The sequence below is a fragment of the Aeromonas sp. QDB17 genome (genome assembly GCF_027705305.1).
Taxonomy (GTDB): Bacteria; Pseudomonadota; Gammaproteobacteria; order Enterobacterales; family Aeromonadaceae; genus Aeromonas; species Aeromonas caviae.
This window is the reverse complement of the sequence record NZ_JAPDBP010000012.1, coordinates 56484-114154: the sequence shown is the minus strand read 5'-3', so window position 1 is coordinate 114154 and position 57671 is coordinate 56484. Positions and strand designations below refer to the sequence as shown.

The 57671-nt window shown below is 63.1% G+C and carries 49 protein-coding genes and 1 tRNA gene (2 of these 50 cut by a window edge); 26 read left to right on the top strand and 24 right to left on the bottom strand.

From position 1 onward, the window contains the following. Positions 1–812, bottom strand: the 5' portion of a protein-coding gene (gene arcC / locus OKC41_RS11945) for a carbamate kinase (protein ID WP_010676010.1). Its footprint begins 115 nt before the window's first position; only the first 812 of its 927 coding nucleotides appear in the window; its start codon is at positions 810–812; the stop codon falls past the left edge of the window. 62 nt (positions 813–874) lie between these two features. Continuing rightward, entirely contained in the window at positions 875–2095 is a 1221-nt protein-coding gene (gene arcA, locus OKC41_RS11940; protein WP_010676011.1) for an arginine deiminase, read from the bottom strand. Positions 2096–2841: 746 nt separating this feature from the next. Between arcA and OKC41_RS11935 the strand changes: the two genes are divergently transcribed. Beyond that, on the top strand, positions 2842–3018 hold the full coding sequence (locus OKC41_RS11935; protein WP_010676012.1) for a hypothetical protein: 177 nt from the start codon (positions 2842–2844) through the stop codon (positions 3016–3018). Between the two features lie 742 nt (positions 3019–3760). On the opposite strand, the gene OKC41_RS11930 is transcribed toward OKC41_RS11935, so the two are convergent. The 6 genes from OKC41_RS11930 to OKC41_RS11905 all read right to left on the bottom strand — a co-directional run bounded on the left by OKC41_RS11930 (position 3761) and on the right by OKC41_RS11905 (position 14079). Further along, the gene (locus OKC41_RS11930; protein WP_128273410.1) at positions 3761–5494 is read right to left on the bottom strand and encodes a methyl-accepting chemotaxis protein; all 1734 of its coding nucleotides are present in this window, start codon (positions 5492–5494) and stop codon (positions 3761–3763) included. Between the two features lie 57 nt (positions 5495–5551). Next, complete coding sequence (gene mglC / locus OKC41_RS11925; RefSeq protein WP_010676014.1) at positions 5552–6562, bottom strand: galactose/methyl galactoside ABC transporter permease MglC; 1011 nt, start codon at positions 6560–6562, stop codon at positions 5552–5554. Between the two features lie 15 nt (positions 6563–6577). Next, positions 6578–8098 carry a galactose/methyl galactoside ABC transporter ATP-binding protein MglA gene (gene mglA / locus OKC41_RS11920; protein WP_010676015.1) on the bottom strand — a complete coding sequence of 507 codons (1521 nt, stop codon included), beginning with the start codon at positions 8096–8098 and terminating at the stop codon, positions 6578–6580. A 52-nt stretch (positions 8099–8150) separates the two neighbouring features. Further along, positions 8151–9137, bottom strand: coding sequence for a galactose/glucose ABC transporter substrate-binding protein MglB (gene mglB, locus OKC41_RS11915; protein ID WP_010676016.1), 987 nt, complete (start codon positions 9135–9137; stop codon positions 8151–8153). 219 nt (positions 9138–9356) lie between these two features. Next, positions 9357–12431: a beta-galactosidase gene (locus tag OKC41_RS11910; RefSeq protein WP_201895014.1), complete on the bottom strand. Its 3075-nt coding sequence runs from the start codon at positions 12429–12431 to the stop codon at positions 9357–9359. A 643-nt stretch (positions 12432–13074) separates the two neighbouring features. Beyond that, positions 13075–14079: a substrate-binding domain-containing protein gene (locus tag OKC41_RS11905; RefSeq protein ID WP_010676018.1), complete on the bottom strand. Its 1005-nt coding sequence runs from the start codon at positions 14077–14079 to the stop codon at positions 13075–13077. 216 nt (positions 14080–14295) lie between these two features. Here OKC41_RS11905 and galE point away from each other — a divergent pair, with 216 nt between their 5' ends. From galE to bacA, 6 genes are all read left to right on the top strand, one after another. Further along, positions 14296–15309: a UDP-glucose 4-epimerase GalE gene (galE, locus tag OKC41_RS11900; protein ID WP_042864774.1), complete on the top strand. Its 1014-nt coding sequence runs from the start codon at positions 14296–14298 to the stop codon at positions 15307–15309. 49 nt (positions 15310–15358) lie between these two features. After that, on the top strand, positions 15359–16417 hold the full coding sequence (locus tag OKC41_RS11895; protein WP_039039638.1) for a UDP-glucose--hexose-1-phosphate uridylyltransferase: 1059 nt from the start codon (positions 15359–15361) through the stop codon (positions 16415–16417). Further along, positions 16414–17562, top strand: a complete 1149-nt coding sequence (galK, locus tag OKC41_RS11890; protein ID WP_069784957.1) for a galactokinase — start codon at positions 16414–16416, stop codon at positions 17560–17562. Before OKC41_RS11895 ends, galK begins: the two co-directional genes overlap by 4 nt. 27 nt (positions 17563–17589) lie before the next feature. Beyond that, complete coding sequence (locus OKC41_RS11885; RefSeq protein ID WP_270672054.1) at positions 17590–18657, top strand: galactose-1-epimerase; 1068 nt, start codon at positions 17590–17592, stop codon at positions 18655–18657. Between the two features lie 149 nt (positions 18658–18806). After that, positions 18807–19802: an aldo/keto reductase gene (locus tag OKC41_RS11880; RefSeq protein WP_128296079.1), complete on the top strand. Its 996-nt coding sequence runs from the start codon at positions 18807–18809 to the stop codon at positions 19800–19802. Positions 19803–20056: 254 nt separating this feature from the next. Next, entirely contained in the window at positions 20057–20872 is an 816-nt protein-coding gene (bacA, locus tag OKC41_RS11875; protein WP_010676024.1) for an undecaprenyl-diphosphate phosphatase, read from the top strand. A gap of 112 nt (positions 20873–20984) precedes the next feature. Here the strand turns inward: bacA and OKC41_RS11870 are convergent, their stop codons facing one another. The 3 genes from OKC41_RS11870 to OKC41_RS11860 all read right to left on the bottom strand — a co-directional run bounded on the left by OKC41_RS11870 (position 20985) and on the right by OKC41_RS11860 (position 22903). Then, positions 20985–21650: a ChrR family anti-sigma-E factor gene (locus OKC41_RS11870; RefSeq protein ID WP_270672052.1), complete on the bottom strand. Its 666-nt coding sequence runs from the start codon at positions 21648–21650 to the stop codon at positions 20985–20987. Further along, positions 21643–22212 carry a sigma-70 family RNA polymerase sigma factor gene (locus tag OKC41_RS11865; RefSeq protein ID WP_010676026.1) on the bottom strand — a complete coding sequence of 190 codons (570 nt, stop codon included), beginning with the start codon at positions 22210–22212 and terminating at the stop codon, positions 21643–21645. Before OKC41_RS11865 ends, OKC41_RS11870 begins: the two co-directional genes overlap by 8 nt. A 124-nt stretch (positions 22213–22336) precedes the next feature. Next, the gene (locus OKC41_RS11860) at positions 22337–22903 is read right to left on the bottom strand and encodes an LON peptidase substrate-binding domain-containing protein (protein WP_010676027.1); all 567 of its coding nucleotides are present in this window, start codon (positions 22901–22903) and stop codon (positions 22337–22339) included. Positions 22904–23217: 314 nt separating this feature from the next. Between OKC41_RS11860 and argS the strand changes: the two genes are divergently transcribed. The 4 genes from argS to hslU all read left to right on the top strand — a co-directional run bounded on the left by argS (position 23218) and on the right by hslU (position 27959). Continuing rightward, positions 23218–24963 (top strand): arginine--tRNA ligase, encoded by a 1746-nt coding sequence (gene argS / locus OKC41_RS11855; RefSeq protein ID WP_010676028.1) that lies wholly within the window; start codon positions 23218–23220, stop codon positions 24961–24963. A 3-nt stretch (positions 24964–24966) separates the two neighbouring features. After that, complete coding sequence (locus tag OKC41_RS11850; RefSeq protein ID WP_201895011.1) at positions 24967–25815, top strand: SPOR domain-containing protein; 849 nt, start codon at positions 24967–24969, stop codon at positions 25813–25815. A 186-nt stretch (positions 25816–26001) separates the two neighbouring features. Beyond that, the gene (hslV, locus tag OKC41_RS11845) at positions 26002–26535 is read left to right on the top strand and encodes an ATP-dependent protease subunit HslV (protein ID WP_005306539.1); all 534 of its coding nucleotides are present in this window, start codon (positions 26002–26004) and stop codon (positions 26533–26535) included. A 95-nt stretch (positions 26536–26630) separates the two neighbouring features. Continuing rightward, entirely contained in the window at positions 26631–27959 is a 1329-nt protein-coding gene (gene hslU, locus OKC41_RS11840; protein ID WP_010676031.1) for an HslU--HslV peptidase ATPase subunit, read from the top strand. Between the two features lie 88 nt (positions 27960–28047). Here the strand turns inward: hslU and OKC41_RS11835 are convergent, their stop codons facing one another. Continuing rightward, the gene (locus tag OKC41_RS11835) at positions 28048–29472 is read right to left on the bottom strand and encodes an MFS transporter (RefSeq protein ID WP_201895010.1); all 1425 of its coding nucleotides are present in this window, start codon (positions 29470–29472) and stop codon (positions 28048–28050) included. A gap of 168 nt (positions 29473–29640) precedes the next feature. On the opposite strand from OKC41_RS11835, the gene OKC41_RS11830 reads away from it, so the two are divergent. The 12 genes from OKC41_RS11830 to rraA all read left to right on the top strand — a co-directional run bounded on the left by OKC41_RS11830 (position 29641) and on the right by rraA (position 44239). Next, complete coding sequence (locus OKC41_RS11830) at positions 29641–30561, top strand: LysR family transcriptional regulator (RefSeq protein WP_069652384.1); 921 nt, start codon at positions 29641–29643, stop codon at positions 30559–30561. A gap of 272 nt (positions 30562–30833) precedes the next feature. Further along, positions 30834–31475, top strand: a complete 642-nt coding sequence (locus OKC41_RS11825; protein WP_201895009.1) for a TetR/AcrR family transcriptional regulator — start codon at positions 30834–30836, stop codon at positions 31473–31475. Between the two features lie 85 nt (positions 31476–31560). After that, a complete protein-coding gene (hlyD, locus tag OKC41_RS11820; protein ID WP_039039648.1) occupies positions 31561–32529 on the top strand; it encodes a secretion protein HlyD in 969 nt (322 codons plus the stop codon). Beyond that, positions 32526–34295, top strand: a complete 1770-nt coding sequence (locus OKC41_RS11815; protein WP_201895008.1) for an ATP-binding cassette domain-containing protein — start codon at positions 32526–32528, stop codon at positions 34293–34295. Before hlyD ends, OKC41_RS11815 begins: the two co-directional genes overlap by 4 nt. Then, complete coding sequence (locus OKC41_RS11810) at positions 34292–35401, top strand: ABC transporter permease (RefSeq protein ID WP_201895007.1); 1110 nt, start codon at positions 34292–34294, stop codon at positions 35399–35401. Before OKC41_RS11815 ends, OKC41_RS11810 begins: the two co-directional genes overlap by 4 nt. Positions 35402–35404: 3 nt before the next feature. After that, positions 35405–36505 carry an ABC transporter permease gene (locus OKC41_RS11805; protein WP_201895006.1) on the top strand — a complete coding sequence of 367 codons (1101 nt, stop codon included), beginning with the start codon at positions 35405–35407 and terminating at the stop codon, positions 36503–36505. Positions 36506–36810: 305 nt separating this feature from the next. Next, a complete protein-coding gene (nirB, locus tag OKC41_RS11800; protein ID WP_270672051.1) occupies positions 36811–39357 on the top strand; it encodes a nitrite reductase large subunit NirB in 2547 nt (848 codons plus the stop codon). Then, positions 39357–39674 carry a nitrite reductase small subunit NirD gene (nirD, locus tag OKC41_RS11795; RefSeq protein ID WP_270672053.1) on the top strand — a complete coding sequence of 106 codons (318 nt, stop codon included), beginning with the start codon at positions 39357–39359 and terminating at the stop codon, positions 39672–39674. The genes nirB and nirD overlap by 1 nt, the downstream gene beginning before the upstream one ends. A gap of 136 nt (positions 39675–39810) precedes the next feature. Continuing rightward, positions 39811–40623, top strand: a complete 813-nt coding sequence (gene nirC / locus OKC41_RS11790) for a nitrite transporter NirC (RefSeq protein WP_201888796.1) — start codon at positions 39811–39813, stop codon at positions 40621–40623. Between the two features lie 12 nt (positions 40624–40635). Next, positions 40636–42042 carry a siroheme synthase CysG gene (gene cysG, locus OKC41_RS11785; protein WP_270672050.1) on the top strand — a complete coding sequence of 469 codons (1407 nt, stop codon included), beginning with the start codon at positions 40636–40638 and terminating at the stop codon, positions 42040–42042. Between the two features lie 132 nt (positions 42043–42174). After that, a complete protein-coding gene (mgtE, locus tag OKC41_RS11780; RefSeq protein ID WP_010676044.1) occupies positions 42175–43599 on the top strand; it encodes a magnesium transporter in 1425 nt (474 codons plus the stop codon). Between the two features lie 154 nt (positions 43600–43753). Continuing rightward, positions 43754–44239, top strand: a complete 486-nt coding sequence (gene rraA, locus OKC41_RS11775; protein WP_010676045.1) for a ribonuclease E activity regulator RraA — start codon at positions 43754–43756, stop codon at positions 44237–44239. 270 nt (positions 44240–44509) lie between these two features. Here rraA and OKC41_RS11770 read toward each other — a convergent pair whose 3' ends face one another. The 3 genes from OKC41_RS11770 to OKC41_RS11760 all read right to left on the bottom strand — a co-directional run bounded on the left by OKC41_RS11770 (position 44510) and on the right by OKC41_RS11760 (position 47054). Continuing rightward, positions 44510–45184: a 7-cyano-7-deazaguanine/7-aminomethyl-7-deazaguanine transporter gene (locus tag OKC41_RS11770; protein WP_010676046.1), complete on the bottom strand. Its 675-nt coding sequence runs from the start codon at positions 45182–45184 to the stop codon at positions 44510–44512. Positions 45185–45328: 144 nt separating this feature from the next. Further along, on the bottom strand, positions 45329–45616 hold the full coding sequence (locus OKC41_RS11765) for a DUF3630 family protein (RefSeq protein ID WP_201895002.1): 288 nt from the start codon (positions 45614–45616) through the stop codon (positions 45329–45331). Between the two features lie 10 nt (positions 45617–45626). Further along, entirely contained in the window at positions 45627–47054 is a 1428-nt protein-coding gene (locus OKC41_RS11760) for a YdiU family protein (RefSeq protein ID WP_201895001.1), read from the bottom strand. A gap of 104 nt (positions 47055–47158) precedes the next feature. Here OKC41_RS11760 and OKC41_RS11755 point away from each other — a divergent pair, with 104 nt between their 5' ends. Continuing rightward, positions 47159–47461, top strand: a complete 303-nt coding sequence (locus tag OKC41_RS11755; RefSeq protein ID WP_109422054.1) for a cytochrome c — start codon at positions 47159–47161, stop codon at positions 47459–47461. 99 nt (positions 47462–47560) lie between these two features. On the opposite strand, the gene recQ is transcribed toward OKC41_RS11755, so the two are convergent. Next, positions 47561–49396 (bottom strand): ATP-dependent DNA helicase RecQ, encoded by a 1836-nt coding sequence (recQ, locus tag OKC41_RS11750; protein WP_041211967.1) that lies wholly within the window; start codon positions 49394–49396, stop codon positions 47561–47563. Between the two features lie 131 nt (positions 49397–49527). On the opposite strand from recQ, the gene OKC41_RS11745 reads away from it, so the two are divergent. Together OKC41_RS11745 and OKC41_RS11740 are read left to right on the top strand one after the other, a co-directional pair. Then, positions 49528–49992, top strand: a complete 465-nt coding sequence (locus OKC41_RS11745; RefSeq protein ID WP_039039661.1) for a thioesterase family protein — start codon at positions 49528–49530, stop codon at positions 49990–49992. Between the two features lie 123 nt (positions 49993–50115). Further along, positions 50116–50643 (top strand): hypothetical protein, encoded by a 528-nt coding sequence (locus tag OKC41_RS11740; RefSeq protein WP_160836740.1) that lies wholly within the window; start codon positions 50116–50118, stop codon positions 50641–50643. A gap of 247 nt (positions 50644–50890) precedes the next feature. Here the strand turns inward: OKC41_RS11740 and OKC41_RS11735 are convergent. From OKC41_RS11735 to OKC41_RS11700, 8 genes are all read right to left on the bottom strand, one after another. After that, a tRNA-Pro gene (locus OKC41_RS11735) sits at positions 50891–50967 on the bottom strand. Between the two features lie 142 nt (positions 50968–51109). Next, positions 51110–51835 carry an MOSC domain-containing protein gene (locus OKC41_RS11730; protein ID WP_048209581.1) on the bottom strand — a complete coding sequence of 242 codons (726 nt, stop codon included), beginning with the start codon at positions 51833–51835 and terminating at the stop codon, positions 51110–51112. A 48-nt stretch (positions 51836–51883) separates the two neighbouring features. After that, complete coding sequence (locus OKC41_RS11725; RefSeq protein ID WP_010676054.1) at positions 51884–52726, bottom strand: ABC transporter permease subunit; 843 nt, start codon at positions 52724–52726, stop codon at positions 51884–51886. Further along, on the bottom strand, positions 52723–53628 hold the full coding sequence (locus OKC41_RS11720; protein ID WP_201895000.1) for an ABC transporter permease subunit: 906 nt from the start codon (positions 53626–53628) through the stop codon (positions 52723–52725). The genes OKC41_RS11725 and OKC41_RS11720 overlap by 4 nt, the downstream gene beginning before the upstream one ends. Further along, positions 53625–54779, bottom strand: a complete 1155-nt coding sequence (potA, locus tag OKC41_RS11715) for a polyamine ABC transporter ATP-binding protein (RefSeq protein WP_010676056.1) — start codon at positions 54777–54779, stop codon at positions 53625–53627. Before potA ends, OKC41_RS11720 begins: the two co-directional genes overlap by 4 nt. Positions 54780–54855: 76 nt before the next feature. Next, positions 54856–55941, bottom strand: coding sequence for a polyamine ABC transporter substrate-binding protein (locus OKC41_RS11710; RefSeq protein ID WP_201894999.1), 1086 nt, complete (start codon positions 55939–55941; stop codon positions 54856–54858). A gap of 117 nt (positions 55942–56058) precedes the next feature. Continuing rightward, on the bottom strand, positions 56059–57156 hold the full coding sequence (locus OKC41_RS11705; protein ID WP_039039663.1) for a polyamine ABC transporter substrate-binding protein: 1098 nt from the start codon (positions 57154–57156) through the stop codon (positions 56059–56061). 54 nt (positions 57157–57210) lie between these two features. Next, positions 57211–57671: the 3' portion of an aspartate aminotransferase family protein gene (locus tag OKC41_RS11700; RefSeq protein WP_010676059.1), read on the bottom strand. 901 nt of this gene lie beyond the right edge of the window; 461 of the gene's 1362 nt are visible here — the last part of the coding sequence; its start codon lies off the right edge, out of view; its stop codon occupies positions 57211–57213.

Sequence of the window (57671 nt, the reverse complement as noted above, 5' to 3'; positions counted from 1 at the left end):
TCACAGGAGGCTTCGACCTTGGGCCCCATGGAGCCGGCATCGAACTTGACGCCAGCCAGCTCATCCGGGCTGGTGACCCGCAGCGGACGCTGGGTCGGTTTGCCCCAGTCCAGGTAGACGGCATCGGCATCGGTCAGGATCAGCAGGGCGTCGGCCTTGATCTGCTTGGCCAGATAGGCGGCAGACATGTCCTTGTCGATGACGGCTTCGATGCCGGTCAGGCTCTGGCCATCCCAGGTCACCGGGATGCCACCACCACCGGTACAGATGATGAGGTGGCCCTGGGCGATCAGGGTTTCGATGGCGTCGCCTTCGACGATGCGCTGGGGCAGCGGGGACGGCACCACGCGGCGGAAGAACTTGCCGTCTGCCTTGACCGACCACTGCTTCTCGGCAGCCAGGGCGCGGGCCTCCACTTCTTCATAAACCGGGCCGATAAACTTGGTCGGGTTGGCAAACGCCGGATCCTGGGGATCAACCTGCACCTGGGTCAGCAGGGCGGTGACGTTGCGGCTCGGCATCAGGTTCTTCAACTCCTGGATCAGCATGTAGCCGATCATGCCCTGGGACTCGGCACCCAGCACATCCAGGGGATAGGGGGAGACCTTGGTGTAAGCGCTGTTTTGCAGGGCCAGCAGGCCGACTTGCGGGCCGTTGCCATGCACCAGCACCACGTTGTACTCCTGAGCGATCAGGGCGATGGTCTTGGCGGCAGTGGCGATGTTCTTGCGCTGGATGTCGGCTTCCAGAGGTTCACCGCGGCGGAGCAGAGCATTGCCCCCCAGGGCGACGACGACAGTTGGTTTTTTCATGGGTGTTACTCTCGAATTCGGGTGTGTGTGGCGCCAGCCTCTGCCGGCGCCACGCCGTCTTGTCAAATGCCGTCACGTTCCATCGGGCAGCTCATGCAGCGGGCGCCGCCGCGACCACGTCCCAGCTCTTCACCCGGGATGGGCAGCACAGTGATGCCGGCCTTGTCGTACTTCTCGTTGGTGTAGGTGTTGCGCTCGTAACCCACCACCACGCCGGGGCGCACGGTCAGCACGTTGTTGGCGTCGTTCCACTGCTCCCGCTCGGCCTCGAAGCTGTCGCCGCCGGTGGTGATGAGCCTGAGCTGATCCACCCCCAGCGCCTTCTCGATGGCGGTCACGAAGTAACCCTCTTCCTTGATGTTCATCCCGGTGGCACCGCCCGGGGTCAGGCTCCAGCAGTTCACATCCTTGCGGATGACTTCCGGATAGACGGAGAAGGTGTCGACATCCATGTGGGTCATGACGGTGTCGAGGTGCATGCAGCTACGGTGTTTCGGCAGCTCCATGGCGATGACCTGCTTGGCCTGACCGTGCTTGAACAGGCTGCGGGCCAGATGCTCCACCCCTTGTGGCGTGGTGCGCTCGGACATGCCGATGAGCACGGCACCACGGCCGATGACCAGGACGTCGCCCCCTTCGATGGTGGAGTTGTCGTAGTCGCGCTCCTCGTCACCGAAGTACTTGATGAACTCCTGACCGGCAAATTGCGGGTGCCAGCGGTAGATGGCCTTCACGTGGTTGGTCTCGCGACGACGGGCGGCCTTGGCCATGGGGTTGATGGAGACGCCGCCATAGACCCAGCAGGAGGTGTCGCGGGTGAAGAGGTGGTTGGGCAACGGTTCGATGATGAAATCGGTCGGTGCATGCATGCCGACCACCATGTTGACGCCGCTGTAGGGCATCTCGGAGTAGGTGAGGCCGCCGGAGAGGATGCGGGCCAGCTCGCGGTGAGGCATGTCCGCCAGGAAGCAGCGCACGTCGTTGGCCAGGGCAGTGCCGAGGCGATAGTCGGATACCTGGTGTTGCAGCAGCCAGGCTTTGGCTTCCGGCACGTCCAGGGTTTCCGCCAGCAGATTGGTCAGGAGGAAGACTTCGACATTCTGATCGCGCAGTACCTGAGCGAATTTGTCGTGCTCCTGACCGGCACGTTCCACGGACAGGACGTCGTCAAACAGCAGATCCTGGCAGTTGGAAGGGGTCAGACGCTTCAGACTGAGGTTGGGGCGGTGCAACATGACACGGCGCAACTGGCCAACTTCAGAACCTACATAAAATTTGCTCATGATGATATTCCGTCTAGCAGTGGTCCCTGCGAGTGATTGAATAGATTCCTTCTATTCAGGCTCGTGGCTAAGGCGGGATATTCTTTATGTAGGGTACTCGGCTTGTGTTCTATCCTGCCCTTGCCTTTCGACGCAGAGATTAGGTCTGGCAACTCCACCAAACTTGGACATTGATCACATTCACCCGAGACTGCATAAATTCAGAAGTTAATTTATGATGGAGTTTACATATCTGACATTTCCCTCACCCTCCATCCGGCATAAATACGCAATAAAGCCACAACATATTCCACAAAGAGCGCAATTTCATTCATCCATGATATCCAGAAATGGATAGCCACCAATAAAAAACATCAAATAAATCATTACATTAAAATCAAAATGCTCATTTTTTGAATAAAGCTCACCCAACTTTGAATTTATCCTCGCTTATCATCCCGTTTGCTCTCACATAAATAATCACCTGCTCCTTTATCGCTGAATAATCCATCTCTTGTCCCAGATCATGGCGGCCCAACCGGGCCAGATGGCGAGCCTCATCGCCAAGTCGTGTGCACTATCTCTTTTATATGGATATGCATTTTGCACGCATCCTGATGGCGCCTTTTTCATCGACCGGAGTGCAACCGGGATTCAAAGTTTTTTCATTAGTTGAATTTTTTCAGTCACCTTGCGCCGATTTCGGGTTCGCCTTAACTCAAAAAGTGATGCTTGTCACATTCGTTCCCGTCACCAAGGAGATAACCATGAAGATCCCGTCGCTGTTTCTGCTCGTCGCCCTGGTCCTGCCCATGACACCGGCCTTGGTGCATGCCCAGGGAGCCCCCGCCATGCCGCTGGTGGTCTGTCACGTTGACCAGGCACCCCAGATGCTGGTACCCGCCTACCTATGCCAATGGTACGGTGGCAGCCAGCACCCCTGACCCTCTCGCCCAAGGGGAGGCGATCTCCTCTTGGGTCATCCCCGCTTTACCTCCTTTATCTCCTGAATGGGATCCGGACCACGCCACCTGCATCATGCCCGTTGCCCTCCTCCACCCTCATCTGCGATCGACACTGACCGGCCTCCCCGGATTCTGAACCGCAGTTAAACGCCTTGTGAGACATTCGCCATAGACTACGTAAGCAAAGTGCCAACAAAATTCTCGCCATAGTCGGAAGATGCGCGTGAAAAAACAGCATGAGAGATCATTAACACCATGATTTTAAAAAAGATAACTTCATTATCCTTTCGCGAGAAACCAGTTTGAATAAAACGTTTTTCAGCATGTCATTGTCGCCCTGCGCGAAATCCTTATAGTTACTCCTGCACGGACGCAATGAAGTCGGTCAGGAAGACTGGCTGCCAGGGTTGGGCAAATGGACTCACCACAGGATGTGGTAAAGGACACCTCCCAGGACGGAGAAAGTGCGACGGGAACGGATGACTCGTCAGGCCATGATGGCTAAAGGACACCCCAAAGGATTGGGAAGGGGAAACCTAAAGGAAGAGGTATAGTCAGGGATTGCAGGGAGCAACTTCGTTCAAGGATATGAGCGATAAGACTATCGGGGGCGACGCAAGTCGCCCCCATCTTTTTTGGGTATTTTTCACGTCTGCCCGCTGATGGGTCACCCCGGCCACGATATTGCTGGCCAGGGTACCCGGGACTCGCCCAGCCGGCGCTATTCCAGCCGGAAGTGCCCCACTATCTCCCGCAGCCTGTCATAGGTGCGCTGCATGGCGTTCGAGCTGTCCACGGTGCGCTCGCCATTCCCCTTGAGCTGGGCGATCACCTCGGCGATGGCACTCATGTTGCGATTGATCTCCTCGGCAACGGCACTCTGCTCCTCCGCGGCCGTGGCGATATGGCTGATGAGATCGTTGATCTCCACCACTTCTCCCGCCATCAGATCCAGTGACGCATTCACCTTGCTGGTGTTTTCCGCCGCATCCTGGCAACTCTGCCGGGTGTTGCCCATGGCGGCCACCACGGTCTGGGTGCCCCGTTGCAGCCGGGTCAGCATGGTCTGGATCTCGGCAGTACTCTTCTGGGTGCGTCCCGCCAGAGAGCGCACTTCGTCCGCCACCACCGCAAACCCCCGCCCCTGCTCACCAGCCCGGGCTGCCTCGATGGCAGCGTTGAGGGCCAGCAGGTTGGTCTGCTCTGCGATGCCACCGATGACCCCGAGAATCGAGCCTATCTGCTGCACATCTTGCTGCATGGCTTCGATGGAGTGTGCCGTGGCCTCCACCTCCGTCACCAGCGCAGTGACGCTGGCCATGGCCTGATCCACCACCTGACGCGACTGGTTGGCCAGTTGCTGGCTCTGGCCGGTCAGCTGAGCAGTATTGGCCGCGCTCTCCGATACCGAGACGGCAGTACGGCTCATCTCGTTGATGGCGGTGACCACCTGTTCGGTCTCCCGCACATGCTCCGCCAGCAGGCCCTGGGCTGACCCCGTCTGCCTCGCCAATGCCGATATCCCTTCATTGAGCTGGCCGCTCGCTTGTCTCACCTCCCCCATCATGCCCTGCAACTGCTCGATGAAACGGTTGATGCCCGCCGAGATCTGGCCGAGATCATCCTTGCTGGTCACCGTGAGCCGGCGGGTCAGATCCCCATTGCCCTGGGAGAGCTCCTGCACCAGGTCGCGCAGGGAGAGGATGGGTCTATAGGCCAGGTTGAGGGCCACCATGGAGAGGGCCAGTACCAGCGCCGCCACCCCGAGCAGGGCCAGGGTGATCTTGCCGTTGAGCGCCTGGGTCATGGCCCGGATATAGTCGAGATCCACATAACCGGTCAGGGTCCACTCGCTGCCGCGAATATCCAGCTTGTTGGGGCGGCTCTCGCTCTCTCCCTGGGGCTTGCTGCTGTAGAGCACCTGTCCCTGACTGTCGGTAAGGGAGAAGTAACGCCCTTCCCCGCTTACCTTGGTCAGCAGCGTCTTGAACTCGCTCATGTCGAGGTAGTAGAGGTAGGCGGAGTCGGCACCGCGCGGCACCAGAATGGAGATGACAGGTTTGCCGTCCAGCTGCTCCAGCGGGCTGACGGTGATCTGGTTGTTGGCGGCGGGGATCAGCTTGCGCAGGGCGTCAACCCTGGCCTTGTCGTCGATGACCCCGTTCGCGTCGAATGCCATGTCGCCAATGAGCTTGACGATGTTGTGAAAGCCGGTCTCCTGCAGCGCCTTCTTGACGCTGGTCACCCCGAGGTTGAGGTTGGCGGCCAGCAGCACCTTCTGGTTGATGTCACCCGCCAGCTTCTCCCTGACCAGGGTGATCTGCTCGTTGATGTTCTGGGTGGCCTGGGTGCGGATGTAGCCGCTGATGAAGTGGTTGACGCTGAACCAGGCGGTACCGATGGTGACCAGAATGGCGAGCAGCAGCAGCACGTTGATTTTGACTTTGAATGCCATGGTATGGGTCCCTCCAAAGAGAAAGGGCCGGGATGACCCGGCCCTCCCTGCCAATGCTTACTTCTTCTTGGCGTACTTCATGGAGTCCAGGGCTACCGCCAGGATGATGATGCCGCCCTTGATGATGAACTGCCAGTAAGGGCTGACACCGATGTAGGTCAAACCATAGTTGATCAGCGTGAAGATAAGTACGCCGGTGATCACACCCGCGACAGTTCCCACACCGCCGGCAAACGAAACGCCCCCCACCACGCAGGCCGCGATGGCATCCAGCTCGTACATGAAGCCGAGGTTGTTGGTGGCACTGCCGATCCGCCCCGCTTCCAGCATGCCGCCGAAGGCGTAGAAGACACCGGCCAGGGCATAGATGACCACCAGGTTGACGGCGACGTTGACGCCGGACACCTTGGCCGCTTCCGGGTTGCCACCGATGGCGAAGATGTTCTTGCCAAAGCGGGTCTTGTTCCACAGCACCCAGACGAAGACGCTGGCGATGGCCGCATAGAAGGTCAGGTACGAGAGTTTGAACCCGCCAATCCGGATGAAGCCCTGCGCAAAGTTGGAGAAGCGAGGATCAAACCCGGCTACCGGAGAAGCCCCCACGGAGTCGAAATAGAGGGAGTTGATGCCGTAGACGATGATCATGGTGCCCAGGGTGGTAATGAAGGGCGTCACGTTCAGGTAGGCGACAATCAGGCCGTTGACCAGACCAATCAGGGCCCCCACCACGCACACCAGCAGGATCACCGCCGGAATGGGCACCTCCCCCAGGGTGGGGAAGACCTTGTTGACGTTGGTCAGGGCCTGCAGCATGGTGGCCGCGATCAGCGCAGCCAGGCCGACCTGACGACCGGCCGACAGGTCAGTACCCTGGGTGATGATGATGCCCGCCACCCCGAGGGCGATGATGACCCGTACCGAGGACTGGGTCAGGATGTTGCTGAGGTTGGTGAGGCTGAGGAAGGAGGGCTCCTTGATCACGATGATCATGAGCAACACCAGCAACACCACATAGATGCCGTTCTCTTTGAGCGCCTGCATCAGATTGAAATTTTTAGCCGACTCCATAATGTCTTCCTGTCTTTATAGGTACAGAGATGCCAGGCGCAGGATCTCGCTCTGGTCAGTTTCTTTGGTGTTGACGATCCCCGCGACCCGGCCATTGCTCATGACCATGATGCGGTCCGTGATGCCGAGCAGTTCCGGCATTTCGGAGGAGATGATGACGATGCCCTTGTCCTTCTTCGCCAGCTCCAGGATGAGCTGGTAGATCTCGAACTTGGCGCCGACGTCGATACCCCGAGTCGGTTCATCCAGCATCAGGATCTCGGGCTGGGTCAGCAGCCAGCGACCGATGATCACCTTCTGCTGGTTGCCACCGGAGAGGGAGCCGATCTGAGTCTGCTGGGTCGGTGTCTTGACCCGCATGGAGTCGATGACCCACTGGGTATCGCTCTTCATCTTGTTGTCGCTGAGCAGCCCCATGGATCCCTTGTAGTTGTCCATGTTGGCGATCAGGGAGTTGAAGGCGATGTCGAGGCGTGAATAGATCCCGGTGGAGCGGCGCTCCTCGGTCACCAGGGCGAAGCCGTTCTGGATCGCCTCGTGGGCGTTGTGGTTCGCCACCTCTTTGCCGTGCAGCTTGATGGTCCCTTCGCTACGATCGCGGATGCCGAACAGGGTCTCCACGATGTCGGTGCGCTTGGCCCCCACCAGACCGGCGATGCCGAGGATCTCCCCCTTGTGCAGGTTAAAGGTCACGTCCTTGATGGAAGGCTGGTTCTTGGCCGTCAGGTGCTCGACCTCGAGGATCACCTCTTTGGGCTGGTTGGTTTTTTCCGGGAAGCGCTGGGTGAGCTCGCGGCCGACCATCATGCCGATGATCTGATCCATGGTCATGCCCTTGAGGGGCTGGGTCGCCACCCACTGGCCATCCCGCAATATGGTGATCTCGTCACAGAGCTGGAAGATCTCTTCCATCTTGTGGGAGATGTAGACGATGCCGCACCCCTTCTCCTTGAGCTTGTTGATGATCTTGAAGAGGTGGTTGACCTCTTTCTCGGTCAGGGAGGAGGTGGGTTCGTCCATGATGACGATCTTGGCGTCATAGGAGAATGCCTTGGCAATCTCGATCATCTGCATCTGGGAAACCGACAGGGTGCCGACCTTGACCCTGGGGTCGATGTCGATGTCCAGCTCCTCGAAGATATGCTTGGTGTCCTGATACATCTTGCCGTGGTCGACAAACAGTCCCTTTGTGGGATAGCGGCCGAGCCACATGTTGTCCATCACGGTGCGTTGCAGTACCAGGTTCAGCTCCTGGTGCACCATGGAAACGCCATTCTCCAGCGCCTCTTTGGACGAGGTGAAGTTGATCTCCTGTCCCTTGAAGAAGATCTTGCCCTGATCCTTCTCGTAGATGCCGAACAGGCACTTGAGCAGCGTGGACTTCCCTGCGCCATTCTCGCCCATCAACGCATGCACAGAATGAGGACGGACCCGTAAATTGACATTATCGAGTGCCTTGACGCCAGGAAAGCTCTTACTGACGTCAATCATCTCCAACAGCCATTCTGATTGTTGCCGTGTTGTCATATCAGCCATCACATCTGGTTGAAAAGAGGGCAAGGGGATCTCCCTTGCCCTGAGGGGGGAATTACTCGAATTGGGACAGGTTGTCTTTGTCTACGCCCACGTAGGCAACGCGGACGACCTTGTTGTCGATCTTCCAGTTGGTGCCTTCACCGGCCGGCTTGCCTTCGGCCAGGTTCTTGGTCAGCTCGAAGGTGGCCTTGGCCTGGTTGGCCGCATCGTTCAGCACGGTACCGGCCATGGCACCGCTCTTGACCATGGCCAGGGCTTCCGGCAGGGCGTCAACACCGAACACCGGGATGGCGGTCTTGCCCTGGGCCTTCAGGGATTCCACGGCGCCCATCGCCATGCCGTCGTTGTTGGCGATGACCACTTCGATCTTGTTGGCGTTCGGACCGGAGATCCAGGCGTCCATCTTGTCCTTGGCCATGGCGGTATCCCACATACCGGTATCCATGTGCAGTTGCTCGGTCTTGATGCCGCCATCGTTCAGGGTCTTGACGACGTAGGTGGTGCGGGCTTCCGCATCCGGGTGGCCAGGCTCACCCTTGAGCAGCACGAACTGGATGACGCCATCCTTGTTCAGATCCCACTCGGGGTGCGCTTTCCAGTGCTTGGCGATCAGCTGGCCCTGGATGATTCCGGACTCCTTGGAGTCGGTGCCCACGTAGTAGGCCTTGTCATAGCTGGCCAGGTCGGCCGCGCTCGGTTCCTTGTTGTAGAAGACCACGGGGATCTCGTCCGCACGGGCTTTCTCAATCACGACAGGGGCCGCCGCCGGGTCAACCAGGTTGATGGCCAGGGCCTTCACGCCCTTGGCCAGCAGTACGTCGATCTGGTCGTTCTGCTTGGACTGGTCGTTCTGGGAGTCGTTCATCAGCAGTTCCACACCCGGGGTGGCCGCCGCTTCTTTCTCGATGGCCTTGCGCACCACGGCCATGAAGTTGTCGTCGTACTTGTAGACGGTGACCCCGATACGGGTATCAGCCTGGGCTTGGGCTCCCGCCATCAGTCCCATCAGCAAGGTGGCAACTGTCGTGAGTTTTTTCATTGTTATGCTCCGATCTCTATCTGTTTTTTGTAGGGAATGCTGTACACCGTTTGAGCTGGCGCCAGCCTAATGTAATCAGTTTGTTGTGAGGCGGTCTGTGATCCTGGCAACAAAATGAAAACGTTTACACTCTGTTACATAGCCGTAATATTGTTAAAAATTAAATAGTTACGTGAGAAACCGCCTTTGGATCTCGCCATCTCGCGACGGCGGGTCCGGCTAGCTCAGACGGCAGTGCCACTGATAACGCCCCGGCAACAGCCAGAACTCGGGCCGCACACTCTGGCTCCAGGAGTCGTCGCCTCCCACCCCCATGTGGAAGCCATCGAGGCACAGGTGCGTGCCCCCCAGAGCCACCAGATCGGTCTGGTGACGGGCTTCGGCCAGCTGCTGCTGACTGTAGCGGCTGACGCTGAAGTGGAAGCGCCCCTCCACCGCCAGATCCCCCAGTTGCAGTGCGCGGGTATCGCAGCGCAGTCCGTTGTCGGTGGGGAAGACATAAGGGGTGTGCAACGCCTCGATGGGCAATTGCCAGCGACCGAGATCGGCGGCGAGCAGGCGATCCGGGTAATTCTCGTGGGGGCCAAGCCCCAGCCAGCTCACCGGGGCACCTTCGGCCGGTTCATCAGCCAGCCAGAGCCGGGCACCGATGCGCGGCAGGGAGGGCATGTCGGCGGCCACCTCCACCTCGATGGCGAGGTGCATGGCGCCCTCCCCGTCCACCCTGTGATGCCAGCGGGTCAGGATCTTCGGCTCGTCACCCACGAAGTAGCCGTGGTGCACCGTGATAAGACCCAGCTCCGGACTCGCCTTCAGGCCGAGACAGCGGTGCTGCAGATCATTGAGTCCGGCCTCCTGCCAGCGGGCAATCCAGGCGTTGGGATCGGCGTGATCCGCCTCGCTGGTGCCGATATCGTTGTCGAGCGGCGCCCGATAGAAATGATCGGCGATGGCGTCGCGCAGCCGCTCGCGGCCCTGCTTCTGCCAGCTGACGATGCGACCACTGGCCTTGTCGAGCTGCCACAGGGAATCTGCGGCGCCAAGCACCCAGTGATCGCGCTGCTCGGTCAGGCTGACCGCCGGGCAGGCCGACGGCAGCGCCAGGGGCGCGGGCAACAGGCATTGCTGGCGAGCCACCTCGTGACCCGCTCCGGCCCAGGCCGTGGCGGTGGGCTGCACGATGGCGAGATCCAGCCAGGCAAGCGCCCCCGGCGCAAAGGCCGGCAATTGCTCCAGCAGGGTCAGCGTCACGCTCTCCCGGGGGGCCAGCTCGAGCGAGCATTCACCCTGGCTCACCACCACGCCGTCTTCACACAGACGCCACTGCAGAGTCTCGTTATCCGTCTCGCGGAACAGGTATTCGCTGCGGATCTCCACCGTCAGCGGCTGGCGACCCTGCAGGGTAAGAACGAAGGGCTGCTGGGCACGCCGGGCTTCAAACAGGGAGGGATGGGGGGTGCGATCGGGGAACAGCAGGCCGTTGCAGCAGAACTGGCGATCGTTGGGAGTGTCCCCGAAGTCGCCACCATAGGCCCAGAAATGGCGGCCATCGTCGGTCTGCTTGTCCAGCCCCTGATCGACCCAATCCCAGACAAACCCACCCTGCAGCCGCGGATGATCGCGAAATGCCTGCCAGTAATGGGCATAGCCCCCCAGGCTGTTGCCCATGGCGTGGGCGTATTCGCACAGGATCAGCGGCCGGGTCTCTTCCGGCAGGCCGATCCACTTGGCCAGCGCCCACTTGGGCACCGCCGGGAAGGGTTGATCTTGGTGGGTACGGGCATACATGGGGCAGATGATGTCGGTGGCCGGGGTGTCGGCCCCGCCCCCTTCGTACTGCACCGGGCGGCTGGGATCCGCCCCCTTCACCCAGCGATACATGGCGTCGTGGGCCGGGCCATAACCTGATTCGTTCCCCAGGGACCAGATGATGATGCAGGGGTGGTTGAAGTCCCGGGCCACCATGCGGGTAACCCGCTCCAGGAAGGCGTTGCTCCAGGCGGGATCCCGCGCCAGCCGCCCCATGGGGGTCATGCCGTGGGTCTCCAGGTTCGCCTCGTCCACCACATAGAGGCCGAGCCGGTCGCACAGGCGATAGAACTCGGGGTGATTGGGATAGTGGGAGCAGCGCACCGCGTTGAAGTTGTGCCGCTTCATCAGCAGCAGATCCTGCTCCATGTCGGCCGGGGTCACCACGTGACCCGTGGCGGGATGGTGTTCATGGCGATTGGCACCACGAATCAGCAGGGGCTGACCGTTGACCCGCAGCAGGCCGCCACGGATCTCCACCGCCCGAAAGCCCACGTCATGGGCTTCGCTCTCGAGGACGCTTCCCTGCTCGTCCAGCAGGGTCAGGGTGAGGCGATAGAGGTGCGGGGTCTCGGCGCTCCACTTGTGTGGCGCCGTTACCGTCAGCCACAGCTCGGCGCGATCGTCATACACCCCTTTCTCGTCGATGGCCTGGGTGCCAATCTGCTGGCGCAGGGTCGCCACCCGCTCGTCGCCATCATAGAGGTTGGCCTCCACCGATAGACCGGCTCCGTTGGCCGCCTGCAATTCAACCTTGAGGCGGGCATCCCGGTAGCAGGCGTCGAGCTCGGGCGTCACTCGGATATCCATCAGATGACGGGCCGGTTTGTGCAGCAGGCTGACGGAGCGGAAGATGCCGCTCATGCGCCACATGTCCTGATCTTCCAGATAGGAGCCGTCAGACCAGCGCAGCACCAGGACGGCGAGGCGGTTGGCCCCGGCCTGAAGGAAGGGGGTCAGATCGAATTCCGCCGGCAGCCGGCTGTCCTGGGAGTAGCCGACCCAGCGGCCGTTGCAGAAGAGGTGAAACGCGCTGTCCACCCCGTCGAAGATGATCCGGGTCTGCCCCTCGGCCAGCCAGTCTGCAGCAACGGTGAACTCGCGGGAGTAGCAACCGGTGGGGTTCTCGGCAGGCACCCGGGGCGGGTCGCAGGGAAAGGGGTACTTGATGTTGGTGTAGATGGGCACATCCGTGACGGGCCGCGCCCCCGGATAGGCCGCAGCCAGTTGCCAGTTGCCCGGCACCTTGATGGGGCAGGCATCCGGCAGATCCTCCACCAGCCACTGCTCCGGCACCCGCTCCGGGGCCTCGAACCAGGAGAACTGCCACTCGCCGTCCAGCAGCAGGCGGGAAGGTGACAACCCCCCTATCCTGGCTTCCCCTTCACTGCGCCAACTGGACAAGGGGGTATGGGCTGGCAACCGGTTCACGGCGGTGATCCCCTGGGTCTGCCAATCCTGACGGGCCACTATCTCCCTGAGCATGCTTCACTTCTCCCTGCATTCACGCTGAAAACCACTGCAGTGTAGGAGAGTTTTGCCCGGTGATCGGCGATCCCGCTCACACAGATGTAAACGATTACACTCGTTTTGTTAAGTAAAACGGAGTAAAAATCGGATAAATCCGAGTAAATAACCCCACGGGGGAAAAGCGGACCTTCGGAAGGGCAAAAGATGCCCGGGAGTGTGAAACCGGGAGGCAATGGCCGAACCAGCTGAGCAAGCCATGGCAAAGACCCGACATCACGCCCCCCCCGCTCCATCAGGTGCTGGAGCGCCTCAACCCGGTTCCGGGCACGCAGCCCGGTCTCTCGAAGGAGTGTGCAGAGGCCACGAGAGCCCCTGCCCGGCGCAGAGAAAAGCCATGGCGAGCGTCTGGCAGGATCTGGCAAGAAGTGAGGCTCGGCAGACCGGGGGAGAGGGGCTCGTGACAGACGAGCGGGAAGGACTGGCGAGTTCGGCAGGCAGGGAGCGTGAGGGGACGGTTATCACTCCTCAGACAGTCCTTTATGGTCTGCGCTAGCCATGCTCTGAGCTATCTATCGTCTGAGCTATGGGGGCGCTTTATATGCTGCAGTACGGGTTCGCCAGGTGCAGCGCTTGCGCCGACGAGGCGCAAGCGCTGCGATCAGGACCTGACGGGAGCTACCGAATGGCGGTTGATCAGGGTGGGGGTATAGATGCGGCTCTGCACCGATTCGCTCTCCCCTGCGGCGAGTTGCAGCGCCAGCTTGGCCGCCTGGGCCGCCATCAGCTCGATGGGATAGCGCATGGTGGAGAGCTTGGGCCTCAGGTATCTGGCGTAGATGATGTCATCGAAGCCTACCACAGACACCTCTTCCGGCACCTTGAGGCCGTTGTCCGCCAGCACAGAGATGGCCCCTGCCGCCATGGCGTCGTTGTAGGCCACTACCGCCGTGATGGGCAACCCCTTGGCCAGCAGGTTGAGCATGGCGCGCTCGCCCCCCTCTTCATTGGGCATGCCGCTCTCCACCAGCTCGGGATCGGCGAAGACCTCCGCCTCCGCCAGGGCATCCTGATAGCCCTGGTGGCGCAACAGCGCATCCTCGATGGCGTGATCCGAGCTCAGGAAGGCGATATGGCGGTGGCCGAGATCCAGCAGATGACGGGTGGCGGTCGCCGCACCCTGGCGGTTGTTGAGGGCGATGCAGCGCCCCCTCAGACTCGGAATGTCGCGGTTGATCAGCACCATGCCGGGGGCGCGCAGGGCGTAGTCGACCAGCTCCTCGTCGCCGAGCGCCTTGCTGTGCACCACCAGTGCCTCGCAGCGTTTGCCGATGAGCAGCTCGATGGCCTCCCGCTCCTGCTGGGCGCGGTGAAAACCATTACCCATCAACAGATGCAAGCCCTGCTCCACCGCCACCGCCGCGACCCCTTTGACCAGGGCGCCGAAGAAAGGATCCGCCACGTCGCCCACCACCACTCCCATGGTGTCACAGGTCTGGCTGACCAGGGCCCGCGCGTTGGCGTTGGGGGTATAGCCCAGCTCGGCCATGGCCTTCAGCACCACCTCGCGGGAGGCGGCACTGGCCTTGGGTGAGTTGTTCATCACCCGTGAAACCGTTGCCACTGACACATTGGCCAAACGGGCGACATCCTTGATGGTGCTCATGCTGTTTTCACTTATTTCACGCTGCAACTGGCCGCATTATACCGTTCAATGTCACTGATAACAGGGGGAAAAATCAGAACTTGCCACATTGGTCGATGAAAACAAGTGTAATCGTTTACACATATTTGTTAAGCAGCTCACAGTTTGCCCGTCAGCCCCTCGGCTAGACTCCTGCTCAGGCTTTCCTGATGCGAGGAGTTGAGGGTGGAACAACGGATGAAAGTACTGGTCACCGGCGGTTGCGGCTACATCGGCAGCCACACCTGTCTGGCCTTGCAGGCCGCAGGCATGGAGCCCGTGGTGGTGGACAACCTCTGCAACAGCAAGGCGGGCGTCCTGACCCGTGTCGCCGCCATCAGCGGGCGCGAGCCCCGCTTCTACGAAGGGGACATCCGTGACCCGGCCCTGCTGGATCGCATCTTCAGCGAGCAGCACATCGACGCCGTGATCCACTTCGCCGCCCTCAAGGCAGTCGGCGAGTCGACCCGCATCCCGCTGGACTACTACGAGAACAACCTGAGCGGCACCCTGGTATTGCTGCAGGCGATGAAACGGGCCGGGGTACGCAATCTGGTGTTCAGCTCGTCGGCCACCGTCTACGGCGATCCCGCCAGCACCCCGATCCGGGAGGATTTCCCCCGCAGCGCCACCAACCCCTACGGCCGATCCAAGCTGATCATCGAGGAGATCCTCGAGGATCTGCAGCGGGCCGAGCCCCACTGGAGTATGACCCTGCTGCGCTATTTCAATCCCGTCGGCGCCCACGAGTCCGGCACTCTGGGGGAGGATCCTCAGGGCATCCCCAACAATCTGATGCCGTTTTTGACCCAGGTCGCCATCGGCCGACGCGACTGCCTCTCGGTCTTTGGTAACGATTACCCAACCGTCGACGGCACCGGGGTACGGGACTACATCCACGTGATGGATCTCGCCGAAGGGCACGTCAAAGCTCTGGAACACTGCGCCGGACGGGGCGGTGTCCACGCCTACAACCTGGGCACGGGCCAGGGCCAGAGCGTGTTGCAGATGGTCGCGGCGTTCGAGGCCGCCTGCGGTCGGCCCCTTCCCTACCGAATCGAGCCACGGCGCCCCGGCGACATCGCCGAGTGCTGGGCCGATCCCGCCAAGGCCGCTCGGGAACTGGACTGGCACGCCAGCCGGGATCTCGCTGCCATGTGCGCCGACAGCTGGCGCTGGCAGTCCGCCAACCCCAATGGTTACGAGGCGTAGGCCCTGGCCTGCGCCTTCGGATGTATTCAACTCACAGACTGGAGTGATGATGTTCAACCCCGTTGATCACCCCCACCGCCGCTTCAACCCGCTCACCGGCCAGTATGTGCTGGTCTCCCCTCACAGGGCCAAGCGCCCCTGGCAAGGCCAGGTCGAGAAGGTGAGCCTGGCGCCGAGCCAGGCCCATGATCCCGACTGCTTCCTCTGTGCGGGCAACACCCGGGTGACCGGCGATATCAACCCCGACTATCAGGGCACCTTCGTCTTTACCAACGACTTCGCCGCCCTGATGCAGGACACCCCGGCCGCCGACGCGGCGCCGGATCCCCTGCTGAAGCTGGAAGCCGCCCGGGGCACCAGCCGGGTCATCTGCTTCTCGCCGGATCACGGCAAGACCCTGCCCGAGCTGCCCCTGCCCGCCATCGAAGGGGTGATCACCACCTGGATGGACCAGGTGGCCGAGCTCTCTGACCAGTGGGAATGGGTGCAAGTCTTTGAAAACAAGGGCGCCGTCATGGGCTGCTCCAACCCGCACCCTCACGGCCAGCTCTGGGGCAGCGACTTCCTGCCCAACGAGATTGCCCGGGAAGAGGCGCACCAGCGCGCCTGGCTGGCCGAACACGGCCGTCCCCTGCTGCTGGACTATGTGGAGCGGGAGCTGGCGGATCGCTCCCGCATCGTGGTGGAGACCGCCCACTGGCTGGCGGTGGTGCCCTTCTGGGCGGCCTGGCCGTTCGAGACCCTGCTGCTGCCCAAGGCCCATGTCCCCTCCATGCTGGATCTCACCCGGGAACAGCAACAGGACCTGGCCATCGCGCTCAAGGAGCTCACCAGCCGCTACGACAACCTGTTCCAGTGCAGCTTCCCCTACTCCATGGGCTGGCACTTCGCCCCGCCCCGTTCCGACTGCCCCGAGGCGTGGCAACTGCACGCCCACTTCTATCCGCCCCTGCTGCGCTCCGCCACGGTGCGCAAATTCATGGTGGGCTTCGAGATGCTGGCCGAAACCCAGCGCGATCTCACCCCGGAACAGGCGGCCGAACGGCTGCGCGCCCTCAGTCCCATCCACTACAACGACCAGAACCAGTCCAACGAGGAGGCCCTATGACCCCGAGCCAGCGCGTCAGCGCCGTGTTTGCCGAGCAGTTTGAGCAACAACCCGACCTGCTGGTACGGGCTCCAGGCCGCGTCAACCTCATCGGCGAGCACACCGACTACAACGACGGCTTCGTGCTGCCCTGCGCCATCGACTACGAGACCTGCGTCGCCATCGGCCTGCGCGGCGACAACCTGGTCGAAGTGATCGCCGCCGACTACGACAACCAGCGCGACCGGTTCAGTCTCGATCAACCCATCGATCACCACCCCAGCCAGCGCTGGAGCGACTACATCCGCGGCGTGGTGAAACACCTGCAGGCACGGGGCCACGCCCTGCGCGGCCTCAATCTGGTGGTCTCCGGCAACGTGCCCCAGGGGACGGGTCTCTCCTCCTCCGCTTCCCTGGAGGTGGCCATCGGCCAGGCCTTCAAGGAGGCCCAGGGGCTGGCCATCAGCCAGGCGGAAATCGCCCTCAACGGCCAGCAGGCAGAGAACCAGTTCGTCGGCTGCAACTGCGGCATCATGGATCAAATGATCTCCGCGAGCGGCAGGCAGGATCACGCCCTGCTTCTCGATTGCCGTTCCCTGGAGACCCGGCTCATCCCCATGCCCACCGATCTGGCGGTGCTCATCGTCAACTCCAACGTGCGCCGCGGCCTGGTGGACAGCGAATACAACACCCGTCGCCAGCAGTGCGAAACCGCCGCCCGTCACTACGGGGTCAAGGCCCTGCGGGATCTTGACCTGGCCACGCTGGAAGCGGGCAAGGCCGGGCTGGACGAGGCCTGCTATCGCCGTGCCCGCCACGTGGTCGGCGAGAACGCCCGCACTCTGGCGGCGGCCGATGCGCTGGCACAGGGCGATCTGGTGCGCCTCGGCGAGCTGATGGGCCAGTCCCACGCCGCCATGCGCGATGACTTCGAGATCACCGTGCCTCCCATCGACGGCCTGGTGGAGATCATCAAGGCCCGGATCGGCAGCGAAGGCGGTGTGCGCATGACCGGCGGCGGTTTTGGTGGCTGCGTGGTCGCTCTGCTGCGCCCCGAGAAGGTGGCCGAGGTGATCGCCGTGGTGGAGGCGGAATACCCGGCCCGCTTCGGCCTCAAGGCGGACTGCTACGTCTGCCGTGCCAGCGCAGGGGCCGGCAGACTGTAACGCACGCCTGACAACGGGTGACGCCCCCTGCCCGGCACTCGCGACGCTGGCAGGGGGCGACGGGATCACGACGGGGAACCGCAAACCATGATGAAATTCGAGCTGGAAAACGAGGAGGGACTGCGGCTGCGCGGTCTCGCATACGGGGCCACCCTCACCTCCCTCACCCTGCCGGTGGCGGGAGAGCGACGGGAGGTGTTGCTGGGCTGCACCGACGAGGCCTACCTCACCCAGCAGGTATGGCTGGGGGCCGTGGCGGGGCGCTTTGCCAACCGCATCGGCGGCGCCCGCCTTGAGCGGGAAGGCCAGTGCTGGACGCTGGACGCCAACCAGGGGGCCAACTGCCTGCACGGCGGGCGCGACGGGTTCCATCGCCGCACCTGGCAGATCAAGGAGCAGGAGGCGGACAGGGTCAAGCTGGCGCTCCTCTCCCGGGCGGGGGATCAGGGCTTTCCCGGCAATCTGAGGGTGAGCCTGGAGTATCGGCTGGAGCAGTGCGATCTGGTGGTCGATTTCTGCGCCAGCACGGACGCTCCCAGCCCGGTCAGCCTCACCAGCCACGCCTACTTCAACCTGGATGGCGGTGGCGACATCCGCCACCACACCATCAGCCTAGACGCCGACCGCTACCTGCCCACGGATGACCAGAGCCTGCCGCTGGCCATCGCCCCGGTGGAAGGCCCCTTCGATCTGCGCGCCCCCCGCCCCATCGGCCAGGCGTGGCTGGACCACCCCCAGCAGCAGTTGGCCAAGGGGTACGATCACGCATTTCTGCTCAACAATAGCGATTTTGAGCCTGCTGATGAGCCGTTTGGTGGGTCCAATCAGCCATGGGCCGCCCGGGTGATCTCGGGGGATGGCAAGCTGACCATGGCGGTCTACACCAATCAGCCCTCCCTGCAGTTCTACAGCGGCAACTGGCTGACCGGCACACCGGATCGTCAGGGCCGACCCTACCGGGATTACGACGGCTTCTGCCTGGAGGCCCAGCAATTGCCCGACAGCCCGAACCGGCCCGCCCTCGGCGATCCCTGGTTGCTGCCGGGGCAGCGTTATCGCCACCAGACCCGTTATCGCTTTATTCCTGCCCCCTGACAGCCCCGCTCGGGCAGACGAAGGGGCACGGGCGCGCCGCCACGTCATGGCGGCCCCGGCCCCGATGGCACCGCCGAATCAGCCGGAGTGAGGCCCGCCGCAGGGCCCGTCGCTCCTCATTGCACACCAGCCCAAGGAACCGCACCGTGATGGATGACAACTACCTCGCCGCCCCCGACCGCTACCAGCGCCAGCCCTACCGACCGGCGGGCCGCCACGGCCTGCGCCTGCCCGGCATCGGTCTGGGCCTTTGGCACAACTTCGGCGCCGGGAGCGATCCCGCCACCGCGAAGGCCATGGTGCATCAGGCGTTCGATCTGGGGATCACCCACTTCGATCTCGCCAACAACTACGGGCCCCCACCGGGATCTGCCGAACTGACCTTCGGCACGCTGCTAAAGAGGAGCCTGGCTCCCTATCGGGACGAGCTCATCATCGCCAGCAAGGCGGGCTACGTGATGTGGGACGGCCCTTACGGCGATGGCGGCAGCGCCAAGTACCTCTTCGCCAGCCTGCACCAGAGCCTGCGCCGTCTGGGCCTCGACTACGTGGACATCTTCTATCACCACAGGCCGGATCCCCGCACCCCGCTCGAGGAGACCTGCCAGGCCCTGGCCCTGATGGTGCGCCAGGGCAAGGCGCTCTACATCGGCCTCTCCAACTACCCGGCCCCGCTCGCGGCCAAGGCTGCCGCCCGGCTGGCGGAGCTCGGCACCCCCTGCCTGGTCAACCAGCTCAAATACTCCCTGTTCCAGCGCGATGTTGAGCCCGACACCCTGCCGGCCTGCCGGGAGCACGGCATGGGGGTGGTCGCCTTCTCGCCCCTGGCGGGAGGGCTGCTGAGCGATCGCTACCTGGCAGGCATTCCCGCGGATTCGCGTGCCGCCAGTGCCAGCCCCTTCCTCACGGCGGACCAGATCACCGAGGAGAAGCTCGCCACCGTCCGCGCCCTGCATGCACTGGCCCTGCAACGGGGTCAGTCCCTGTCGCAACTCGCACTGCAATGGGTGCTGCGCGACCCCGTGGTGAGCTGCGCCCTGATCGGCGCCAGCCATCCCCAACAGATAAGGAGCGCCGTCGACGCCCTGGGGCAGCCCCCCCTGGACGATGATCTTCAACAGAAAATCCTGTCCATACTGGCCTGACAGCACAAAAAGGTCATAAAGACGAGGGCATCTGGCGTGACTGCCCTGTCAGAACGTGACGGGGCAGTCATGGTTTCTGACAACATGCTTCAAGCCGCGCCCTGCATGGTCCGCCAGCGCCCTTTCCCGGCCGGGACAGGGCGCTGAAATCCCCAATATTCACTGGTTGCCCGCGCGATTTTCCGCCATCATTGGCCGCCCCGACCCGTTCGGGGTTGATTTTATCCAGACCCCATAACCAAGAGATCTGCACCATGACCGAATCCTACGCCCTGTTCGTCGCCTTTGTGCTGGGCATAGTGGAAGGCCTGACCGAGTTCCTCCCCGTCTCCTCCACCGGCCACATGATCATCGTCGGCCACCTCCTCGGGTTTGAAGGACCCAAGGCCGCCACCTTCGAGGTGGTGATCCAGCTCGGCTCCATCCTGGCAGTGGTCGTCATGTTCTGGCGCCGCCTGTTCGGACTCATCGGCATTCACTTCGGTCAGAAACCGACCCCGGGCCACGCGACCCTCTCCCTGGTGCACGTCATCCTCGGCATGCTGCCCGCCGTGGTCGTCGGGCTGGCCATCCACAGCTGGATCAAGGCCAATCTGTTCGGGCCGGAAACCGTGATGTATGCCCTGGTGGCCGGCGGCATCCTGCTCATCATCGCCGAAAAGTTCCGCCCCGCCGTGACCGCGGAGACCCTGGACGACATCAGCTACAAGCAGGCCTTCGGCATCGGCCTGTTCCAGTGCCTGGCACTCTGGCCCGGCTTCTCCCGCTCCGGTGCCACCATCAGCGGCGGCATGCTGATGGGCATCAGCCGCCACGCGGCAGCGGAATTCTCCTTCATCATGGCGGTACCCATGATGATCGCGGCCAGCGGCCTGGATCTCTACAAGAGCCGCGATTTCCTCTCCATGGCGGACTTCCCCATGTTTGCGGTGGGCTTCGTCACCGCCTTCGTGGTGGCCATGGTCGCCATCAAGACCTTCCTGGCGCTGATCCGTCGTCTCGACTTCATCCCGTTCGCCATCTACCGCTTCCTGCTGGCCTTCGTCGTCTACCTGGTCTTCGTAGCCTGATGGGCTTCGCCGCCAAGCAACACAAAAGGGACCCGAGGGTCCCTTTTTTGTTGCCGTGATACCGCCTCAGTCGCGCAGCAGCCCGCTATCGCCGAGCCGCCGTGAGCCCAACTCAATAGAGGTGCTGGCTGATGCCGTTGAGCAGCCGTGACAGCCCCTTGGTGAACTGCACGGGGGCATCCTGCACCGTGTAACAGAGGCAGCCGTCCGGGGTACGGGGGCTGTGGGCGTGGCTGGCGTCACGCCAGATGAAGTCCCCCGCCTGATAGCGGGTGTCGCCATCCTCGATGGTGCCCGCCAGCAGCAGGGTCAGCTCATATCCCTTGTGGGTGTGCTCGGGGATCCGCCCCCCCGCCCCGATGTGCAGCAGGTTGGCCCGCGCCCCCATCTCGTCCAGGGGCAGGCTGACCTGACGGATGGCCCCGAGATGACGCCACCTGGGGGCATGATACCGTGCCAATGCCCGCGGCAGCCGGTAACTGTGACCCGCCACCCTGAGCTCTGGCCTCGGGCTCTCGGGAAGGGCGAGCGCCGCCTCCGTCACCACCGGCTGTTGCAGTATGCCCGCCAGCATGGCATCGAATCCGGCGGGCAGCGCCTCGTCCGGCGCGTCAGGGGCGAGATGCTGGCACGCCAGCGCCTCTTCAAATTCCTTCACCCGGGCGGCGCACTCGGGGCAGAACTCGCAATGGGCGGAGACACCGACGGCCAGCGGCAGAGGCAGCTCGTCGGCGGCGAAGGCGCGCAGCATGGGTTCAGTCGGATGGGTCTTAATCATGGCCTTGCTCCACTTGTTCCTTCAGTTTCTGTAGTGCCAGCCGCAGCCGGGACTTGATGGTGCCAAGGGGCACGCCGAGCCGGTCGGCCAGCTCCTGCTGGGAGAGCTCCTGCAGGTAGATGCCGCGCACCACCTGCTGCTGCGGCTCCGGCAGCGTGGCGACATAGTGGGCCATCTGGCGGGTCAGCACCGCGTCTTCACCGCCGCTCAGGTGCTCCTCTTCGGCCCGGAACTCCAGCAACGGCCAGATCTCCTCGGCGCAGAGCTCCTCCTTGCTGGCGCGGCGGCGGCGCAGCATGTCAAAGCTCTGGTTGCGCATCACTGTGTAGATCCAGGTGGTGGCGGCGCCCTTGTCGGGGTGATAGAGCCGTGCCTTCTGCCAGACCAGCAGCATGGTCTCCTGCACCAGTTCCATGGCGTTGGCTTCGCTGCCGAGGTGGCGCAGCCCGTAGCTGCGGATGCGCGGCGCGAAGTGGTGGAACAGGGTGGCGAAGGCAGCCTTGTCGGCACGCTCGGCCACCCGGACCAGCAAAGATGTGAGGTCGCCGTCTGGGTTGTCCATGGGGGGCGATGTCCTGCGTGGAGCCGATTGTGGTTGGCCAGTATATGCCATTGCGCCATCCCTCGCGTGTGGTGTTCACCCCCAATACGGTGAGCGAGGAAAAAGGATCACCGGGAAGGGGAATTCAATGGCTCGCGACCAGCAGACCGCTCAGCAGGGAGAGGGTGGGCTGGTTGTCCTTGGCCGCCACCAGCCACTGTTTTTGCTCCACCGGGATGGGCAGCACCTCCAGCCAGCGCTGGGCGACCCAGCTCGCATCCTCCCAGTCCGGCTCCGGATAGAGGGCCGCGTACTCCGGATAGTCGTTGAACACGTCCTGCAACGCCTTGGCCAGGGAGTGCTGATCCGCCTGGAGCCTGCCGCTCTGCCAGGGGGGCAGGGGCTCCACCTCGCCGACCCGCAGACCGTCCTCTTCCTGCCAGAGATCCGTGATGCGCACCCGCTCCACCCCGAGCACCGTGATGCCGAGCAAACCATCGGGCAGCAGATCGAAATCGATGATGCGCACCCGGGTGGCGATGGGGTACATGTTGCGCAGCGCGTCGGGCTGGCGGGGGTCCAGCATGCAGAGCGCGAACTCCCGCTCCCGGGACTCGGCGATCATGCGCTGGTATCTGGGCTCGAAGATGCGCAGCGGCATGATGCCGCCCGGCAGCAGGTGAGCGGAGAGTGGAAACAGTACCAGTGTCATGGGAATCATCCTCCAACGGCGTCCTCAAAGGATACGACCGCCACGGGAAGCGGGATCATTCAGATCGAATCGGTATAAATAACCCTGTCATAATCAGGGGAAAATAGCCTGGACAAGCCGTTTCGTTATGCAGTAGAAATGGATAACCACCACTTACCCAAATCAATATCCTGCAATGTGGTGGAAAACGCAGTGAAATATCCGCCACACCCACGGGTGCGGGCCGTTCCTATAGTTTTCTCGGCCCGATGCGGGTAAAATTCACGCCCTTATCCAGTCAGTCACTTTTCGACGCGCAACCTCGGTGGTCAGTTATGAAAGAGCATATTCATCATCTACTTGAACAAACGGTAGCCAATCTCAAGTCCGCAGGCGTCCTGCCCGCCGACCTGGAAGCCCGGGTGCAAGTAGACCGATGCAAGGAGAAGGCTCACGGCGACCTGGCCACCAACCTGGCCATGCTGCTGGCCAAACCGGCCCGCAAGAACCCCCGCGAACTGGCCGCTGCCATCATCGAGCACCTGCCCGCCTCCGATCTGATCGCCAAGGTCGAGATCGCCGGCCCCGGCTTCATCAACTTCTTCTTCGACCCGAGCTGGCTGGCCGGTCAGGTGGAAGCCATGGTGACCTCCGACAACGCCAACGTGAAGCTGCCGGCGCCGCAGACCGTGGTGGTGGACTACTCCGCCCCCAACGTGGCCAAGGAGATGGCGGTGCACCACATCCGCTCCACCGTGCTCGGTGACGTGGCCGCCCGCGCCCTCGAATTCCTGGGCCACAAGGTGGTGCGTGCCAACCACATCGGCGACTGGGGCACCCAGTTCGGCATGCTGATCGCCTATCTGGAGAAGATGGCCAACGAGCACGCCTCCGACATGGAGCTCAAGGACCTGGAAGCCTTCTACACCCAGGCCAAGCGTCACTATGACGAAGACGAAGCCTTCGCCGAGCGCGCCCGCAACTACGTGGTGAAACTGCAAGGTGGCGATGAGTACTGCCGCACCATGTGGAAGAAGCTGGTCGACATGACCATGGAGCAGAACCAGCGCAACTACGACCGTCTGAACATCTCCCTGTCCAACAAGGACATCATGGGCGAGTCCATGTACAACGACATGCTGCCGCAGATCGTTGCCGACCTGAAAGCCAAGGGGCTGGCAGTCGAGAGCGAAGGGGCCACCGTGGTCTTCCTGGACGAGTTCAAGAACAAGGATGGCGAGCCCATGGGCGTCATCATCCAGAAGAGCGACGGCGGTTTCCTCTACACCACCACCGACATCGCCTGCGCCAAATACCGTTACGAGAACCTGGGCGCCGACCGGGTCATGTACTTCATCGACTCCCGTCAGCACCAGCACCTGATGCAGGCCTGGACCATCACCCGCAAGGCGGGCTATGTGCCGGAATCCGTGCCCCTCGAGCACCACGCCTTCGGCATGATGCTGGGCAAGGACGGCCGTCCCTACAAGACCCGCTCCGGCGGCACCGTCAAGCTGGTCGACCTGCTGAACGAAGCGGAAGAGCGCGCCAGCGCCCTGCTGGAGAGCCGCAACAGCGACCTCTCTGCCGAAGAGAAGGCCCAGGTGGTGCACGCCATCGCCATGGGCGCGGTCAAGTATGCGGATCTCTCCAAGAACCGCACCACCGACTACATCTTCGACTGGGATCTGATGCTGTCGTTTGAAGGCAACACCGCCCCCTACCTGCAATACGCCTACACCCGCATCCAGTCCATCTTCCGCAAGGCTGGCGTCGATGCCGATACCCTGAGCGGCAAGGTGGTCCTGAGCGAAGACGCCGAAGAGACCCTGGCCCAGAAGCTGATCCAGTTCTCCGACGCGGTCAACGGCGTGGCGGACAAGGGGATGCCGCACCTTCTGTGCACATATCTCTATGAATTGTCTGGCAACTTTATGACCTTCTACGAAGCCTGCCCGATCAACAAGGACGGCGTGGACGAGGCGACCCGCCAGAGCCGTCTGCTGCTGTGCGCCGCCACCGCCAAGGTGCTCAAGCTGGGCCTGGGCGTGCTGGGCATCCACACCCTGGAGCGCATGTAATAGATGGCGACCCGGGATTACGTCGGCAACAGCCCGAGACGACGGGCGGGTGGCCGTAACATCAAGAAAGCGGCCCCTCGCCGCTTTCCTGTTATCCCGGCACTGCTGGCCGGGGCCCTGGTCGTCGGTTTCGGCGCCTTCCTCTACCTCATCAACGGCAAGGGCGCCGATGCCCCCACCATCGAAGAGCAGGTGAAGGCCAACAAACCCAAGGCACAGGGCAATACCCTGCCCCAGGAAAAGTGGAGCTACATTGAGCGGCTGGAGAACAAGCAGGTGGACATCATAGAGCCGCCGCCCCAGCCGGGCGTGCTGCCGCCCCCGCCTGCCGAGACCATGACCCTGCAACCGGAGAAGCTGCCCAAGCCGGTCGCGACCGATATTCCCCAGCCGGGAACCCCCATCGGTCAGGTACAGCCCTACAAGCCGCAACCGGTGCAACCGGCCAAGCCGGCCACCGGTGCCCCGGTCGCCAGCGCCCGGGAGCAGGTGATCGACCAGAAGGCCGAGCGTGAGCGGATGGAGCGGGAGATCCGCGCCGAACTGGAGCGGGAGCGTGCCGAGGCCGCCAGGGCCAAGGCAGCGACCCAGACTGCACAGACCGCAGCCGCCGACGGCGGCCGCTACATGATGCAGTGTGCCGCCCTGCGCTCCCAGGATTCCGCAGAATCCCTCAAGGCGCGCATCGCCTTCACCGCCGGGCTCTCCTCCAGTCTGCAGGTGGTGAACGGGGCCGGTGGCGCCGTCTACAAGGTGATGGTGGGCCCCTTCAACGGCAAGGCGGCGGCCGACGCGGCCAACCGCAAGCTGCAGGGCTCGGGCATCAGCGGCTGCATCCCCAAGAAGGGGTGATCGCCGCGTTCATGCACAGGGCCGGGTGGCAACACCTGGCCCTGTTTCTTTTGGCGCCATCCCGCGCCCACCCGATCCCTCCTCCGCGATCCGTGCTCGGCACAGGCTTGAAAAGCCGTTTTGCCATCCCCATCTTTTCCTCCATGCACAGTCAGGCCGTCATTCGGCTCAAGCGAGGTAAGTAAAGTGACTACCATAGTTTCAGTTCGCCGCAACGGTCAGGTCGTCATCGGTGGCGATGGCCAGGTTTCTCTTGGCAACACCGTCATGAAGGGCAACGCCCGCAAGGTTCATCGCCTCTACAACGGCAAGGTACTGGCTGGTTTCGCCGGCGGCACCGCCGACGCCTTCACCCTGCTCGAGCGCTTCGAAGCCAAACTGCAGGCCCATCAGGGCAACCTGGAGCGCGCCGCCGTGGCGCTGGCCAAGGACTGGCGCACCGATCGCGCCCTGCGCCGCCTCGAGGCCCTGCTGGCCGTCGCCGACGAGCACAAATCCTTCATCATCACCGGCAACGGTGACGTGGTGCAGCCGGAGCATGATCTCATCGCCATCGGCAGCGGCGGCAACTTTGCCCAGTCCGCCGCCATCGCCCTGCTGGAGAACACCGAGCTCGACGCCAAGAGCATCGTCGAGAAGTCCCTCAAGATTGCGGGCGACATCTGTGTGTTCACCAACGGCAACCACACCATCGAAGTGCTGGATTATTCAGCTAAATAAGTCGGCGAAATAGGGCCGCCAAATAAGGCCGCCTTGCCAGACGCCCCATTTTCCAAGGGGTGGGCCCTGCCTGCCCCGGATACAGGAACGCCATCATGTCCGAGATGACCCCGAGAGAAATCGTCCACGAGCTGGACAGACACATCATTGGTCAGGCCGACGCCAAGCGCGCGGTCGCCGTCGCCCTGCGCAACCGCTGGCGCCGGATGCAGCTCTCCGAGGAGATGCGCCACGAGGTGACCCCGAAGAACATCCTGATGATCGGCCCGACCGGCGTCGGCAAGACCGAGATCGCCCGTCGCCTGGCCAAGCTGGCCAACGCCCCCTTCATCAAGGTGGAAGCGACCAAGTTCACCGAAGTGGGCTATGTGGGCAAGGAAGTGGACAGCATCATCCGCGATCTGACCGATGTCGCCATCAAGCTGGTGCGCGAGACCGAGATGGAGAAGATGAAATACCGCGCCGAGGAAGCCGCCGAAGAGCGCATCCTCGACGCCCTGCTGCCCAACCCGCGCAACAGCTGGGGTGAGGAAGAGAAAGCCGACAACTCCAACACCCGCCAGATTTTCCGCAAGAAACTGCGGGAAGGTCAGCTGGATGACAAAGAGATCGAGCTGGATCTGGCCGCCTCCCCCATGGGTGTCGAAATCATGACCCCGCCGGGCATGGAAGAGATGGCCAACCAGTTGCAGGGGCTGTTCCAGAACCTGGGCCAGAACCAGAAGAAGAAGCGCAAGATCAAGGTCAAGGAGGCCATGAAGGCGCTGATCGAAGAAGAAGCAGCCCGCCTGGTCAACCCGGAAGAGCTGAAGCAGAAGGCCATCGCCTCCGTCGAGAACAATGGCATCGTCTTCCTCGACGAGATCGACAAGATCTGCAAGCGCGGCGAGAGCTCGGGCCCGGACGTTTCCCGTGAAGGGGTTCAGCGCGACCTGCTGCCGCTGGTCGAGGGCTGCACCGTCAACACCAAGCACGGCATGGTCAAGACCGATCACATCCTGTTTGTCGCCTCCGGTGCCTTCCAGATCGCCAAGCCATCCGACCTCATCCCCGAGCTGCAGGGCCGTCTGCCGATCCGGGTCGAGCTGACCGCCCTGACCACCGAAGACTTCGAGCGCATCCTGACCGAGCCGAACGCCTCCCTGACCGATCAGTACAAGGCGCTGATGGCCACCGAAGGGGTCAACATCGAGTTCACCCAGGATGGCATCCGCCGTCTGGCCGAAGCGGCCTGGCAGGTCAACGAGCGCACCGAGAACATCGGCGCCCGTCGTCTGCACACCGTGATGGAGCGGCTGATGGAAGACATCTCCTATGACGCCTCCGAGAAGTCCGGCGAGACCTTCGTCATCAACACCGACTACGTCAATGCCCACCTCGGCAAGCTGATTGAAGACGAGGATCTGAGCCGCTTCATTCTGTAACAGGTTGATCGATAAAAAGGAGCTGAGCGATTTACTATCCTGCTCAATCCCATAGCAAGACGCCTCCCCTCTGGAGGCGTCTTCGTTTTCAGCGTTCTCCCGACTCGCAGCCGTCCCGGGCCACATCACCCTGCACGGCACGCTCCTCCCTTCCCGCCAACCAGAGCGCACTCATCAGCAGCAAGGCCGTCAGGGCGAAGGTGACCCGGGTGGCAAACGCCAGCTCGTCCGCCGTCGCAAGGGCGAGATCGGGCCGCCCCGCCAGGGCGGCGAACAGGCCCCCCAGCCCCGCCGCCCCCGTCAGCTGGCCCAGGTTGCGCGACAGGGTCAGCAGCCCGGCCACGGCGCCCCGGCTCGCCCCCTCCGCCTCCCCCACCACGGCGCTGTTGTTGGCGGTCTGGAACAGGGCATAACCGGCGGTGAGCAGCAGGATGGGCAGCAGGTAGCCGAGGGGCCCGAGCGCCCTGTCCAGCAAGGCCAGCAAGACGGCGGCCACCACCATGAGTCCCAGGCCGAGGCGCACCACAGGGTTCGCCCCCACCCTGTCCACCAGCCAGCCGGCGGGCATGCCGGACAGTGCCGCCAGCAGGGGGCCCATGGAGATCATCAGCCCCACCGTCCCCATGTCGAGGGCAAAGGCGCCGTGCAGGTAGAAAGGACCGATCAGCAAAGTCGCCACCATGACGCTGGCCACTAGCGCACTGGCGATGATCCCGCCTCTTCGCCTGGACGCCCCCAACAGCGCCAGGGGCAGCAGGGGGCGACGGGCGCCCGAGTCGGCACGCACGAAGAGCACCATGGCGACGAGCGCCCCTATCCCCGGCCAGACCCCGAGTGGGCTGCCCCGGGTCAGTGCCAGCCCGTAGCAGAGCAGCGCCGTCACCAGCAGCAACAGACTGGTGAGCGGGAGGCCTCCCTCGGCAGAGCCCGCCTCATCCCGGGGCAGATCGCGCCAGGCACACCCCAGCGCCAGCAACGCCAGGGGGAGCAGCAGCAGGAAGGGAGCCTGCCAGCCAAATCCGCCGATCAACAGGCCGCCAAAGGAGGGGCCGAGCGCCGTGCCGCAGGCCGACAGGGTGCCGAGCAATCCCATGCTCCAGCCCCGTCGGGCTGGCGGCACCAGCTCTCCTGCCATGGCCAGCGAGAGCACCAGCATGCAGGCCGCACCGGCCCCTTGCAGGATGCGAGCGGCAATGAGCCAGCCAATGGAAGGGGCCAGGGCGCACAGCAGGGAAGCCAGCGCAAAGACCCCGGTCCCCCAGAGCAGCACGCGACGCCGCCCCAGACGATCGCCCAGCCGGCCCGCCACCACCGTCAGACTGGTGATCCCAAGCAGGTAGGCCACCAGCACCCATTGCAGGCTGGCGAAGGGCACGCCGAAGTCCTGCCCCAGGGCAAGCAGCACCAGGTTGGCCATGCTGCCCGCCAGCATGGGTAGCAGGGTGGCGAGCCCGAGCCCCGCGAGACCAAGACGGCGCGTCACGGGAGGGGAAACAAGAAGTGGTGTTGACATGGCAGTCTCTCCGGCAAGTGATGATGCACTCAGGCTAACGGGGGTAGTGACAAGGCGGAAGACGCACGGATTGCAGCTTATAGTTGCACCAGACGCCATATGAAGAGACGGCAACTCGCGTATCATGAAGGAGTCGGCCCGTCAGGCGCCGCCTGCGAGGAGACGACCATGACCCCGGATTTCAACCTGCTGATCACCCTGGATGCCCTGCTGGAAGAGGGCAGTGTGGCGGGCGCCGCCAGACGGCTAGGCCTGAGTGCTTCCGCCATGAGCCGGGCCCTGGCAAGGCTGCGGGAGACCACGGGGGATCCGCTGCTCGTGCGGGCGGGACGCGGCCTGATCCCCACCCCCCGGGCGCAGATCCTGCGGGATGAGGTCGCCCGCCTGGTTCAGGAGACCCGGGCCGTGCTGCGCCCCCAGCAGGAAGTAGACCCGGCGAGCCTGGAGCGCACCTTCCGCCTGCGATCCAGCGACGGCTTCGTGGAAGCGGTGGGCCCCGCCCTGCTGGCGCGCCTCGCCGTCGAGGCCCCAGGGGTGCGGCTGCACTTTCTGGCCAAACCCGACAAGGAGAGCGGCCCCCTGCGCCGTGGCGAGCTGGACTTCGAGACCGGAGTCATCGGCGCCACCACGGCCCCTGAGCTACGCACCCAGGCCCTGTTCCAGGACCACTTCGTCGCCGTGGTGCACCCGGACCACCCCCTCTGCGACGGCACCCTGACCGTGGCGCGCTATGCCGCCGCGCGCCACGTGCTGGTCTCCCGCCGGGGCCAGCCTCACAGCCCCATCGACGAGATCCTCGCAGGCCAGGGGAAGAGACGCACCATCACCACCCTGGTTCCCGGGTTTGCGACGGCGCTGGCCCTGGTCAGGGAGAGCAATCTGGTGGCGACGGTGCCGCACCTGCACTGCGCCAGCCTGCTCGGCGATCTGGTCACCCTGCCACTGCCCTTCGCTCTGCCAGGGATCCGGGTCGCCCTGCTCTGGCACCCCAGTCAGGATGCCGATCCGGGCCACCGCTGGCTGCGCGCCCTGATACGGGACACCTGCGCCCGGCCCCCCTATCACACCGGGGCCACCGACACCCCCTGATCCGGGTCAGGCAGCTCCCGGCTCCATCACCAGCCTCTTGTGGCCCGGGCGCCCGCACCCGGGGCCTGAAGCGCCTTTCACCATCCCGTCACACCGACATGCCTGTGGCTTGGGCGCAAGCGGTAGATCCTTCCCCCTGCCGGACGGGGATCACGGCCCCTCAGAGCGGGGCGGATCACATTGCGGGCAAAAAGATCCTGCCACCCGCTTCCGCATTTTTTATACGGTCGTATAATTGCGTACAAAATGCATACACCAGGAGCGCCAGCCAGATGCACCCCACCCGTCAGAAACTGCTCGATACCGGCCTCGCCATCGCCACCGAGAAAGGGCTGCGCGGCCTGACGGTGCGCGAGCTGGCGGCAGCGGCCGAGGTGAACCTCGGCTCCTTCGTCTACCACTTCGGCAACCGCGACGCCTTTATCGACGAGTTGGTCGAGCTCTGGTACGCCCCCCTCTATGACGAGCTCAAGGCGGTGGCAGCCAAAGGCTCCTACTCCTCTGCCATCGCCATGTTCGAGGCGACCATGGAGGCGCTGATCGGGCTGGTGGCGCGCCAGCGCGGCTTCATCAACCACCTGTTTGGCGATGCCTTGGCGGGTGAAGGGGCGGCCCAGCGCTTTCTGCTCAGTCTGCCGCGCCGTCATCCCCTGCTGCTGATCGAGCAGGTACGGATGGCACAGGCGGAAGGGTCGCTGGTCGCGGGTCACCCGCTCCAGCTGATGATCTTCATCATGGGGTCGGTCGGCCTGCCGCTGGTGATCGCCGGCAGCGGTCGCCAGCTCGGCTGGCTGCCCGAACAGGCCGCCCCCTTTCTCAGCCAGATAGACAACCCCGAGGCCGCCAGACAACGGCTGGTATGGGCCCTGCGCGGCCTGCGCCCCACCGACATGAAAGAAGGAGAAACGGCATGAAACAACGCATCGCGATGCTAGCTCTGCTGCTGGCCGTTCTCGGTGGTGACCTCTGGCTGCAGAGCCATCCTCAAGGAGAAGCAGCATGAAACAACGCATTGCAATCGTGGCCCTGCTGCTAACCGTTATCGGTGGCTACCTCTGGTGGCAGGGGCGCCCGGCCGACGGCTCCATCCTCTACGGCAACGTCGACATTCGCGACGTCAATCTGGCCTTTCGGGTCGGCGGACGCGTCGATCAGGTGCTGGTCGATGAGGGGGATAGCGTGAAAGCGGGTCAACTGCTGGCCCGCCTCGATCCGGTTCCCCTCACCCACAGCCGCGACAGCGCCCGCGCCAATCTGGCTGCGCTCACTGCCGCCAACGCCTTGATCCACAAAGGCTATCGCAGCGAAGAGACCGACCGCGCCCGGGCCGCACTGGCCGCCGCAGACGCCGCTGCACTGGAGGCCAACCAGCAGTGGCGCCGCCAGAGCGCATTGGCAGCCACCGGCGCCATCTCCCGCGGTCAGCTCGATACTGCCCGCTCCCAGCGGGATCAGACCCAGGCGCAGGTGCGCTCGGCCCGCGAACAGCTCGCCCAGCTCGAAACCGGCTACCGCCCGGAGGAAATCGCCCAGTCCGATGCCCAGCTGGAAGGGGCCAAAGCGGCGCTCGCCAGTGCCGAGCTGGCGCTGGCGGATGCCAGCCTGACCACCCCCAGCGACGGCATCATCATCAGCCGCGCCATCGAGAACGGCAGCATGGTGCAGAGCGGAGCGACCGCCTTCAACCTCTCCCTGACCGCGCCGGTCTGGGTGCGCGCCTATGTGGAGGAGCCCTGGCTCGGCCACTTCCCGAGCGGCGCCAAAGTGACGCTCACCACCGACTCGCGGCCGGATCAGCCCTATCACGGAGTAGTGGGATTTGTCTCGCCCACCGCCGAGTTCACTCCGAAATCGGTGGAAACGCCGGATCTTCGCACCCACCTCGTCTACCGGCTGCGCATCGTGGTACAGGATCCCGACCCGGCCCTGCGCCAAGGGATGCCGGTCACCGTCAGGCTGGCCCCATGAGCTGCGCCATCTCCCTCGAGGGGCTCACCAAACGCTTTGGCGATCGGGTCGCCCTCAACGCCATCTCGGCCACCATTCCGGCTGGCGGCATCACCGGGCTGGTCGGCCCCGACGGCGCGGGCAAGAGCACTTTGCTGCGCCTGCTGGCCGGTCTGCTGATCCCCGAAGCGGGCACCATCCGGGTGCTGGGGCTGGACCCGGTGAGCGAGGGGGATCTGCTGCGTCAGCGCCTCGGCTACATGCCCCAGCAGTTCGGCCTCTACGAGGATCTCAGCGTGCTGGAGAACCTCACCCTCTACGCTGACTTGCGCGGCGTACTGGAGCCCGAACGCACGCCCACCTTCGCGCGGCTGCTCGCTTTCACCGATCTCGCCCGCTTCACCGCAAGGCCGGCGGGCAAGCTCTCTGGCGGGATGAAGCAGAAACTCGGGCTGGCCTGCGCCCTGCTCGGCACCCCGGATGTGCTGCTGCTCGACGAACCGGGGGTCGGAGTCGATCCCATATCCCGCCGCGCCCTCTGGCAGATGGTGCGCGAGCTGGCAAAAGGGGGGATGACGGTGCTCTGGAGTACCGCCTATCTCGATGAGGCGGAGCTGTGCGACCACGTGCTGCTGATGGCGGATGGCGAGGTGCGCACCAGCGGCACGCCAGCCGATCTGATGGGGGCCATGGCCAGCCGCTGCTGGCTGCTGGAGGCAGGGCAACTGGATGGCCGCGAGCGGCGCGCCCTGCTGCGCCGGGCACTGGCTCACCCGGCGGTGATGGATGGCGCGGTGGCGGGGGAGCGGGTGCGCCTGCTGCTGCACCCGGGCAGGACGCCCCCACCGCTGGCAGAGCTGCATCTCGCCAACGGCGCCTTTCAACCGGCCCAGCCCCGGCTGGAGGATGCCTTTATCGACCTGCTCGGCGGCGGCCCCGGCGGTGAGTCGAGTCTGGCAGCCGGGATGCGGGAAGCCGAACTGCCGCAGGGGGTCTCCCCCGAGGCGGTGATCGAGGCGCGCCACCTCACCAAGCGCTTCGGCGATTTTGCCGCCACCGATGATGTCAGCTTTGCGGTGCGCCGCGGCGAGATCTTCGGCCTGCTCGGCCCCAACGGGGCGGGCAAGTCCACCACCTTCAAGATGGAGTGCGGCCTGCTGCGCCCGAGCGAGGGGCAGGCGCTGGTGACCGGCATCGATCTGGCCCACAGCCCCTCGGCGGCACGCCAGCGCCTCGGTTACATGGCGCAGAAGTTCTCCCTCTACAAGCAGCTCACCGTGGCGCAGAACCTCTCCTTCTTCGCCGGTATCTACGGCCTGTTCGGCCGCCACCAGCAGACGCGGATCGATGCCATGGTGACTGCCTTTGCCCTCGCCCCCTGGCTCGATCAGAAGGCGGAATCCCTGCCGCTCGGCCTGCGCCAGCGCTTGTCGCTCGCCTGCGCCCTGCTGCACGAGCCGCCGCTGCTGTTTCTCGACGAGCCCACCTCCGGGGTCGATCCGGTGACCCGGCGCGAGTTCTGGTCGCACATCAACGCGCTGGCCGACCACGGCGTCACCGTGCTGGTCACCACCCACTTTATGGATGAGGCGGAGTATTGCGACCGCATTGCCCTCATCTATCGCGGCAAGCTGCTGGCCCTCGGCACCCCGGACGAGCTCAAGGGGCTGGCCGCCAAAGAGGCGGCGACCTCTTTGCCAACCGGTTCCTTGCCGACCTGTTCTTTGCCAACAATGGAAGAGGCCTTCATCACCCTGGTCGAGCGGGCCAGCGAGGAGGACGCATGAGCATCAACCGTCGACGACTGCTGGCCCTCTGCCGCAAGGAGTCGCTGCAAATCGTCCGTGACCCGAGCAGCATCCTCATCGCCTTCATCATGCCGGTGGTGCTGCTGGTGGTGATGGGCTACGCCATCAATCTGGATGTGGACCATCTGCGCCTCGGCATCTGGCGCACCGACAGCGGCGCCCCGGCGGTGCGGCTGGAGCAGGCCCTGCGCGGCTCTACCGCGCTGGAGATCCACAGCGGCCCGAGCAAGGAGTCCCTGCTCGCCAGTCTGGCCCGTGGCGAGATCCGCGGCCTGCTGGTGATCGATGACGGCTTCTCCCGCGCCATGGCCGGTCAGGGCAATGGCGCGCCGCAGGCGCTGCTGCTGACCGACGGCTCCGAGCCCAACACCGCCAACTTCGTCACCAACTATGTGCAGGGGATCTGGCAGGGGTGGCTCGCTGGCGAGGGGGTCGCCATGCCGGTGTCGATAGAGAGTCGCGCCTGGTTCAACCCGGCGCTGGTGAGCCGCAACTTTCTGGTGCCGGGCTCCATTGCGGTTGTGATGACCATCATAGGCGCCCTGCTCACCTCCCTGGTGGTGGCGCGGGAGTGGGAGCGCGGCACCATGGAGGCGCTGCTCGCCACCCCGGTGACCAGGACAGAGCTGCTGCTCTCCAAGCTGCTGCCCTACTATGGCCTTGGCATCATCGCCATGCTGCTCTGCCTGCTCTTCTCGGTGGCGGTGATGGGCGTGCCCTGGCGCGGCTCCCTGCTGCTGCTCTTTCTGGTCACCAGCGTCTTTCTCGGCAGCGCCCTCGGGCTCGGGCTGTTCCTCTCCACCGTGATGCGCAGCCAGTTCAATGCCGCGCAGGCTGCGCTGATCGCTGCGTTTCTGCCCGCGGTGATGCTGTCGGGCTTCGTGTTCGAGATCGCCAGCATGCCACCGCTGCTTCGGGCCATCACCCACCTCATTCCGGCCCGTTACTTCGCGAGCTCCTTGCAGACCCTCTATCAGGCGGGCAGCGTCTTCTCGATCCTGCTGGTCAACGGTTTCTGTCTGCTGCTGCTGGCCGGTTTCTGGCTGGCCCTGACCGCCCGCAAGACGCGGCGCACTCTGGAGTAACCCATGCTGATCCGACTCTGGTGGCTGATCCGAAAAGAGCTGCAGGCCCTGATGGGCAACACCCAGGGGCGCTTTCTGCTCATCATGCCGGTGTTGCTGCAAACCGCCCTCTTCCCGTTCGCCGCCACTCTGGAGGTGACCGGCAACACGCTGGCCATCTACAACCAGGATGGCGGAGCCCAGAGCCGCGAGCTGCTGGAGCGCCTCACCCATATGCCCGCCTTCACCACCATCATCCCGGTGCAAGGCGAGGCGGGCATGACCGAGGCCATCACCGGACAGCAGGCGCTCCTCGGTCTGGTCATCCCGAGCGATTTCTCCCGCCGGCTGGCGCGGGGCGAACCGGCCAAGGTGCAGCTGATTATCGATGGCCGCCGCTCTAACGGGGGTCAGGTGGCGGCGGGCTACATCAGTCAGGTGATCGCCCGCTGGCAGAATGAAGAAGGGAACGCAGGCAAGGCGCCGCCGACCCTCGCGGTGCGCAACCTCTACAACCCCAATATCGAGTTCCACTGGCATATCCTGCCGGCCCTGGTGGCCATCATCACCACCACCGGCTGTCTTATCGTCACAGCCCTCTCGGTCGCGCGGGAGCGGGAGGAGGGCACCTTCGATCAGCTGCTGGTTTCCCCCCTCACCGCAGGCTGGATCATGGCGGGCAAGGCGGTGCCCGGCATCCTGGTGGCGGTGGGACAAGGGTGCATAGTCGCGCTGGCCGCCCGTTTTGTCTTTCACCTCCCCTTCGCGGGGAGCCTCAGTCTGCTGCTGGCGGGCATGGTCTGCTACGGCCTGGCACTGGCCGGGATCGGGCTCTTCATCTCGTCGTTCTGCTCGACCCAGCAACAGGCCTTTCTCGGGGTCTTCTCCTTCACCGTGCCGGCGGTGATCCTCTCGGGCTATATCTCGCCGGTGGAGAACATGCCCCAGGTGTTCCAATGGCTGGCGGCCATCGACCCCCTCACCCACTTCATCGTGCTGCTCAAGGGGGTCTTTTTGAAGGGGCTCGGCTGGTCGGCCGCCTGGCCCCTGATCTGGCCCCTGCTCGCCATCGCCGGCGTCACCCTGTCGCTGGCGCTCGCCATGTTCCGCCGCCATATCGTCTGACTCGCCACCTTGCTCAGCTGATGCCCATTGATACCGGTCTCGCCAGTGCGAGACCGGCCTTTTTCCGACATAAGTTTTCACTCCCCGACAGTTGGTAAACCGGGCTTTCCCTCCACCATCCCTCACCCCGAGCCAGCCCAGAAATCATTAACTGGTATACCTATTTTTGTATAGTATTGAATTTTCTCGAATTACCCCTGAGGAGATATATAAATAGACACTTGATTTGCATCAATCGCCCGCCCCGACTGACTGGGTAGCCTAGCCCCAGAATGATGTTTTATTACTCCAAACTTGAGGCAACTATGAGCAAAGTCAGACTGGTCGTTGTGGGCAACGGCATGGTGGGGCACCGCTTCATCGAAGAGCTGATCGAGCGGGCCGATCCGGGCCGCTACGAGATCACCGTCTTCGGTGCAGAACCCCGTCCCGCCTACGATCGCGTCCATCTCTCCTCCTACTTCTCCCACCACACCAGCGAAGATCTCTCCCTCGTCAAACCCGGTTTCTACGACAAGCACGGCATCCGCCTGCTGCTCGGCGAAGCGGTGAAAAAAATCGACAGGGCCAACCGCGAAGTGCACTCCAACAAGGGCACTGTGGTCGAGTACGACAAGCTGGTACTGGCCACCGGCTCCTACCCCTGGGTGCCGCCCATCCAGGGCAGTCAACACCACGAGTGCTTCGTCTATCGCACCATCGAGGATCTGAAAGCCATCCGCAGCGCCGCCAAGAGCGGCAAGAGCGGGGTGGTTATCGGGGGCGGCCTGCTTGGCCTCGAAGCCGCCGGCGCCCTCAAGGCGCTGGGTCTCGAGACCCATGTGGTGGAGTTTGCTCCGGTGCTGATGGCCGAGCAGCTCGACGGTCAGGGCGGCCAGCTGCTGCGCCGCAAGATTGAATCCATGGGCGTTCAGGTACACACCAGCAAAAGCACCAGCGAGATCCTGATGCATGGCGGCGAGCAGGCGAAACACCGCCTCGCCTTTGCCGATGGCAGCCAGCTGGAAGTGGACGTGGTGGTCTTCTCCACCGGCATTCGCCCGCAAGATACCCTCGGCCGTTACGGTGATCTCGCCATCGCCGAGCGCGGCGGCATCGTCATCGATGATCACTGCCTCACCTCAGACCCCGACATCTATGCCATCGGCGAGTGCGCCGCCTGGCAGGGCCGCTTCTTCGGGCTGGTGGCACCGGGCTACAAGATGGCCCAGATCACCGTCGACCATCTGCTCGGCGGCGACAGCAGTTTCGAAGGGGCGGACATGAGCGCCAAGCTCAAGCTGCTCGGCGTCTCCGTCGGCTCCATCGGTGATGCCCACGGCCGCACCCCGGGCAGCCACAGCTATGTGTTCCAGGACGATCAGGCCGGTGTCTACAAGAAGATCGTGGTGAGCGAAGACAACAGCCGATTGCTCGGCGCCGTGCTGGTGGGTGACGTGGAAGATTACGGCAACCTGCTGCAGATGATGCTCAACGCCCTGCCGCTGCCGAGCCACCCGGACACCCTGATCCTGCCCGCCTACGCCGGTGCCAAGCCGACGCTGGGGGTGGATGCCCTGCCGGAAAGCGCCCAGATCTGCTCCTGCTTCGACGTCTCCAAGGGCGACATCGCCAAGGCGGTGGCCGAGGGTCACACCACCCTTGCCGCCATCAAGCAGCACACCAAGGCCGGTACCGGCTGCGGCGGCTGCGTGCCGCTCATCAGTCAGGTGCTCAACGCCGAACTGGTGAAGCAGGGCATCGAGGTCAACAACCACCTCTGCGCCCACTTCCCCCACTCCCGTCAGGAGCTGTTCCATCTGGTCAAGGTGGAGGGGATCAGGAGCTTCGACGAGCTGCTGGCCAAGCACGGTCAGGGCTATGGCTGCGAGGTGTGCAAACCGACCGTCGGCTCCATCCTCGCCTCCTGCTGGAACGAGCATGTGCTGAGCCCGCGCAATATCCCGCTGCAGGACACCAACGACATCTTCCTCGGCAACATGCAGAAGGACGGCAGCTACTCCGTCATCCCGCGCATGGCCGGTGGCGAAGTGACTCCGGAAGGGCTGCTGGCGGTGGCCGAAGTGGCCCGCGACTACAAGCTCTACACCAAGATCACCGGCGCCCAGCGCATCGGTCTGTTCGGGGCCCAGAAGGATGACCTGCCCGCCATCTGGCGCAAGCTGCTGGCAGCCGGATTCGAGACCGGTCAGGCCTACGCCAAGGCGCTGCGTATGGCCAAGACCTGCGTCGGCAGCACCTGGTGCCGCTTCGGCGTGCAGGACAGCGTTGGCCTCGGGGTCTTCCTCGAGAACCGCTACAAGGGGATTCGCACCCCCCACAAGATGAAGTTCGGCGTCTCCGGCTGTACCCGCGAATGTGCGGAGGCCCAGGGCAAGGATGTCGGCATCATCGCCACCGACGCGGGCTGGAACCTCTATGTGGGCGGCAACGGCGGTATGAAGCCGCGCCACGCCGACCTGCTGGCGTCTGACCTCGACCGCGAGACCCTCATCAAGCTGATCGACCGCTTCATGATGTTCTACGTCACCAGCGCCGACAAACTGCAGCGCACCTCGGTCTGGCTCGGCAATCTGGAAGGGGGCGTCGACTACCTGCGCGAGGTGATCGTCGACGACAAGCTGGGGCTGGCCGAGACGCTGGAGCGTGATATCCAGACCCTTATCGACAGCTACGAGTGCGAATGGTCGCGCACCCTCAACGAAGAGGAGGCGCTCAAGCGCTTCAGCCACTTCATCAACAGCGACAAGCGCGACCCGGACGTTCAGTTCGCCAGCGAACGCGACCAGCACAGACCCGCCACTCCGGCCGAGCGCATCCCCGTCTACCAGATCGAGGTGAAAACCAAATGATGAAACTTGCCTGCCAACTCAACGACATCCTGCCGGGCACCGGCGTCTGCGCTCTGATCGAGGGTCGTCAGATCGCTCTGTTCCGCCCGAGCGCGGCCGCCGAGGTGTTCGCCATCGACAACCGGGATCCCTTCTTCACCGCCAACGTGCTGTCGCGGGGCCTGATTTGCGAACACGACGGCGAGCTCTGGGTGGCCAGCCCGCTCAAGAAGCAGCGCTTTCGCCTGAGCGACGGCCACTGTTTCGACGACCCTGAGATGTCGGTGCAGAGCTACCCCGTTGAAGTGCGCGACCAGCAGGTCTGGGTCGCCGTCTAACACCAGACCCCACCCCGGCCCTCCCCTTCACAGGGGAGGGAGCAAAAAGCCCCTCCCCCTTGACAAGGGGGAGGCAGGGAGTGGGTTAAAAAACAGTCAGGGCTGCCCGCGGGCGGCCCTCTTGAAGGAAACAAAGATGTATACCGAAACCATCAACAAGTGCGCCGCCAACGCGGCCCGCATCAATCGCTTCGAGCGCAGCGACAAGCTCGGCTTCTGGCTCAGCTCGGCCATGGCGGGGGCCTATGTTGGCCTTGGCATCATCCTCATCTTCACCCTGGGCAACCTGGTGGATCCCGCCATCCGTCCGCTGGTGATGGGGGCCACCTTTGGCATCGCCCTGACCTTAGTTGTCATCGCCGGCTCCGAGCTGTTTACCGGCCACACCATGTTCCTCACCTTCGGGGTGAAAACGGGCAAGATCACCATGGCCGACCTGCTGCGCATCCTGCCGCAGACCTGGGCGGGCAACCTGATTGGCTCCATCGTGGTGGCGCTCATCTACTCCTACGGCGGCAGCCTGCTGCCGGACGCAGGCAGTCTGGCCCACAAGGTGGCGCTGGCCAAGACCCAGGCACCGGCGCTGACCCTGTTTATGAAGGGGATCCTCTGCAACTGGCTGGTCTGCCTCGCCATCTGGATGGCGCTGCGCACCGAGGGTGCCGCCAAGTTCATCGCCATCTGGTGGTGCCTGCTCGCCTTCATCGCCTCCGGCTACGAGCATTCGGTCGCCAACATGACCCTGTTCGCCCTCTCCTGGTTTGGCGCCCACTCGGAGGCCTACACCCTGAGCGGCATCGGCCACAACCTGCTGTGGGTGACCCTGGGCAACACCGTCTCCGGTGCCCTCTTCATGGGCCTCGGCTACTGGTATGCCACCCCCAAGGCTGAGCGCCCGGTCGCGGTGAGCGACGCCACCACCACTGCCAGCCAGACCCAAACCGCCTGATCAGGAGGCCCCATGGACTACTTGCCCATCTTTTGCCGACTCGACAACAAACCCGTGCTGCTGGTCGGCGGCGGCGAGGTAGCACAGCGCAAGGCGCGCCTGCTGCTGGATGCCGGTGCCCAGCTCACCGTGGTCGCGCCCGATCTCGACCCAGAGCTGGCGGAACTGGCTGCCAACGGTAGCATCGAGTGGCTGGCCGGTGAATTCGCGCCGCAGCAACTGACTGGCAAGTGGCTGGTGGTGGCCGCCACCGATCGGCGCGAGGTGAACGCCCTGGTCTACCAGAGCGCCAATCAGGCGCGGATCTTTGCCAACGTGGTGGACGATCCGAAGCGCTCCAGCTTCATCATGCCGTCGATCATCGATCGCTCGCCGCTGATGGTGGCCATCTCCTCCGGCGGCAAGGCGCCGGTGCTGGCTCGCTTGCTGCGGGAAAAACTCGAAGCCCTGCTGCCGCAGCATCTGGGGGCCGTGGCGACCTTCGCCGGCAGCCTGCGGGAGCGGGTCAAGGCGCGCTTCGCCATCATGGGAGAACGGCGCCGCTTCTGGGAACGGCTGCTCGGAGCGGACCGGCTCGGGCAGGCGCTGGCACGGGGCGATCACGCTTCGGCCAATCAGCTGGCCGACAATCTGTTTGCCGACGAAAGCCAGACCGCTGGCGAAGTGGTGCTGGTCGGTGCCGGCCCCGGCGATCCGGGTCTGCTCACCCTGCACGCCCTGCGCCAGATGCAGCAGGCCGACGTGGTGGTCTATGACCGGCTGGTCTCGGACGAGGTGATGGCGCTGGTGCGCCGCGACGCCAAGCGCATCTTCGTCGGCAAGCAGGCGGGCAACCACTGCGTGCCGCAGGAGGGGATCAACCAGCTCTTGCTGGAAGAGGCCAAGAAGGGGCAGCGGGTAGTGCGGCTGAAGGGGGGCGACCCCTTTATCTTCGGCCGTGGCGGCGAGGAGCTGGAGACACTGGTCGGCACAGGCATCGGCTTTCAGGTGGTGCCGGGGATCACCGCGGCCAGCGGCTGCGCCGCCTACGCCGGTATTCCACTTACCCACCGCGACCACGCCCAGAGCGTTCGCTTCGTTACGGCGCACGGCAAGGGGGGCGCCCGGGATCTCGACTGGCCGCTGCTGGCCAAAGATCGGCAAACGCTGGTCTTCTACATGGGGCTCTCCTCCTGCGCCACCATCCGTGAGCAGCTGCTGGCCCACGGCAAGGCAGGCGACACCCCGGTGGCGCTGATCGAGCGCGGCACCCAGCCCTGCCAGCGGGTCATTCGCGGCACTCTCGATGAGCTGCCCGCGCTGGCGGTGGGGGTCGAGAGCCCGGCCCTCATCATGGTGGGTTCGGTGGTGACCCTGGCGGACCAGCTTGCCTGGTTCGGGCAAGAATGCACCGCCGACGCGGCCCTGGCCTCGGCCTGATCGCTGCATCCATTCCAACGCCACCCTCGGGTGGCGTTTCTTTTTCTGCATTTACTGTCATAACCTCTTGTTTTGAGTCTGGTATCCTATGGGGACTGTCCGCCGGATCACCGAATTCAGGAATTCTGCTTCATGTCCCTCCCCCCCAAGAACAGCGCCAAACAGCGTGAACACGACAGAGCCCGCATCCTCACGCTGCTGCTGGCCGATGACGCCCTCACCGAGAGCCTGCTCGACCCGCAAGGGGAGCAGGACGCAGCGCTTCGGGACCAGACCAGCGAGCTGACCCGGCTGGTCAACAGCCTGCCCGCCGCCGATATCGCCGATGCGCTGGAGTCCCTGCCGCCGGACGAGCGCCACGTGCTGTGGCAGCAAGTGGATGCAGACAAGCACGGCCAGATCCTGGTGGAGGCGTCGGAGACGGTGTGGGACAGCCTCATCAGCGGCATGAGCGACAAGGAGCTGCTGCACGCCCTGAGCACCCTCGACATCGACGACCAGATCTACCTGGGCCAGCACCTGCCCCGCAACCTGATGGGGCGGCTGCTCACCTCCATGGCGCCGGTGGACAGGGACAAGGTGCGGGAGGTGATCCGCTACGGCAAGCACACCGTCGGCGCCATGATGGACTTCGAGCTCATCACGGTGCGGCCCGACGTGACCCTGGCCACCGTCCAGCGCTATCTGCGCCTGCGCGGCCAGATCCCCGAGAACACCGACAAGCTGTTCGTCACCGATCGGCGCAACCGGCTGCAGGGGGAGCTGCCCCTCACCGCCGTGCTGCTGCACAAGCCCGAAACCCTGGTGAGCGACGCGATGGAGAAGGATCCGGTCACCTTCGATCCGGAAGACAACGACGAGGCCGCCGCCCGCACCTTCGAGCGGGACGACCTGGTCTCCGCCGCCGTGGTGGATGCCAGGGGCAAGCTGATGGGCCGGCTCACCGTCGCCGAGGTGGTGGATCTGGTCTATGAGGAGAGTGACACCGACCTGCGCCGCATGGGGGGGATCAGCGAGGAAGAAGACGTGTTCGCCCCCGTCTCCAAGGCGGTCAAGACCCGCTGGGCCTGGCTCGCCATCAATCTCTGCACCGCCTTCGTGGCGTCGCGGGTGATCGGCCTGTTCGAGCACACCATCTCCCAGCTGGTGGCGCTGGCGGCCCTGATGCCCATCGTCGCCGGCATCGGCGGCAACACCGGCAACCAGACCATCACCATGATAGTGCGGGCGCTGGCGCTGCAGCATATCCAGACCGGCAACGTCTCCTTCCTGCTGTGGCGCGAGCTGGGGGTGGCCCTGATCAACGGCCTGGTGTGGGGCGGCATCATGGGCATCGCCACCTTCCTGCTCTATCAGGATGCGGCGCTGGGGGGCGTGATGACGCTCGCCATGATCCTCAACCTGCTGGTGGCGGCCCTGATGGGGGTCATCATCCCCATGACCATGAGCCGGCTGGGGCGCGACCCTGCGGTGGGGGCCAGCGTGATGATCACCGCCATCACCGACACCGGCGGCTTCTTCATCTTCCTGGGGCTGGCGACCCTGTTCCTGCTCTAGGGCCAGAGGCTGACCGTCTGCGGCTCCTGCCAAGACGCGGGGCCGCTTTCGCGCAAAAACGGCATTTCCCGCCACTGGGCAAGGAATAGTCGTTGAAATGCCAACCCCACTCCTTATACTGGATCCACCTGTTTCCAGCGGTGGATCTGACACAATGGAATACAACACTTCAGAACTGTGCGACATCTATCAGGACATGGTGGATGTGCTCGAACCCATGCTCTGCTCCTTCGGCGGCCGCGCCTCTTTCGGCGGCGTCATCACCACAGTCAAATGCTTCGAATCAAACGGCCTGATCCGTGAACTCGTCAAAGAGAACGGCGTTGGTCGCGTGCTGTTGATCGACGGTGGCGGCTCCATGCGTCGTGCCCTGATCGATAGCGAGATCGCCACCACGGCGGCGGAAAATGAGTGGGAAGGGATCGTCTGCTACGGTTGCGTCCGTGAGGTCGATATCCTGGAAGATCTCGACATCGGTATTCAGGCCCTGGCCGCCATTCCGGTGGGCGCCGACAGCAAGGATATCGGGGAAACCGATCTGCCGGTCAACTTCGGCGGCGTCACTTTCCTGCCGGATGACCACCTCTATGCCGATACCACAGGGGTGATCCTCTCCCCCGATGCCCTCGACATCGAGTAAACAGCGCTGAGTGAAAATGGGAGCCCTGGCTCCCATTTTTTATGCCCGCTGATGGCGGAAAAGACGCAAAAAAGAGGGCCAGTAAACTACTGGCCCCTTAACTGGAAGCAATGTGAGCAATGTCGTGCCTTCACAAGAAGTCCATCACGTTGGAACAAATGAAGTCTTTCCCGGAAAACAAGGTAACAATAATCATTCTCATTTAACTGTGCAAGCCTTATTTGCGAAGATCGCAAAAAAATTGACCACCCATGGGGGTGGTCAATCTCATCAGGCTTGTCGCGTAGCAGCTTGCAGGCCAGCCAATCCGGCCTCCCCCACCAGCTTGCGGCTGAGATAGCGCAGCAGCACACCGTAAAGCGGCACAAACAACCCAAGACTTATCAGCAACTTGAATACGTAATCCACGGTCGCGATCTCGACCCAGTGCTCGGCCATGAAGGGATCCGTGCTGCGCCAGAAGGCGATGCTGAAGAAGGCGATGGTATCCACCAGATTGCCGAACAGGGTGGAGGCCGCCGGAGCCACCCACCAGGCTTTCAGCAGGCGCAGGCGGTTGAACACCACCACGTCCATGAACTGGCCCACCAGATAGGCCATAAAGCTGGCTAACGCGATCCGGGCAACAAAGAGATTGAACTCTGCCAGATTGCCCACCCCCTGGAAGCTCCCTTCGAAGAAGAGTACCGAGAGCACGTAGGACACGGTCAATGCCGGCAGCATCACGGTCTGGATGATCTTGCGCGCCAGGCCTGCGCCGAAAATCCGCACCGTCAGATCGGTGGCCAGGAAAATGAACGGGAAGCTGAAGGCACCCCAGGTGGTGTGGAAGCCAAAGATGGTGATCGGCAGCTGCACCAGGTAGTTGCTGCTGGCAATGATCAGGATGTGGAACAACGAGAGACGCATCAGTGCCGTCTGGTACTGAGCCGGAGTCAGGTTCATATTGTGACCTTTTTGGTTAATGGGGTTAGGGAACCCATATCGCCACCATGGCGATAATCAAGGGGCGAGATTATACGCCCCAAAATTGATAGTTCAATCTTTATGCGGTTATCTCAAGGGATTGACTCGCATCGCACGCCAAGCTCACTCCCGGGACTGCCGAGCCAGCCAGAGCAGCGCCTCCGCGCCGTCCGGCTGCACCGCCGCCAGCCAGCAGCCACTGTAATGTTCGTACTCGAGCCGAAAGCGGCTGCCTTCAAACTCCAGCAGCCAGCTGTGGCGATCCGCCCCCCACTCCCGCTCGAGTGCCGCCAGCTCCCACTCCTGCAACAGGGCCTCTGCCAGAGTCGGGAAGCTGTCCCAGTCAAGGCCCGGGCAGGTCAGCATCACCACCCCGGCTTCCCTGTCTGTCTGCGTGATACGCCAGTGCATCCGTTGCTCCTCAACTGCTGCACGAGAGCTCGCCCCCGCAATACCATGCGGGGGACGGGGTGGCGAGATCCTCGTATTCGGCTTGCTCATCATAGGGGTGCTGCAGGGCCGCAAACAGCCGCTCGAACGGCGCCATGTCGCCCTGCTCTGCCGCCTCGATCACCTGCTGGGCCAGGGCGTTGCGCAGCACATACTTGGGATTGACTGCGTCCATCTGCCCCTTGCGCACACCATCCACGCTCCCTTCCCGGGCGAGGCGTGCCCGATAGGCCTCAAGCCACCCCTGCCAGACGGCAGGATCGGGCAACAGGGCCAGCAGGCTGGCGGGCCACGCTCCCTCTCGCGTCACCTCACCGAGACGTCGCAGGAAGAGGTGGTAGTCCACCTTGTGCGCCGCCAGCAGCCGGAACAACTCGCGGAACAGCGCCGGATCCTCCTCTTCCCACACCGCCAGCCCCAGCTTGGCGCGCATCAGCTCGGAGTAGTGCAACATCAGCTGGTGCTCGTACTGGGCCAGGGCCGACGCGAGCGCGTCGCCATCCACATGACCGGCCAGCGCCTGCGCCAGCTTCTGCAGGTTCCAGTATCCGACCGCAGGCTGCTGATCCAGCGCATAGCGACCATCCGGATCCGAGTGGTTGCAGACGAAGTCCGGCACATAGGCGTCGATGAAACCATAGGGGCCGTAATCCAGGGTCAGCCCGAGCAGGGACATGTTGTCGGTGTTCATCACCCCGTGACAGAACCCCGCCGCCTGCCACTTGGCGATGAGCCGCGCGGTGCGGCGCACTACTTCGGCAAACAGCTCGGCGCCATCGGCCAGCTCGGGGAAGTGGTAACGCCGCGCATAGTCGATGAGGGCGGGGATCTTCTCCCCCTGCCCGCTCCAGGCGAAATACTCGAAGTGACCGAAGCGCAGATGGCTCGGCGCGGTGCGCAGCACGGTCGCCCCGCTCTCCACCAGCTCCCGGTAGACAGGCTCGTCACTGCCCAGCAGCACCAGAGCCCGGGTGGTGGGAATGCCGAGGGCATGCAGCGCCTCGGAAGCCAGGTACTCGCGAATGCTGGAGCGCAGCACGGCACGGCCGTCGCCGAAGCGGGAGAATGGCGTCTTGCCCGCCCCTTTCAGGTGCAGGTCCCAGCGGCTGCCATCCGGCGCCAGCTGCTCCCCCAGCAGCAGGGCGCGGCCATCCCCGAGGCGCGGGCTGTAACCACCGAACTGGTGGCCCGCATAGACCTGAGCCACCGGCTGCATGCCCGGCAGGGGCTGCCCCTGGCCGCAACAAGCGAGCCACTGCGCCTCGCTCACCTCCCCGAGCCCCAGCTCCCCAAGCAGCGCACGGTTCAGATGCAGCAATCTGGGGCCATGCAGCGGCTGCGGAGCAACAGGCTCGCAAGCCCAGGGGAGTTCGGTGGCAAAAGTGTTGATCAACTTCATGGTGATGGGGGTTGTCCCTGCGTATGCTCGTGTCACTCTTTATACCGCCGTCGGCTCGTCGAGGCTAACAGGCGATCACGATTATTCATTTCAAGGAGAAGACGATGCCAAAGTGGGTCTATACCCTGCCCCTGCTGGCGCTTGCCTGGGGCCATCAGGCCAAGGCGGCCGACATAGACGCAGGCAAGGCCAAATCCGTGGTCTGTGCCGCCTGTCATGGCGCGGATGGCAAGGCGAGCGTCCCGACCTACCCCCACCTCGCGGGCCAGAACCAGGCCTATTTGCTCAAGCAGATGAAAGCGTTCAAGGAGGGTTCCCGTACCGAGCCGCTGATGGTTCCCTTCATGGCGATGCTGACCGAGGCGGACATGGAGAATCTGGCGGCCTATTACGCCAACCTCAAATAATGCATGGCGCCGATCAACGGGCGCCTTTTCACTGTGTGTTGTGCCAGCCTACCGGCCTGGGCCTGCTGCGGTCGATGACAAGGTCTACCAGGGCCGACCCTACCGGCGGCAGTAGTCGATGATCAGGTCCATAAAGGCCTCACCGAAGCGCTCCAGCTTGCGGTGACCGACACCGTTGACCGCCAGCATTTCCTCCTCGGTCATCGGCATGAGCTGCGCCATCTCCACCAGAGTCGCATCGTTGAACACCACATAGGGCGGCACCTCTTCATCCTCGGCGATCTGCTTGCGCAGGGCGCGCAGCTCCTTGAACAGCCGCTTGTCATAGTTGGCGTTGTCGAGCAGGCCGTTGCGCTTCTCCTTGCGACTGGAGATGGGCTGCAGGCGGGGGACTGCCAGTTCAAGCTTCATCTCGCCACGCAGCACGGGTCGAGCCGCTTCGGTCAGCTGCAACACCAGATTGCGGGTGATGTTCTGGGTCAGCAACCCCTTGTGGATCAGCTGGCGGATGACGCTCATCCAGTATTCGTGGCTCTGATCCTTGCCGATGCCGTAGGTCGACAGCTTGTCGTGACCGTGATCCTTGATGCGCTGGTTCAGCGATCCGCGCAGCACCTCCACCACATAACCGATCCCGAAATTCTGTCCCACCCGCCAGACGCAGGAGAGCGCCTTCTGGGCATCTTCGGTGCCGTCATAACTCTGGGGCGGATCGAGGCAGATGTCGCAGTTGCCGCACGGCTTGTCGTTGTACTCGCCGAAGTAGTTGAGCAGCACCTGACGGCGGCAAGTCTGCGCCTCGGCGAAGGCCGCCATCACGTTGAGCTTGTACTGCTCCACCTGCAACTGCTGTGGGTTTTCGATGTTGTCGAGCAGCCGGCGAACCCGACCGATGTCGGCGGGATCGTAGAGCAGCAGCGCCTCGGCCGGGGTGCCGTCGCGCCCGGCACGGCCGGTTTCCTGATAGTAGGATTCGATGTTCTTCGGAATGTCGTAGTGCACCACGAAGCGCACGTTGGGCTTGTCGATGCCCATGCCGAACGCCACCGTCGCCACCACGATCTCGATGTCATCCTTGAGGAAGGCTTCCTGGGTCTGCTGGCGCAGCTCCAGCGGCAGCCCTGCATGATAGGGTGCCGCCTTGCAGCCGTGGCGGGAGAGCCGCTCGGCCACCTCCTCCACCCGGTTGCGGCTGGAGCAGTAGACGATACCGCAGTTGCCCTTCTGGCTCTGCACGTAGCGCAGCAGCTGCTCGGCCGCCTTGAACTTTTCCACCAGGCTGTAGCGGATATTGGGCCGATCGAAGCTGGCGGTGTGGATGAAGGGATCGTTCAGTTCCAGCCGGTGCAGCATGTCGCTGCGGGTCGCCTCGTCGGCGGTGGCGGTGAGCGCCACCACGGGCACCTGGGGGAACCACTGCTTGAGCCGTCCCAGCGCCGCATATTCCGGCCGAAAATCGTGCCCCCACTGGGAGACGCAGTGCGCCTCGTCGATGGCGAACAGGCCGAGCGGCAGCTCCGCCAACCGGTCCATGAACTCGTGCTGCAGCAAACGCTCGGGGGACACATAAACCAGCTTGATCTCGCCTCGGCGCATGGCGGCAAAGTTCTGGATCATCTCCTCCCGGCTCAGGGCCGAGTTGATGTAGACCGCCGCCACGCCGTTGGCACGAAGGGTGTCGACCTGATCCTTCATCAGCGAGATGAGGGGGGAGACCACCACCCCGAGCCCAGGTCGCAGCAGCGCCGGGATCTGGTAGCAAAGCGACTTGCCGCCGCCGGTGGGTTTGAGCACCAGGGCATCGCGCCCTGCCACTATCTGCTCGATGATCTCGAGCTGGCCCGGCCGAAACTGCTGATAGCCAAACACCGCCTGCAACAAGGCAAGGGGATTCTCTGGCTGAGGGTCAGGCAGGGTTTCGGCAATGACGGTCATGGGCTCTCCTTTGGGGTCGCCATTCTAAAGCAGCCGCCGCCCACAATAAACCTGCCATTGCGAGTGTTAAGGAAGTGTTGCAGACTGGCTGGAGTTTTTACTCGGCTTTGATGACAGGGCGGACTCAAGGAATGAAACAGATGCTCAAGAAGATGGCGCTCAGTGGCATAGCCAACCTGTTCGCCGAAAAGATGCCCTTCAACAAGCTGATCGGCATGCAAGTCACCCACTACGACTTCGACAAGGTGGAGCTGCGCATCAAGATGGAACAGAAGCTCATCGGCAACCCTTTCCACAACATACTGCACGGCGGCGTCACCGCCAGCCTGCTCGACGTGGCGGGCGGCATGATAGTCGCAGCCTCCTGCATCGACGAGCTGGAGGACTTCTCCCCCAGCTATCTCAAGGAGCGCTTCTCGCGGCTTGGCACCATCGATCTGCGGGTGGACTATCTTCGTCCCGGTCGCGGCAACGAGTTCATCGCCACCGCCCACATCATCCGGGCAGGCAGCAAGGTCGCGGTCGCCCGCATGGAGCTGCACAACGAAGAGGGCACCCACATCGCCTTCGGCACGGGCACCTACCTCGTCGGCTAATGGTTTTTATTGCATAAAAAGTGCGCTTCTAAGCTGATTTTAATCATTAGAATTCTTACCCCCTCCTCCGCTCAGGGTCCATACTGAAAGTCGGGATTCTGTGCAGAGGGAGGATTGCAGACGATGAGCGCGACACTGGCTACCCAACCATCCAGAGCCTTGCTGACACGACTTGAGGCCATGCGCGAAGAAGTGCAGACCCCAGAGTGCCGTCACTGGTTGGAACAGGAGCTGGAGGGGTATTCTCTCTGTTCACCCCTGCCTTGGTATCGCATCATTGCCTGTCGGCAACGCGGTCACTTCCTGAATCTGAAGACGGGAAAATATCTGACTTGCCATATCGGCAGCCAAACGCTAAGCCAACGCGACCTGGCCCAAGTTCAGTTCATCTATGCCCGTGAACCCGCCGCCCACTATTTACTGCGTCACGATTCCCATATCGAGCCCTGGCCGGAATCGCTGCTGGAAGCGTATCGAGAGCAGCTGATCCCTGGTCATCTCTGCCTGCAAGCCTGGCATGAGCCCGTGTCTTCGCTGCGTTCACAACTGATGGAGGGAATAGCACATTTCATTAGTGAGTACCCCAAGCATGCGGCCCTGCAAACCCAACACGGTTTCAAGGCATTGCGGCATCAACACTGGCATATCTGAATGAGCGCCTGGGGCGCAAGGAGGGCACCATCGACAAGACCCACAACGAGATTGTCACAATCTAGAGTGCCGGAGTCAGGATCAGACTCCACCAGTGGGGCCACCGAGCGGTGGCCCTTTTAGTTGGGCAAATGAGGGAGATCGGAACAGGAACAGGAACAGGAACAGCAATCGACAATGGAAATGTCAGCTTTGCTTCAACAGACCAAATGCGAAAAGGCCGCTCATTGAGCGGCCTTTTCAAATGTGGTCGGTGTGAGAGGATTCGAACCTCCGACCCCTTCGTCCCGAACGAAGTGCGCTACCAAGCTGCGCTACACACCGATGTCTGCGGGGCGAGAATTTACCGAAAGCCCCGACCCGACACAAGCCTTTTTTTTGCATTCACTCTAAAAAAATGGCTTTACGCTCAATAATTCAGCGAGTCGCAGGAAAAATCGCCCACAAGGTATCTTTCCGCCTGCCTTCAGTCCTGTCGAGGCAACCTGAACTCGGTCGGCCCCAGCAAACGCCGGCTCCAATCCGCCACCACTCCATGTTCCAGCCAATGAGCCGCATGCTGGCGCCAATTGGGAGAGAGCGCCGGGTTCTCCAGCAGCAGTTGCAGGTCTTCCTCGTTGCGAGCCTGGTTGAACAGGATGTCGGCGGTGCGCTTCACCGTCAGCTCAGGGTAGGGTCTGTCCACCAGTGTCAGCTCCCCCTGCGGATCCACCCTTCCCTCTTCCAGCACCCGCAGCAGCCAGCCACAGCGGCCACTCAACTGCATCACCTGGGAGAGCTGGCCATAGCCAAAGCGCTGGTTGAGCTTGAAACAGGGGGATCTGGGCTGGCTTATCTGGATCAGCGCCTCTCCAAGTCGATAGACATCGCCGATGCAGGCCTGCGCCTCGGTCAGCCCCAGACCAGAGAGATTCTCGCCAAAGGCAGCAGGCTGCCAGGGTGTGCGTGGTACAGGCAGCCCCAGCGCGGTTTGCCAGGTTTTCCACCAGGCGTAGTGCTCCGCAGGGTAATGGTGCAGGGCCCGATCCGGGCCGCCATGATGGCGTCTGTCGCTCTGCTCATCCCCGCGAAGGCCGAGGAAATCGCACCACAGAGGGGCGTCGGCAGGCTGCTTGTGGATGGCACTGATGAGGCCGGGGGCCTGCTCTGGGTTCAGTTCGGCGCTCTGGCCGATGAAGAGGGAGATCCGCATTCCATTCTCCTGACGGATGGGGGAATGCGGATCTTATCACGGGGCAGGTCAGGCAACTGCCTGCATCTGGGTGGTCATGGCGATCTCGGCGCGACGGCGTTTCTCCGCCCGGGCCATCAGATACCAGCTACCGAAGGTGAACAGGGATACCGACAGCAGGATCAGACTCGCGATGGCGTTGATCTCGGGCTTCACGCCGAGACGCACCGCCGAGAACACTTCCATCGGCAAGGTGGTCGAACCCGGGCCGGAGACGAAGCTCGCCAGCACCAGATCATCCAGCGACAGGGCAAACGACATCATGCCACCCGCCGCCAGCGACGGGGCTATCATCGGGATGGTGATCAGGAAGAACACCTTCCAGGGCTTGGCTCCCAGGTCCATGGCCGCCTCCTCAATGGAGAGATCCAGCTCCCGCAGCCGCGCCGACACCACGATCGCCACATAGGCGGTACAGAAGGTGGTATGCGCTATCCAGATGGTCAGCATGCCCCGCTCCGCGGGCCAACCCACCAGCTGGGCCATGGCCACGAACAACAGCAGCAGGGAGAGACCGGTGATCACCTCGGGCATCACCAGCGGCGCCGTCACCATGCCGCCGAACAGGGTCCGGCCACGGAAGTGAGGGATCCGGGTCAGCACGAAGGCCGCCACCGTCCCCAGCGCCACCGCCGCGATGGCGGTGTAGAAGGCGATCTCCAGGGAGCGGAACACGGATCCGATCAACTGTTTGTTGTCGAGCAGGCCGAAGTACCACTTGAGCGACCAGCCTCCCCACACCGTCACCAGCTTGGAGGCGTTGAAGGAGTAGATGACCATGATGATCATGGGCAGGTAGATGAACAGCAGACCCAGCCACAGCATCAGCTTGGCAAAACCGAAACGTCTCATGCCTTGCCCTCCAGCTCTTTGGCCTGGTTGCGGTTGAACAGGATGATGGGAATGATCAGCACCGCCAGCATCACCACCGCCAGGGCGGAGGCCACCGGCCAGTCACGGTTGTTGAAGAACTCCTGCCACAACACCTTGCCGATCATCAGGGTCTCCGGACCACCCAGCATCTCGGGGATGACGAACTCGCCCACCACCGGGATGAAGACCAGCATGCAACCGGCGATGATGCCGTTCTTGGAGAGTGGCACCGTGATCTGCCAGAACCGGGTCAGGTTGCGGGCACCCAGGTCGGAGGCCGCCTCCAGCAGGCTCTGGTCGTGCTTGACCAGGTTGGCGTAGAGCGGCAGCACCATGAACGGCAGGTAGGAGTAAACGATGCCGATATAGACCGCCAGGTTGGTATTGAGGATCTGCAGCGGTTCGTCGATCACCCCGATGCCCAGCAGGACGCTGTTGAGCAGGCCGTTGTTGCTGAGGATCCCCATCCAGGCGTAGACCCGGATCAGGATCGCCGTCCAGGTCGGCATCATGATGAGCAGCAGCAGAACGGTCTGGGTCTCCTTGTTGGCCCGCGAAATGGCGTAAGCCATGGGATAGCCGATCAGCAGGCAGAGCAGGGTGCTGACCAGGGCTATCTTGAGGGACCCCAGATAAGCCGCGATGTAGAGCTCATCCTCCTGCAGCAGCAGGTAGTTGCCCAGGTTGAGCAGTATGGTGAGCTGATTGTCGGCCCAGCTCACCACGTCCGTGTAGGGCGGGATGGCCACGTCCGCTTCGGCGAAGCTGATCTTCACGACGATGATGAAGGGCAGCAGGAAGAAGAGGAACAGCCAGAAGAAGGGGATGCCGATGACCAGCTGCCGCCCTCCCACCTGTTTGAGTCGTCTCAATACCTTCATGATTGCAGCACCACGCCGCTGTCATCTTCCCAGTAGAGGAACACCTGGTCATCCCAGGTCGGCCGTTTGCCGTGGCGTTCGGCATTGGCGATGAAAGCCTGAACGATTTTGCCCGAGGGCAACTGGATGTGATACACGGAATGGCCGCCCAGATAGGCGATGTCATAAACCTCGCCCTTGGTCCAGTTAAAGTCCGGATGCTCGATCTCTTCCGGCTTTTGCAGGCTCATCAGCAGTTTTTCCGGACGCAGGGCATAGGTGACCTTCTTGTTCTCCGCCCGGGAGCTGATGCCGTGACCCACATAGATGGGCTGCTCCAGATCCGCACAGGCGATGATGGCGTGGTCCTGCTCATCCTCCACCAGCAGGCCGTCAAACAGGTTGACGTTGCCGATGAACTCGCACACCAGCCGGCTGGCCGGGGTCTCGTAGATATCCATCGGGCTGCCGATCTGCTCGATGCAACCGAGGTGCATGATGGCGATCCGCTCGGCCATGGTCATGGCTTCTTCCTGATCGTGGGTCACCATGACGCAGGTCACGCCCACCCGCTCGATGATCTCGACCAGCTCGAGCTGCATGGTAGAGCGCAGCTTCTTGTCCAGCGCCCCCATGGGCTCGTCCAGCAGCAACAGCTTGGGACGCTTGGCCAGGGAACGGGCCAGGGCCACCCGCTGACGCTGACCACCGGAGAGCTGGTGCGGTTTGCGGCGGGCGTACTGGGTCATCTGCACCAGCTTGAGCATCTCTTCCACCCGGGCATCGATCTCCGCCTTGGGCAGGCCATCCTGCTTGAGGCCGAAGGCGATGTTCTGGGCCACCGTCATGTGGGGGAACAGGGCGTAGGACTGGAACATCATGTTGATGGGGCGTTCATAGGGCGGCATGTCGGTAATGTCGACGCCGTCGAGGAACAGCCGTCCTTCCGTGGGTCGCTCGAACCCGGCCAGCATCCGCAACAAGGTGGACTTGCCGGAGCCGGACCCACCCAGCAGGGCGAAGATCTCGCCCTTGTGGATGTTGAGAGACACGTTGTCGACCGCCAGCGTTTCGTCGAACTGCTTGCTTACCCTGTCTATTTTGACCAGCACTTCTTTACGCTGCTGGCTGCCCTCGAGGGCTTTCTTGTAGGCACTGGAGGCTATCGCCATTACCAAACTCCCAAAGGTGATTCCGGCCTGGGCCGATCCATCAATACAATCTGGCGCCCCGGGATGGGCGCCAAGGTTAGGTTCCGGATTTGATCTTGGTCCAACTCCGGGTGATCAGGCGCTGCACCGAGCGGGGATGTGCTTCCTGCACATACAGACGCTCAAGCACCGCCTGGGGGGGATAGACAGACTCATCCTCGCGAACGGCCTTGTCCATGAACTCTCCCGCCTTGATGTTCGGGTTCGCGTAACCCACATAGTCGCTCACCTTGGCAATGACCTGCGGTTCGAGAATGTAGTTGATCAGGGCGTGAGCCTCTTTCACGTTGGTGGCATCGGCCGGGATCGCCATCATGTCGAACCAGAGATTGCCACCCTCCTTGGGGATGCTGTAGACAATCTTGATCCCCTTGCCCGCCTCCTCGGCCCGGGACGCCGCCTGCAGGATGTCGCCGGAGAAACCCGCGGCCACGCAGATGTTGCCGTTGGCGAGGTCACCGATGTATTTGGAGGAGTGGAAGTAGGCCACATAGGGGCGCACCTTGAGCAGCTGCTCTTCGGCCCGCTTGATGTCCGCCGGCTCATGGCTGTTGGGGTTAAGCCCCAGGTAGTTGAGGGCCGCCGGGATCATCTCGTCCGCCGAATCGAGGAAGGCTACGCCGCACTGGGAGAGCTTCTTCATGTTTTCCGGCTCGAAAATGGTCGCCCAGGAGTCAATCTTGTCGACACCCAGCACTTCCTTGATCTTGTCGACGTTGTAACCGATGCCGTTGGTGCCCCAGAGGTAGGGCACGGCGTACTGATGGCCCGGATCCACCTTCTCGAGCTGCTTGAGCAGCAAGGGATCCAGGTTGCTCAGGTTTGGCAGCAGGGTGAGGTCCAGCTTCTGGAAGGCCCCCGCCTTGATCTGCTTGGCCAGGAAATTGTTGGAGGGCACGACCAGATCGTAGCCGGTGCGTCCGGTCAGCAGCTTGCCTTCCAGCGTCTCGTTGGAGTCAAACACGTCGTAGACGGTCTTGATCCCGGTCTTCTGCTGAAAGTCACTGAGGGTGGTCTCGCCGATATAATCGGACCAGTTGTAAAAATGAACCACAGGGGCTGCCTGGGTCAGATTTGCAAACCCCAGGGTCAGGGCCAGCGTTGCCATCTTGGTCATGTGCACTTATCAGTCCTCATTTGTGTGATTTTGCCAGTCGCGCATCCATACGCGCCGTCCAACCTGTCGGGTGGTCACCACCCTCCCGGCCGAACTGCGGACCGGGAGGGGTACTCGTCACTCTTACTTGCCTGACTTGATCTTGGTCCAGCTGCGGGTCATCAGACGCTGCACCTTGGCCGGCAGATCCGGGAAGGTGTAGATCTTCTTGAGGGTATCCGGCGTCGGGTAGATACCCGGGTCGGTACGGATCGCCTCGTCCACCAGCGGCGTGGCCGCCTTGTTGCCGTTCGGGAACTGCACCACGTTGGTGATGTTCGCGATCACGTCCGGCTTCATCAGGTAATTGATGAAGGTGTGGGCCGCCTCGACGTTCTTGGCATCCGCCGGGATGGCGATCATGTCGAAGAAGCTGCCTGCCCCCTCTTTCGGAATGGTGTAAGTCAGGCTGACACCGTTCTTGGCCTCGGCGGCACGGGCCTTGGACTGCTGCAGGTCACCAGAGTAACCCACTGCCACGCACAGGTTGCCGTTGGCCAGATCCGAAATGTACTTGGAGGAGTGGAAATAGGCGGTATAGGGACGGATGGAGAGGAACAGCTCCTCTGCCTTCTTCAGCTCGTCCGGCTTCTGGCTGTCCGGCTTGAAGCCCAGGTATTGCAGGGCGGCCGGCAGCATTTCGGTCGGCGAGTCGAGGAAGGAGACACCGCACTCCTTCAGCTTGGCCATGTTCTCCGGCTTGAACACCAGATCCCAGGAGTCCACCGGGGCATCGGCCCCCAGCACGGCCTTCACCTTCTCGGCGTTGTAGGCATAGCCGATGGTGCCCCACAGGTAAGGGATGGAGTATTGGTTGCCCGGATCGCTCGGTTCGAGCGCCTTGAGCAGGTCGACGTCCAGGTTCTGCCAGTTGGAGAGTTTGGACTTGTCCAGCTTCTGGAAGACACCTGCCTTGATCTGCTTGGCCAGGAAGGGGTTGGACGGTACGACGATGTCATAGCCCGACTTGCCTGCCAGCAACTTGGCTTCCAGCACTTCGTTGCTGTCGAACACGTCGTAGACCACCTTGATACCCGTCTCCTTCTGGAAGTTTTCCAGCGTATCCGGCGCGATATAGTCGCTCCAGTTGTAGACGTGCAGCACCTTCTCGTCGGCCATCGCCCCGGTACTCATCATGACCAGCGCCACGGAAGCAGCCATCATTCCCTTTTTAAAAGACATAGTCCTTGTCTCCTAAGCAAATTGTATGCGTAAGCCAACCTGCCCGGTTCCCGCCTATTCCCGCAGCTTTGCAGCCGTCAGGTCCAGACTGAGCCTGGCCAGTTTGACCAATTCATCCACCTGTTCCTCGGTGATCACCAAGGGGGGCGATATGATCATGGTATCGCCGACAGCCCTCATCACCAAGCCATTGTTAAAACAGAACTCCCGACAGGTCATCCCGGCATGGAGCTCGGCCGGGAAGCGACGTTTCGTCTGCTTGTCCTGCACTATTTCCAGCGCGGCGACCAGACCTTTTCCACGGGTTTCCCCCACCAGCGGATGGTCCGCCAGCTCAGCCCAGCGGCGCTGCAAATAGGGGCCGATACTATCATGAACTCGCTTAACTATGCTCTCCCTTTGCATAAGCTGGATGTTGGCAATGGCCACGGCGCAGGCGACCGGATGGCCGGAATAGGTGAAGCCATGGTTGAACTCGCCCCCCTCTTCCACCAGCACCCTGGCAACCCTGTCCC

Excerpts from the sequence above, each read along its gene's own strand:
- OKC41_RS11730 (WP_048209581.1), bottom strand. The coding sequence starts at position 51,835 with ATGCGGATCTCCCTCTTCATCGGCCAGAGCGCCGAACTGAACCCAGAG.
- galK (WP_069784957.1), top strand. The coding sequence starts at position 16,414 with ATGACCCCGAGCCAGCGCGTCAGCGCCGTGTTTGCCGAGCAGTTTGAG.
- OKC41_RS11810 (WP_201895007.1), top strand. The coding sequence starts at position 34,292 with ATGAGCATCAACCGTCGACGACTGCTGGCCCTCTGCCGCAAGGAGTCG.
- arcA (WP_010676011.1), bottom strand. The coding sequence starts at position 2,095 with ATGAGCAAATTTTATGTAGGTTCTGAAGTTGGCCAGTTGCGCCGTGTC.
- OKC41_RS11805 (WP_201895006.1), top strand. The coding sequence starts at position 35,405 with ATGCTGATCCGACTCTGGTGGCTGATCCGAAAAGAGCTGCAGGCCCTG.
- hlyD (WP_039039648.1), top strand. The coding sequence starts at position 31,561 with ATGAAACAACGCATTGCAATCGTGGCCCTGCTGCTAACCGTTATCGGT.
- OKC41_RS11755 (WP_109422054.1), top strand. The coding sequence starts at position 47,159 with ATGCCAAAGTGGGTCTATACCCTGCCCCTGCTGGCGCTTGCCTGGGGC.
- OKC41_RS11910 (WP_201895014.1), bottom strand. The coding sequence starts at position 12,431 with ATGCTCAGGGAGATAGTGGCCCGTCAGGATTGGCAGACCCAGGGGATC.
- mglA (WP_010676015.1), bottom strand. The coding sequence starts at position 8,098 with ATGGCTGATATGACAACACGGCAACAATCAGAATGGCTGTTGGAGATG.
- recQ (WP_041211967.1), bottom strand. The coding sequence starts at position 49,396 with ATGACCGTCATTGCCGAAACCCTGCCTGACCCTCAGCCAGAGAATCCC.
- OKC41_RS11930 (WP_128273410.1), bottom strand. The coding sequence starts at position 5,494 with ATGGCATTCAAAGTCAAAATCAACGTGCTGCTGCTGCTCGCCATTCTG.
- potA (WP_010676056.1), bottom strand. The coding sequence starts at position 54,779 with ATGGCGATAGCCTCCAGTGCCTACAAGAAAGCCCTCGAGGGCAGCCAG.
- OKC41_RS11705 (WP_039039663.1), bottom strand. The coding sequence starts at position 57,156 with ATGTCTTTTAAAAAGGGAATGATGGCTGCTTCCGTGGCGCTGGTCATG.
- OKC41_RS11870 (WP_270672052.1), bottom strand. The coding sequence starts at position 21,650 with ATGATTAAGACCCATCCGACTGAACCCATGCTGCGCGCCTTCGCCGCC.
- OKC41_RS11860 (WP_010676027.1), bottom strand. The coding sequence starts at position 22,903 with ATGACACTGGTACTGTTTCCACTCTCCGCTCACCTGCTGCCGGGCGGC.
- OKC41_RS11850 (WP_201895011.1), top strand. The coding sequence starts at position 24,967 with ATGGCGACCCGGGATTACGTCGGCAACAGCCCGAGACGACGGGCGGGT.
- OKC41_RS11880 (WP_128296079.1), top strand. The coding sequence starts at position 18,807 with ATGGATGACAACTACCTCGCCGCCCCCGACCGCTACCAGCGCCAGCCC.
- hslU (WP_010676031.1), top strand. The coding sequence starts at position 26,631 with ATGTCCGAGATGACCCCGAGAGAAATCGTCCACGAGCTGGACAGACAC.
- OKC41_RS11905 (WP_010676018.1), bottom strand. The coding sequence starts at position 14,079 with ATGAGCACCATCAAGGATGTCGCCCGTTTGGCCAATGTGTCAGTGGCA.
- mglB (WP_010676016.1), bottom strand. The coding sequence starts at position 9,137 with ATGAAAAAACTCACGACAGTTGCCACCTTGCTGATGGGACTGATGGCG.
- OKC41_RS11895 (WP_039039638.1), top strand. The coding sequence starts at position 15,359 with ATGTTCAACCCCGTTGATCACCCCCACCGCCGCTTCAACCCGCTCACC.
- argS (WP_010676028.1), top strand. The coding sequence starts at position 23,218 with ATGAAAGAGCATATTCATCATCTACTTGAACAAACGGTAGCCAATCTC.
- OKC41_RS11835 (WP_201895010.1), bottom strand. The coding sequence starts at position 29,472 with ATGTCAACACCACTTCTTGTTTCCCCTCCCGTGACGCGCCGTCTTGGT.
- nirC (WP_201888796.1), top strand. The coding sequence starts at position 39,811 with ATGTATACCGAAACCATCAACAAGTGCGCCGCCAACGCGGCCCGCATC.
- galE (WP_042864774.1), top strand. The coding sequence starts at position 14,296 with ATGAAAGTACTGGTCACCGGCGGTTGCGGCTACATCGGCAGCCACACC.
- rraA (WP_010676045.1), top strand. The coding sequence starts at position 43,754 with ATGGAATACAACACTTCAGAACTGTGCGACATCTATCAGGACATGGTG.
- mgtE (WP_010676044.1), top strand. The coding sequence starts at position 42,175 with ATGTCCCTCCCCCCCAAGAACAGCGCCAAACAGCGTGAACACGACAGA.
- OKC41_RS11865 (WP_010676026.1), bottom strand. The coding sequence starts at position 22,212 with ATGGACAACCCAGACGGCGACCTCACATCTTTGCTGGTCCGGGTGGCC.
- OKC41_RS11740 (WP_160836740.1), top strand. The coding sequence starts at position 50,116 with ATGAGCGCGACACTGGCTACCCAACCATCCAGAGCCTTGCTGACACGA.
- nirB (WP_270672051.1), top strand. The coding sequence starts at position 36,811 with ATGAGCAAAGTCAGACTGGTCGTTGTGGGCAACGGCATGGTGGGGCAC.
- nirD (WP_270672053.1), top strand. The coding sequence starts at position 39,357 with ATGAAACTTGCCTGCCAACTCAACGACATCCTGCCGGGCACCGGCGTC.
- OKC41_RS11815 (WP_201895008.1), top strand. The coding sequence starts at position 32,526 with ATGAGCTGCGCCATCTCCCTCGAGGGGCTCACCAAACGCTTTGGCGAT.
- OKC41_RS11830 (WP_069652384.1), top strand. The coding sequence starts at position 29,641 with ATGACCCCGGATTTCAACCTGCTGATCACCCTGGATGCCCTGCTGGAA.
- OKC41_RS11760 (WP_201895001.1), bottom strand. The coding sequence starts at position 47,054 with ATGAAGTTGATCAACACTTTTGCCACCGAACTCCCCTGGGCTTGCGAG.
- mglC (WP_010676014.1), bottom strand. The coding sequence starts at position 6,562 with ATGGAGTCGGCTAAAAATTTCAATCTGATGCAGGCGCTCAAAGAGAAC.
- OKC41_RS11745 (WP_039039661.1), top strand. The coding sequence starts at position 49,528 with ATGAAACAGATGCTCAAGAAGATGGCGCTCAGTGGCATAGCCAACCTG.
- OKC41_RS11720 (WP_201895000.1), bottom strand. The coding sequence starts at position 53,628 with ATGAAGGTATTGAGACGACTCAAACAGGTGGGAGGGCGGCAGCTGGTC.
- cysG (WP_270672050.1), top strand. The coding sequence starts at position 40,636 with ATGGACTACTTGCCCATCTTTTGCCGACTCGACAACAAACCCGTGCTG.
- OKC41_RS11725 (WP_010676054.1), bottom strand. The coding sequence starts at position 52,726 with ATGAGACGTTTCGGTTTTGCCAAGCTGATGCTGTGGCTGGGTCTGCTG.
- OKC41_RS11825 (WP_201895009.1), top strand. The coding sequence starts at position 30,834 with ATGCACCCCACCCGTCAGAAACTGCTCGATACCGGCCTCGCCATCGCC.
- bacA (WP_010676024.1), top strand. The coding sequence starts at position 20,057 with ATGACCGAATCCTACGCCCTGTTCGTCGCCTTTGTGCTGGGCATAGTG.
- OKC41_RS11765 (WP_201895002.1), bottom strand. The coding sequence starts at position 45,616 with ATGCACTGGCGTATCACGCAGACAGACAGGGAAGCCGGGGTGGTGATG.
- OKC41_RS11770 (WP_010676046.1), bottom strand. The coding sequence starts at position 45,184 with ATGAACCTGACTCCGGCTCAGTACCAGACGGCACTGATGCGTCTCTCG.
- OKC41_RS11935 (WP_010676012.1), top strand. The coding sequence starts at position 2,842 with ATGAAGATCCCGTCGCTGTTTCTGCTCGTCGCCCTGGTCCTGCCCATG.